The organism is Corynebacterium sp. ACRPZ, assembly GCF_022346205.1.
In the GTDB taxonomy this organism is placed as follows: Bacteria; Actinomycetota; Actinomycetes; order Mycobacteriales; family Mycobacteriaceae; genus Corynebacterium; species Corynebacterium lehmanniae.
Genome location: NZ_JAKRMR010000004.1, coordinates 56,452 through 111,648, shown reverse-complemented (window position 1 = coordinate 111,648; position 55,197 = coordinate 56,452). Strand labels below are relative to the sequence as shown.

58 protein-coding genes and 4 pseudogenes (1 of these 62 only partly in view) are annotated in these 55,197 nt (G+C 65.2%); 22 read left to right on the top strand and 40 right to left on the bottom strand.

Features of this window, described 5'->3' with window-relative positions; genetic code table 11:
- The first annotated feature begins 42 nt into the window (after positions 1–42).
- Positions 43–198 (top strand): hypothetical protein, encoded by a 156-nt coding sequence (locus tag MHX64_RS04185; protein ID WP_158407438.1) that lies wholly within the window; start codon positions 43–45, stop codon positions 196–198.
- Between the two features lie 28 nt (positions 199–226).
- Here the strand turns inward: MHX64_RS04185 and MHX64_RS04180 are convergent, their stop codons facing one another.
- Entirely contained in the window at positions 227–1,222 is a 996-nt protein-coding gene (locus tag MHX64_RS04180; protein WP_038609485.1) for a membrane protein, read from the bottom strand.
- Between the two features lie 88 nt (positions 1,223–1,310).
- Here MHX64_RS04180 and MHX64_RS04175 point away from each other — a divergent pair, with 88 nt between their 5' ends.
- On the top strand, positions 1,311–1,880 hold the full coding sequence (locus MHX64_RS04175) for a TetR/AcrR family transcriptional regulator (RefSeq protein WP_194560148.1): 570 nt from the start codon (positions 1,311–1,313) through the stop codon (positions 1,878–1,880).
- Here MHX64_RS04175 and MHX64_RS04170 read toward each other — a convergent pair.
- Both MHX64_RS04170 and arsB read right to left on the bottom strand, forming a co-directional pair.
- Positions 1,877–2,296 (bottom strand): low molecular weight phosphatase family protein, encoded by a 420-nt coding sequence (locus MHX64_RS04170; RefSeq protein WP_038609479.1) that lies wholly within the window; start codon positions 2,294–2,296, stop codon positions 1,877–1,879. The genes MHX64_RS04175 and MHX64_RS04170 overlap by 4 nt on opposite strands.
- The gene (gene arsB / locus MHX64_RS04165; RefSeq protein ID WP_239355917.1) at positions 2,293–3,381 is read right to left on the bottom strand and encodes an ACR3 family arsenite efflux transporter; all 1,089 of its coding nucleotides are present in this window, start codon (positions 3,379–3,381) and stop codon (positions 2,293–2,295) included. Before arsB ends, MHX64_RS04170 begins: the two co-directional genes overlap by 4 nt.
- An 82-nt stretch (positions 3,382–3,463) precedes the next feature.
- Between arsB and MHX64_RS04160 the strand changes: the two genes are divergently transcribed.
- A complete protein-coding gene (locus MHX64_RS04160; protein ID WP_070844914.1) occupies positions 3,464–3,811 on the top strand; it encodes a helix-turn-helix transcriptional regulator in 348 nt (115 codons plus the stop codon).
- Between the two features lie 61 nt (positions 3,812–3,872).
- On the opposite strand, the gene MHX64_RS04155 is transcribed toward MHX64_RS04160, so the two are convergent.
- The 3 genes from MHX64_RS04155 to MHX64_RS04145 are packed head-to-tail and all read right to left on the bottom strand — an operon-like array spanning position 3,873 to position 6,778.
- On the bottom strand, positions 3,873–4,559 hold the full coding sequence (locus MHX64_RS04155) for a TrkA family potassium uptake protein (protein WP_239355918.1): 687 nt from the start codon (positions 4,557–4,559) through the stop codon (positions 3,873–3,875).
- Entirely contained in the window at positions 4,552–5,928 is a 1,377-nt protein-coding gene (locus tag MHX64_RS04150; RefSeq protein ID WP_239355919.1) for a TrkH family potassium uptake protein, read from the bottom strand. The genes MHX64_RS04155 and MHX64_RS04150 overlap by 8 nt, the downstream gene beginning before the upstream one ends.
- Complete coding sequence (locus tag MHX64_RS04145) at positions 5,921–6,778, bottom strand: glycosyltransferase (protein WP_239355921.1); 858 nt, start codon at positions 6,776–6,778, stop codon at positions 5,921–5,923. The genes MHX64_RS04150 and MHX64_RS04145 overlap by 8 nt, the downstream gene beginning before the upstream one ends.
- Positions 6,779–6,817: 39 nt before the next feature.
- Between MHX64_RS04145 and MHX64_RS04140 the strand changes: the two genes are divergently transcribed.
- On the top strand, positions 6,818–7,789 hold the full coding sequence (locus MHX64_RS04140; protein WP_181890042.1) for a 1,4-dihydroxy-2-naphthoate polyprenyltransferase: 972 nt from the start codon (positions 6,818–6,820) through the stop codon (positions 7,787–7,789).
- On the opposite strand, the pseudogene MHX64_RS04135 reads toward MHX64_RS04140, so the two are convergent.
- Together MHX64_RS04135 and MHX64_RS04130 are read right to left on the bottom strand one after the other, a co-directional pair.
- Positions 7,786–8,676: pseudogene (locus tag MHX64_RS04135) on the bottom strand (IS481-like element IS5564 family transposase); the annotation flags it as partial. The gene MHX64_RS04140 and the pseudogene MHX64_RS04135 sit on opposite strands and share 4 nt — an antisense overlap.
- Before the next feature lie 39 nt (positions 8,677–8,715).
- Positions 8,716–11,601 carry a Tn3 family transposase gene (locus MHX64_RS04130; RefSeq protein ID WP_011116984.1) on the bottom strand — a complete coding sequence of 962 codons (2,886 nt, stop codon included), beginning with the start codon at positions 11,599–11,601 and terminating at the stop codon, positions 8,716–8,718.
- A 125-nt stretch (positions 11,602–11,726) separates the two neighbouring features.
- Here MHX64_RS04130 and MHX64_RS04125 point away from each other — a divergent pair.
- Positions 11,727–12,062 (top strand): annotated as a pseudogene (locus MHX64_RS04125) (recombinase family protein); the annotation flags it as partial.
- A 17-nt stretch (positions 12,063–12,079) separates the two neighbouring features.
- Here the strand turns inward: MHX64_RS04125 and MHX64_RS04120 are convergent.
- A complete protein-coding gene (locus MHX64_RS04120; protein WP_239355923.1) occupies positions 12,080–12,784 on the bottom strand; it encodes an IS6-like element IS26 family transposase in 705 nt (234 codons plus the stop codon).
- Positions 12,785–12,934: 150 nt separating this feature from the next.
- Between MHX64_RS04120 and MHX64_RS04115 the strand changes: the two genes are divergently transcribed.
- The 5 genes from MHX64_RS04115 (at position 12,935) to MHX64_RS04095 (ending at position 16,690) form a co-directional block, all read left to right on the top strand.
- Positions 12,935–13,750 (top strand): aminoglycoside O-phosphotransferase APH(3')-Ia, encoded by an 816-nt coding sequence (locus tag MHX64_RS04115; RefSeq protein ID WP_000018326.1) that lies wholly within the window; start codon positions 12,935–12,937, stop codon positions 13,748–13,750.
- Between the two features lie 156 nt (positions 13,751–13,906).
- Positions 13,907–14,611, top strand: coding sequence for an IS6-like element IS26 family transposase (locus MHX64_RS04110; RefSeq protein ID WP_001067858.1), 705 nt, complete (start codon positions 13,907–13,909; stop codon positions 14,609–14,611).
- A gap of 5 nt (positions 14,612–14,616) precedes the next feature.
- Positions 14,617–14,985: a recombinase family protein gene (locus MHX64_RS04105; protein ID WP_012360778.1), complete on the top strand. Its 369-nt coding sequence runs from the start codon at positions 14,617–14,619 to the stop codon at positions 14,983–14,985.
- A 65-nt stretch (positions 14,986–15,050) separates the two neighbouring features.
- Entirely contained in the window at positions 15,051–15,854 is an 804-nt protein-coding gene (gene aph(3'')-Ib / locus MHX64_RS04100) for an aminoglycoside O-phosphotransferase APH(3'')-Ib (RefSeq protein ID WP_001082319.1), read from the top strand.
- Positions 15,854–16,690, top strand: a complete 837-nt coding sequence (locus MHX64_RS04095; protein ID WP_000480968.1) for an aminoglycoside O-phosphotransferase APH(6)-Id — start codon at positions 15,854–15,856, stop codon at positions 16,688–16,690. The genes aph(3'')-Ib and MHX64_RS04095 overlap by 1 nt, the downstream gene beginning before the upstream one ends.
- 105 nt (positions 16,691–16,795) lie before the next feature.
- Here the strand turns inward: MHX64_RS04095 and MHX64_RS04090 are convergent.
- The 3 genes and pseudogenes from MHX64_RS04090 to MHX64_RS12050 all read right to left on the bottom strand — a co-directional run.
- Positions 16,796–16,894 (bottom strand): annotated as a pseudogene (locus MHX64_RS04090) (IS481 family transposase); the annotation flags it as partial.
- Positions 16,894–18,069, bottom strand: a complete 1,176-nt coding sequence (gene cmx / locus MHX64_RS04085) for a chloramphenicol efflux MFS transporter Cmx (protein ID WP_005297378.1) — start codon at positions 18,067–18,069, stop codon at positions 16,894–16,896. The pseudogene MHX64_RS04090 and the gene cmx, both read right to left, overlap by 1 nt.
- Positions 18,070–18,090: 21 nt before the next feature.
- A complete protein-coding gene (locus MHX64_RS12050; RefSeq protein WP_011113070.1) occupies positions 18,091–18,144 on the bottom strand; it encodes a chloramphenicol resistance leader peptide in 54 nt (17 codons plus the stop codon).
- Between the two features lie 290 nt (positions 18,145–18,434).
- Here MHX64_RS12050 and MHX64_RS04080 point away from each other — a divergent pair, with 290 nt between their 5' ends.
- From MHX64_RS04080 to MHX64_RS04065, 4 genes are read left to right on the top strand one after another with little or no spacing between them, the layout of a single operon-like run.
- Positions 18,435–19,337 carry an AEC family transporter gene (locus MHX64_RS04080; protein WP_239355925.1) on the top strand — a complete coding sequence of 301 codons (903 nt, stop codon included), beginning with the start codon at positions 18,435–18,437 and terminating at the stop codon, positions 19,335–19,337.
- A 45-nt stretch (positions 19,338–19,382) separates the two neighbouring features.
- Positions 19,383–20,381 carry a substrate-binding domain-containing protein gene (locus MHX64_RS04075; RefSeq protein ID WP_239355927.1) on the top strand — a complete coding sequence of 333 codons (999 nt, stop codon included), beginning with the start codon at positions 19,383–19,385 and terminating at the stop codon, positions 20,379–20,381.
- On the top strand, positions 20,378–21,394 hold the full coding sequence (locus MHX64_RS04070) for an ABC transporter permease (RefSeq protein WP_085956873.1): 1,017 nt from the start codon (positions 20,378–20,380) through the stop codon (positions 21,392–21,394). Before MHX64_RS04075 ends, MHX64_RS04070 begins: the two co-directional genes overlap by 4 nt.
- Positions 21,395–22,153 carry an ATP-binding cassette domain-containing protein gene (locus MHX64_RS04065; RefSeq protein WP_194560143.1) on the top strand — a complete coding sequence of 253 codons (759 nt, stop codon included), beginning with the start codon at positions 21,395–21,397 and terminating at the stop codon, positions 22,151–22,153. It begins immediately after the preceding gene.
- Between the two features lies 1 nt (position 22,154).
- On the opposite strand, the gene MHX64_RS04060 is transcribed toward MHX64_RS04065, so the two are convergent.
- The gene (locus MHX64_RS04060) at positions 22,155–22,466 is read right to left on the bottom strand and encodes a DUF4229 domain-containing protein (RefSeq protein ID WP_239355929.1); all 312 of its coding nucleotides are present in this window, start codon (positions 22,464–22,466) and stop codon (positions 22,155–22,157) included.
- 40 nt (positions 22,467–22,506) lie between these two features.
- Here MHX64_RS04060 and MHX64_RS04055 point away from each other — a divergent pair, with 40 nt between their 5' ends.
- A complete protein-coding gene (locus tag MHX64_RS04055; protein ID WP_239355930.1) occupies positions 22,507–22,773 on the top strand; it encodes a hypothetical protein in 267 nt (88 codons plus the stop codon).
- Between the two features lie 311 nt (positions 22,774–23,084).
- Here MHX64_RS04055 and MHX64_RS04050 read toward each other — a convergent pair whose 3' ends face one another.
- The 8 genes from MHX64_RS04050 to hemL are packed head-to-tail and all read right to left on the bottom strand — an operon-like array spanning position 23,085 to position 30,332.
- On the bottom strand, positions 23,085–23,342 hold the full coding sequence (locus MHX64_RS04050) for a helix-turn-helix domain-containing protein (RefSeq protein WP_239355931.1): 258 nt from the start codon (positions 23,340–23,342) through the stop codon (positions 23,085–23,087).
- A complete protein-coding gene (galE, locus tag MHX64_RS04045; protein ID WP_239355932.1) occupies positions 23,339–24,358 on the bottom strand; it encodes a UDP-glucose 4-epimerase GalE in 1,020 nt (339 codons plus the stop codon). Before galE ends, MHX64_RS04050 begins: the two co-directional genes overlap by 4 nt.
- Complete coding sequence (gene ccsB / locus MHX64_RS04040; RefSeq protein ID WP_239406321.1) at positions 24,358–25,335, bottom strand: c-type cytochrome biogenesis protein CcsB; 978 nt, start codon at positions 25,333–25,335, stop codon at positions 24,358–24,360. The genes galE and ccsB overlap by 1 nt, the downstream gene beginning before the upstream one ends.
- A 30-nt stretch (positions 25,336–25,365) precedes the next feature.
- Positions 25,366–27,048, bottom strand: a complete 1,683-nt coding sequence (locus MHX64_RS04035; protein ID WP_239355934.1) for a cytochrome c biogenesis protein ResB — start codon at positions 27,046–27,048, stop codon at positions 25,366–25,368.
- Positions 27,049–27,822 (bottom strand): cytochrome c biogenesis CcdA family protein, encoded by a 774-nt coding sequence (locus MHX64_RS04030; protein WP_239355935.1) that lies wholly within the window; start codon positions 27,820–27,822, stop codon positions 27,049–27,051.
- Positions 27,823–28,395 carry a TlpA disulfide reductase family protein gene (locus MHX64_RS04025; RefSeq protein ID WP_239355936.1) on the bottom strand — a complete coding sequence of 191 codons (573 nt, stop codon included), beginning with the start codon at positions 28,393–28,395 and terminating at the stop codon, positions 27,823–27,825. It abuts the gene before it with no gap.
- Positions 28,396–28,403: 8 nt separating this feature from the next.
- Positions 28,404–29,006: a histidine phosphatase family protein gene (locus MHX64_RS04020; RefSeq protein ID WP_239355937.1), complete on the bottom strand. Its 603-nt coding sequence runs from the start codon at positions 29,004–29,006 to the stop codon at positions 28,404–28,406.
- On the bottom strand, positions 29,007–30,332 hold the full coding sequence (gene hemL, locus MHX64_RS04015) for a glutamate-1-semialdehyde 2,1-aminomutase (RefSeq protein ID WP_239355938.1): 1,326 nt from the start codon (positions 30,330–30,332) through the stop codon (positions 29,007–29,009).
- Positions 30,333–30,352: 20 nt separating this feature from the next.
- Here hemL and MHX64_RS04010 point away from each other — a divergent pair, with 20 nt between their 5' ends.
- Positions 30,353–31,189, top strand: a complete 837-nt coding sequence (locus MHX64_RS04010; RefSeq protein WP_239355939.1) for an NAD(P)-dependent oxidoreductase — start codon at positions 30,353–30,355, stop codon at positions 31,187–31,189.
- A gap of 215 nt (positions 31,190–31,404) precedes the next feature.
- On the opposite strand, the gene MHX64_RS04005 is transcribed toward MHX64_RS04010, so the two are convergent.
- Positions 31,405–32,178, bottom strand: a complete 774-nt coding sequence (locus tag MHX64_RS04005; protein WP_239355940.1) for a DedA family protein — start codon at positions 32,176–32,178, stop codon at positions 31,405–31,407.
- Positions 32,179–32,276: 98 nt separating this feature from the next.
- Between MHX64_RS04005 and MHX64_RS04000 the strand changes: the two genes are divergently transcribed.
- Positions 32,277–32,423, top strand: coding sequence for a hypothetical protein (locus MHX64_RS04000; RefSeq protein ID WP_181889714.1), 147 nt, complete (start codon positions 32,277–32,279; stop codon positions 32,421–32,423).
- On the opposite strand, the gene MHX64_RS03995 is transcribed toward MHX64_RS04000, so the two are convergent.
- From MHX64_RS03995 to MHX64_RS03950, 10 genes are all read right to left on the bottom strand, one after another.
- A complete protein-coding gene (locus tag MHX64_RS03995; protein ID WP_239355941.1) occupies positions 32,420–33,835 on the bottom strand; it encodes a protoporphyrinogen oxidase in 1,416 nt (471 codons plus the stop codon). The two genes, MHX64_RS04000 and MHX64_RS03995, sit on opposite strands and share 4 nt — an antisense overlap.
- Entirely contained in the window at positions 33,835–34,884 is a 1,050-nt protein-coding gene (gene hemE, locus MHX64_RS03990; protein ID WP_181889712.1) for a uroporphyrinogen decarboxylase, read from the bottom strand. The genes MHX64_RS03995 and hemE overlap by 1 nt, the downstream gene beginning before the upstream one ends.
- Positions 34,885–34,895: 11 nt before the next feature.
- The gene (locus tag MHX64_RS03985) at positions 34,896–37,502 is read right to left on the bottom strand and encodes a cation-translocating P-type ATPase (protein WP_239355942.1); all 2,607 of its coding nucleotides are present in this window, start codon (positions 37,500–37,502) and stop codon (positions 34,896–34,898) included.
- Complete coding sequence (locus MHX64_RS03980; protein ID WP_239355943.1) at positions 37,499–38,020, bottom strand: hypothetical protein; 522 nt, start codon at positions 38,018–38,020, stop codon at positions 37,499–37,501. Before MHX64_RS03980 ends, MHX64_RS03985 begins: the two co-directional genes overlap by 4 nt.
- A gap of 3 nt (positions 38,021–38,023) precedes the next feature.
- Entirely contained in the window at positions 38,024–38,629 is a 606-nt protein-coding gene (locus tag MHX64_RS03975) for a hypothetical protein (protein ID WP_181889709.1), read from the bottom strand.
- Between the two features lie 10 nt (positions 38,630–38,639).
- Positions 38,640–39,641: a porphobilinogen synthase gene (gene hemB / locus MHX64_RS03970; RefSeq protein ID WP_370642067.1), complete on the bottom strand. Its 1,002-nt coding sequence runs from the start codon at positions 39,639–39,641 to the stop codon at positions 38,640–38,642.
- 48 nt (positions 39,642–39,689) lie between these two features.
- The gene (locus tag MHX64_RS03965) at positions 39,690–41,426 is read right to left on the bottom strand and encodes a uroporphyrinogen-III synthase (protein ID WP_181889707.1); all 1,737 of its coding nucleotides are present in this window, start codon (positions 41,424–41,426) and stop codon (positions 39,690–39,692) included.
- 157 nt (positions 41,427–41,583) lie between these two features.
- Complete coding sequence (gene hemC, locus MHX64_RS03960; RefSeq protein WP_239355944.1) at positions 41,584–42,465, bottom strand: hydroxymethylbilane synthase; 882 nt, start codon at positions 42,463–42,465, stop codon at positions 41,584–41,586.
- Positions 42,466–43,791, bottom strand: a complete 1,326-nt coding sequence (locus MHX64_RS03955) for a glutamyl-tRNA reductase (RefSeq protein ID WP_370642068.1) — start codon at positions 43,789–43,791, stop codon at positions 42,466–42,468.
- 45 nt (positions 43,792–43,836) lie between these two features.
- Positions 43,837–44,073 (bottom strand): glutaredoxin family protein, encoded by a 237-nt coding sequence (locus tag MHX64_RS03950; RefSeq protein WP_239355945.1) that lies wholly within the window; start codon positions 44,071–44,073, stop codon positions 43,837–43,839.
- 84 nt (positions 44,074–44,157) lie between these two features.
- On the opposite strand from MHX64_RS03950, the gene MHX64_RS03945 reads away from it, so the two are divergent.
- Positions 44,158–45,165 carry an HAD family phosphatase gene (locus tag MHX64_RS03945; RefSeq protein WP_239355946.1) on the top strand — a complete coding sequence of 336 codons (1,008 nt, stop codon included), beginning with the start codon at positions 44,158–44,160 and terminating at the stop codon, positions 45,163–45,165.
- A 205-nt stretch (positions 45,166–45,370) separates the two neighbouring features.
- Here MHX64_RS03945 and MHX64_RS03940 read toward each other — a convergent pair whose 3' ends face one another.
- From MHX64_RS03940 to MHX64_RS03920, 5 genes and pseudogenes are all read right to left on the bottom strand, one after another.
- Entirely contained in the window at positions 45,371–45,472 is a 102-nt protein-coding gene (locus MHX64_RS03940; protein ID WP_003855542.1) for a 30S ribosomal protein bS22, read from the bottom strand.
- 210 nt (positions 45,473–45,682) lie between these two features.
- On the bottom strand, positions 45,683–45,874 hold the full coding sequence (locus tag MHX64_RS03935; RefSeq protein ID WP_034997092.1) for a helix-turn-helix domain-containing protein: 192 nt from the start codon (positions 45,872–45,874) through the stop codon (positions 45,683–45,685).
- A gap of 177 nt (positions 45,875–46,051) precedes the next feature.
- Positions 46,052–46,873: pseudogene (gene proC, locus MHX64_RS03930) on the bottom strand (pyrroline-5-carboxylate reductase); the annotation flags it as partial.
- Between the two features lie 17 nt (positions 46,874–46,890).
- A complete protein-coding gene (locus MHX64_RS03925) occupies positions 46,891–47,883 on the bottom strand; it encodes a hypothetical protein (RefSeq protein WP_239355949.1) in 993 nt (330 codons plus the stop codon).
- Positions 47,883–48,848 (bottom strand): Ppx/GppA phosphatase family protein, encoded by a 966-nt coding sequence (locus MHX64_RS03920; protein ID WP_239307410.1) that lies wholly within the window; start codon positions 48,846–48,848, stop codon positions 47,883–47,885. Before MHX64_RS03920 ends, MHX64_RS03925 begins: the two co-directional genes overlap by 1 nt.
- Positions 48,849–48,881: 33 nt before the next feature.
- Here MHX64_RS03920 and MHX64_RS03915 point away from each other — a divergent pair, with 33 nt between their 5' ends.
- Positions 48,882–49,796: a hypothetical protein gene (locus tag MHX64_RS03915; protein WP_239355951.1), complete on the top strand. Its 915-nt coding sequence runs from the start codon at positions 48,882–48,884 to the stop codon at positions 49,794–49,796.
- A 6-nt stretch (positions 49,797–49,802) separates the two neighbouring features.
- On the opposite strand, the gene MHX64_RS03910 is transcribed toward MHX64_RS03915, so the two are convergent.
- Genes MHX64_RS03910 through MHX64_RS03900 form a run of 3 tightly spaced genes read right to left on the bottom strand, consistent with a single transcriptional unit; the run spans position 49,803 to position 52,425 of the window.
- Positions 49,803–50,492: a response regulator transcription factor gene (locus MHX64_RS03910; protein ID WP_181889699.1), complete on the bottom strand. Its 690-nt coding sequence runs from the start codon at positions 50,490–50,492 to the stop codon at positions 49,803–49,805.
- A gap of 1 nt (position 50,493) precedes the next feature.
- Positions 50,494–51,663, bottom strand: coding sequence for an ATP-binding protein (locus MHX64_RS03905; RefSeq protein ID WP_239355952.1), 1,170 nt, complete (start codon positions 51,661–51,663; stop codon positions 50,494–50,496).
- 15 nt (positions 51,664–51,678) lie between these two features.
- Complete coding sequence (locus MHX64_RS03900; protein WP_239355953.1) at positions 51,679–52,425, bottom strand: phosphoglyceromutase; 747 nt, start codon at positions 52,423–52,425, stop codon at positions 51,679–51,681.
- 66 nt (positions 52,426–52,491) lie between these two features.
- Here MHX64_RS03900 and MHX64_RS03895 point away from each other — a divergent pair, with 66 nt between their 5' ends.
- The 3 genes in view from MHX64_RS03895 to MHX64_RS03885 are tightly spaced (at most 58 nt apart) and all read left to right on the top strand, a layout consistent with a single transcriptional unit that may run on beyond the window.
- Positions 52,492–53,616: a S1 family peptidase gene (locus MHX64_RS03895; RefSeq protein ID WP_239355954.1), complete on the top strand. Its 1,125-nt coding sequence runs from the start codon at positions 52,492–52,494 to the stop codon at positions 53,614–53,616.
- 52 nt (positions 53,617–53,668) lie between these two features.
- Positions 53,669–54,781 (top strand): S1 family peptidase, encoded by a 1,113-nt coding sequence (locus MHX64_RS03890; RefSeq protein ID WP_239355955.1) that lies wholly within the window; start codon positions 53,669–53,671, stop codon positions 54,779–54,781.
- A 58-nt stretch (positions 54,782–54,839) separates the two neighbouring features.
- Positions 54,840–55,197, top strand: the beginning of a protein-coding gene (locus MHX64_RS03885) for a S1 family peptidase (protein WP_239355956.1). It continues 740 nt past the right edge of the window; 358 of the gene's 1,098 nt are visible here — the first part of the coding sequence; the start codon lies at positions 54,840–54,842; its stop codon lies off the right edge, out of view.

The window sequence follows — 55,197 nt, the reverse complement described above, 5'->3', positions numbered from 1 at the left end:
TCGCAAAGCACAATCGTGTAATTCGTGCCACAATGCGGTGGTGTGAGGCACGAGAAGCTACGCTCCCGCAAACCGTCCACAAATCCGAAGTACGCAACCTCCCCCTCCACCACCCACTACCGCGGCACCTCGCCGGCGCGCATGCAGGCGTCGAGGTTCCGCAACAAACAGCGAATCCCGATGATCCCGGCCAGGTGATAGTGCACGTTTGGGCCGGGCGTAGGGGTTAGGCAGTTTCAGTTGTTGTTTCAGCAGTCGGTGCCTTCGAGCGATCGAAGGCCAGCAGGAGTAGGCCGAGGAGAATCCAGCAGCACAACACTATCCAGGGCTGCGTGGACCCGGCACCATCGAAAAAGCTTAGCGAGCGAACGAGGAAGCCCGTCGCGCCAATCGGCATCAGCTGGCCGAGCGTGGACCAACCCGCCGGCAGCAACCACGGGCCCGTGGCCAGGCCGGACAAGGGGTTGGCAACGAAGATTGTCAGCACCGCGCCCAGGCCCGCACCCGGCATACCCATAAGCGCGCCGAGGCCCGCGGTCACCGACGACGTCGCGGCGATGCCGAGCGTCACAGCCAACCATTCCATGAACACGCTGCCGGAGAGGGTGCCGTATACGCCGTGCAGCATCCAGACCGCGACACCGGCGCCAATCATTGCAACACCAGCAATCACGGCAGCCTTCGACCACTTCTTCCCGCGAAGCAGCAGCGTCGGCAAGATGCCCGAGATCACGCCGCCGAACGCGAGCGGCAGTCCGAGCAGCGCGAGGCCTTGGGCCTGCGGGTCATCTTTGGTGGTGGGGGCGAGATCCTTCGTTTCCACAGGCATGCCGCTGGCCTCCATGTTTTGAGCGACACCGCTCAGCATTTGCACGTACGGTGCGCCATTGCCGGAGGCGGTATACACGGTCGCGCCGCCTTCACCGATCGCGATCGCGCCAACCGCCTCGCGGTCGCGCACCATCGTCTCCGCCTCCTCCGGCGAGCTCACGGTGATGAAGTCCGGGTGCTCCTCTTGCTGTTCAGCTTGAGCAATGAGCTTCTCGACGACAGGCCCCGGACCGGCCACCGCAACCGGCACCCCGTCCGGCCCGGACGCGAATGTCGGGGCCAAAAACGCCCAGAGCATCAGTCCGATGACGACGGGGATGCCAAGGATCATGGCGAGTGCCTTCTTTGTTGCGCCCTGCGTGGGTGCGGGGCGCGCCACGGTTGTGGACATAATCTCCTCCAAATGGAACAGTGTGTTTCAATTACACAAATGGAGCATACTGTTCCACTTCTGGCGCGTCAACGGTAAGCTGCGGGTCATGCGAAAAGATGCTGCCGAAAACCGTCAAGCGATTGTGGAGGTCGCCTCCACGCTCATCGCCCAGATGGGGCCTGGCGTGTCGCTGCGCAACATCGCTAAGGAGGCAGGCGTGGGCGTGGCCACCGCGAGCCGCCACTTCCCCGACAGGGACGAGCTCTTCCGCGCGGTGCTCGAACACATCATGAACAGCATGCGCGACGTGGTGGCCAAGCACCTCCTGCGTTTCCCCGACCTACCCGAAGACACCTGGCGTTCCGCGATCGGCGAGATGGTGAACTTGAACTTCCCCGCCGTCGGCCAGGAAATCCTGCCCAAACTGCTACCCACGTTGTCGCACGAAGACAGGGCTGTCGCCACCGCGCAGCTGCAAGCCATCTACGACCCGCTACTTGCGCAAGCCAAACAGCACGAACTGTGCCCCCCGGACCTCGACTACCTGTCGTTCCACTTCGCCATCATCGCGCTCTCACGCCCGCTGCCCGAGCCCGCGGAGGAAGCGTTCGCGGGCAGGCGCGCCTGGCTCGTCGACGTGTTCATTGATGGATTGCGCACCCAGCAAGCGAGCTAATGTACGGGTCCTACTAGCTCGTCGATAAGCGAACGCACACGGGCGTCAATGTCGTCGCGCACGAGGCGCATGCGCTCCATGCCTTCGATGCCGCGGTGCGAGGGTTCGTCGGTGCGCCAGCGCTCCAGCGTGCCGCGGGCGCCGTCAGGCATTTCCACCTGCGCGTCTTCGCCGAGCACCACGACGCGATCAACGCTGCGCAGCAGTTCCGGATCGATGGGTTTGGGCGTGCCGTGCGACATGTCGGCGCCAGTCTCTGCAATCGCCTCGACCGATTCCTGGTTCAGCTTCGTGCCGGGTTTGGTGCCTGCGGAGTGGATGCCGAGCTGGCTACCCGCGTGCTTCTCGGCGAGCGCCGCCGCCATCTGGGACTTGCCGCCGTTGCCGACGCAGACGAACAGGACTGAGGGCTTCATGTAAGGCTCCTTTGGTTAGGCAGGGTTGGGTCACCGGGGAACAGTTTCGGGCCGATCCCCCGCATGAGGTAGACCAGGCCGACGAGCACCGGGATCTCGATGAGCGGGCCGATCGTACCCGCCAGCGCCTGCGCGGAGGTGGCGCCGAAGGTGCCGATGGCCACCGCGATGGCGAGCTCGAAGTTGTTTCCGGCGGCCGTAAACGCCACTGAGGCCGACTGGGCGTAGTCCATGCCGGAGAGTTTGGCCACCACAAGTGCCACGGCGAACATGCCCACGAAGTAGCACAGCAGCGGCAGCGCAACCGTGGCCACGGTCAACGGCCTGGACAGGATCTGGTCGCCCTGCAGGGAAAACAGCAGCACGATCGTGTACAGCAGGCCGATCAGCGCCAGCGGGGAGATTCGGGGCAGGAAGGTGTTCTCGTACCAGTCGCGGCCCTTGGTGCGCTCACCGATGATGCGAGAGAGCAGCCCGGCTAGCAGCGGGATGCCCAAAAAGACGAGCACGGAGGAGACGATCGCCCAGAAGGAGAACTCCACCGAGGTGGTCTCCAAGCCCAGCCAGGACGGCAGGACCTGCAGGTAGAACCAGCCGAGCACGCCGAACATGAGCACCTGGAACACCGAGTTGATGGCCACCAGCACAGCGGTGGCTTCCCGGTCGGCGCAGGCGAGGTCGGACCACACCAGTACCATGGCGATGCAGCGCGCCAGGCCGACGATGATCAGGCCGGTGCGCAGCTCGGGCTCGTTGGGCAGGAAGATCCAGGCGAGCGCGAACATGAACGCGGGGCCGACAATCCAGTTCAAGATGATGGACACGGTCATGAGCCGTTTGTCGGTGGCGATCTCGCGGGTCTTGTCGTAGCGCACCTTGGCCAGGGGCGGATACATCATGATCAGCAGACCCAACGCGATCGGCAGCGAGATCCCGCCGACCTCCAGGCGCTCGAGCGCGCCCGAAAGGCCCGGCACCGCGCGGCCGAGGGCAAGGCCCGCAGCCATGGCGAGCATGATCCACACCGGCAGGAAGCGGTCAAGAAATGACAGGCGCTCTACTGGCTGAGAGGTTGTGTCTTCCATCTGGAATCCTTATCTATTGACGATTATCAATACGAACACTAAAAGGCACATTTATCGCTGTCAATATGAAAAGGTAGGAAGCATGAAAGATTCTGTCGCCACGACAGCAGACACTGGCCTCGACTGCTGCTCGCTGGGCTCCGGCTTGCTCTCCGCAGACGACGCGACGCGTTACGCGGCCCTGTTCAAAGTTTTGGCGGACCCCGGCCGGCTGCAACTACTCTCCTGGCTCGCCGAAGAGGGCTGCGAGCCGATGAGCGTGAGCGAACTGACGCAACGCTCTGGGCTAAGCCAACCGACGGTTTCCCACCACCTCAAAAAACTTACCGAGGCCGGTCTCCTAGAAAAGAGCCGCCTGGGCAGGTCAGTCCTCCACCGGCTACGCCCGGAGCTCTTCGCGGAACTTCGCACCGTGCTGCAGATGGACTGAGACTTACCATCTGAGACAGAACCACTCCCAGCAGAACTGGTCCAAAGACTGCCACATGCCCCTACAGCTGGGAGAAACGCTCCAGATCATCCGGAGCGCCGGCCAGCACAATCAATTCCGAGGCGCTGAGCTGCTGGCCTGGGGTAAACGGCCGCCATTGACCTGAGCCAGTGCGCACGGAGACCACCTGCACGCGGTGCTTCTCCCACAGCTTTTCCGCGTCGCAGGGGCCGGACAGCAGCGCACGCGGCGGGGCCATCTTGATCACGCCGTAGTTCTCCGCCAGCTCTGCGAAATCCTGGAACCTCCCGCCGAGCAGATGCGCCACCCTGCGGCCGGTGTCGTGCTCCGGGTGCACCACGTGGTGCACGCCGAGGCGTTGCAAAATGCGGGCGTGGGACTCCGAATCTGCCTTCGCCCAGATGTCGGGCACCCCCAGATCCACCAGGTTGGAGGCGGTCAGGATGGACGCCTCCAGCGCGGAGCCGATGCCGAGTACAGCGCGTTTGACGTCGTGAACACCGAGCTGGCGTAAGGCTTCGGGGTCGGTGGTGTCGGCGACGGTGGCGTCGGTAAGCAAAGGCGCATGCTCGCGCACCAGCCGCTCATCCGCATCGACGCCTAGGACCTCCACGCCGTAGCGGGTGAGCTCCTGGGCGATCGCACCGCCGAAACGGCCCAGGCCAATGACCACCACGGGCGGGATATTCAAACGCTGCGTGGACGTGAAACGGGGGAAGTTAACCAATGAACGGCCTTTCTGTGGGGTAGTCGAACCTGCGGGAAACAGTGCGCAGCGCCAGCGCCGCGACGAGTGTGAACGGGCCGATGCGCCCGAGGTACATCAGCAAGCACAATGCGAGCTGCGACGGGCTGGACAAGTCCGCGGTGATGCCGGTGGAAAGCCCCGTGGTGGCAAACGCCGAGATGACCTCGAAGTTGACTTGGTCGGCGGTGAACTGGGGGTCGCAAATGCGCAGCGTGGCCACGCCTGCGGTCACCGCTACCAGCCCCGCCGCGGCCACCGTCATGGCCTGGCGCACCACACCTTTTGGCACGGTGCGGTGGCCCACGGTGGTGGCGTCGCGGCCTTTGAATTCCGCCAGCATGGCCGCTAGCAGCACGGTCGCGGTGGTGACCTTGATGCCGCCGGCTGTGCCCGCGGACCCGCCACCGATGAACATGTAAATGTCCGTGACCATCAGCGTGATCGGGTGCGCCTCGGCGTAGTCGACCGAGTTGAACCCCGCGGTGCGCGGCGTCACCCCGGAGAAGAACGCGTTGAGGCACTTGACGCTGGTTGGCATGCCGGCGAGGAAGCCGCGCCACTCCAGCAGCGCGATGATGAGCGTGGCGCTCACAGCCAAAAACGCGGTCGCCTTCAGCGTCATGCGGGTGGTGATGGACAGCCGCCGCGAGCTCACCGGGGCGCCGTGGATCAGACCGCGCACCCGCTCGCGGCCGCGGCGCACCAGCTCAGAGAGCACCGGGTAGCCCAGCCCGCCAATCATCAGCGCACCCGCCAACGGGATGAGGATCCACCCGTCCGTGTTGTAGGAGACCAGGCTGTCCGGACGCAGGCCAAAGCCCGCGTTATTGAACCCGGAGATGGCGTGGAACATGCCCTCGTATGTGGCGCGCCCCGGCGCCATGCCGTAGTCGGTGACGAAGCGGATGCCCAAAATCACCGCTACCACCCCCTCAAAAAAGAAGGTGAGCAGCAGCGTTGCCACAAGCGTCCGCCTCACCCCACCATCCAAAATCGGCCGCCCCTCGGCTGCCGTGGCATACCGTGAACGCAGCTTCACCCGGCCGGTGAGCAGCATGCCGGTAAGCGAGGTAATGCTCATGATGCCCAGGCCGCCGGCCTGGATCAGCGCCAGCACAATGAGCTGTCCGGCCAGGCTCCAGTGACTGCCGGTGTCCTCGGTGACCAGGCCGGTCAAAGTGGTCGCGGACGTGGCGGTAAAAAGCGCGCTCATCAGCGCTGTCGGCGCGCCGTCAGCGGAGGCGAACGGCATGGAAAGCAGCGCTGTGCCGGTGAGGATCAGGGCTAGAAAGCCCAGCGCAGTCAGTTGCGCGGGGCCGAACCACCTCGCGGAGGCTGTGTCATTCACCGGACAAACGCTCCTCCGCGCCGCGCAGCTTAGCTACGTCTTCCGCCGAATACGTCGCCGCGATTTGGACATCGTTGCCGCCGGAGAGGTTCACCCGCGACAGGCGCACCCGCTGCGAGCCCGGGACCAGCGGGAAGTTCGCCGAGCGCTCCGAAACCTGCTTCACCGGGAACCCGGCGCGCAGGGCGCAGTGATTCAGCCACACATCGTCGGCGCGCGGGGCAAGGTCCAAAAACTCCGTGCCGCGCTCGGCGACGTAGCGCACCATCTCCTTCGGGTAGCGCACGCCGTCCACGCCGGTGGCGAAGTGCAGAATCGACGGCTCGGCGCTGCGCACCGGCTTCCACTTCTTATACGGGGCGATGCCGTCTTCATCCAGGACCACTCTGTGGGCGCGGTAGGCGGTGATGGTGGTGGCCGAAGGGGCGTCGATAAGCTGTTGTGCGAAGGTGCGCGGGTAAAGCACATCGTCATCGACAGTGATGACGTTGCAGTCCGGGTACTGTCGGAACGTGCCGTAGTACTTGGTGTGCGGGCCCAAGCCGCCGGTGGACTCGTGCACCTGCAGGCCGCGATCCGCCAACGCCCGCAGCGCGTCCGGCCACCGGGCGTGAAAATCCACGGGATCCAGCCACAGGTGCACCGGCAGGCGCACCGTGCCCACCAGAAGCGACGCGATCGCCGCGGACGCTGAGCGCAAACGGGTGCCGTGGGTGGTCAAAGAAATGACGGTTTCGCCGTCCTCGGGGAAACGCTTATCCGAGTTGTGCGCCGCGTTGAGCAGCAACGGGAGACGAACGAATGCGCCGGTGGCCACGAACCCCTGCCGCACGGCGTAGTCAATCCACATGGCGCATTACCCTAGCCGACCGGCGAGGGAGGGTGCATGATGGAGGGCATGACTGACACTGGGACTCACACCGCCACACCCCGCGACTGGTGGGAAGCCGCCCGCCCCCACACCTGGCCCAACGCATTCGCCCCCGTCATCGCCGGCACCGGCGTGGCGGCCCTGACCTTGCAGGCCCACCCCGGCCGCGCCGTGCTCGCGCTTTCAGTGGCGTGGGCGCTGATCATCGGCGTGAACTACGCCAACGACTACTCCGACGGCATCCGCGGCACCGACGACGACCGCACCGGCCCGACGCGCCTAACCGGTTCCGGGCTGGCCGCGCCGGAACAGGTGAAGCTTGCGGCGTTTATCGCGTTCGGCGCCGCCGCGGTGTTCGGCGTGATCCTGTCCGCGGTGGCCGGCGCGATGTGGCTCGTGCTGGTGGGCGCGCTGTGCATCGCCGCGGCGTGGTTCTACACCGGCGGCGACAGCCCCTACGGCTACTCCGGCTTCGGCGAACTCTCGGTGTTTGTGTTCTTCGGGCTGGTCGCCGTGATGGGCACCGAATACACCCAGTCCGGAATGGTGTCGTGGGAAGGCTTCCTGTGCGCGCTGGCCATTGGCGCGATCTCCGCGTCGGTGAACCTGGCCAACAACATCCGCGACATCCCAACCGATGCGGCCGCCGGCAAGCGCACACTTGCGGTGAGGCTTGGCGACGACAACGCGCGCACCCTCTTCACCGTCCTGACCTTGTTCCCGTTCTTCATCTCAGTGGTGCTGTCGATGACCACCGTGTCTGCGCTAGCGGCTCTGGTGGCGCTGCCGCTGGCGGTGGCGAGCGTTTTGAAGGTTCGCGGCGGGGCTTCGGGCAAAGAGCTCATCCCGGTGCTGGGGCTGAACGGTAAGACCATGCTGGCCTGGGCCGTGGTCACCGCGGTGGCGTTCGCGTGGTTCGGCTGGTCGTTCTGGGGTCAGTTCGCCGGTATCGGCGAGGCCGTGCCGTACGCGCCGTTGGCGTCGCGCTAGGTGTGATGTCCAGGGACGTTGTTGAGTCGGTCGAAGGGTACGCCGCCAATCGCAGAGTGGTGTCGGTGGTGGTTGTAGAAGTGGAGCCAGCCGGGCAGCGCCAGGCGTCGTTCGGCCTCTGAACCGTAAAACCTGGCATAGGCCCAGCCGTCCCCGAGCGTGCGGTGGAATCGCTCGATCTTCCCGTTCGTCTGCGGCCGGTAGGGGCGTGTCCGCTTGTGTCGGATGCCGAGCCGAGCGCAGAAGTCCCTCCATGCGTGGGATCTGTATGCCGACCCGTTGTCGGATAGGACTCGCTCGACGGTCACGCCTCGTTCGGCGAACCAGGCCACGGCGCGTTCGAGAACTCCCACCGCTGTGCTCGCCTGCTCATCCGACCAGATTTCTGCGTATGCGACGCGGGAGTGGTCGTCGATGACTGTGTGAACGAACGCCGTCCCGGTGCGCGGCTTGTGATCTTTTCCTCGTGGTAATCCCGGAGTCGCGAGCTTGTTCCGTGCGCCTTGCTGCCGACCTACGTAACGATGTCCACCGCCGTCGGGGATGTTGCCGAACTTCGTGACATCGACATGAATCAACGATCCCGGATGAGGATGCTCATATCGCCGCAATGGCTCGCCAGTGACACGATCGATATGCGAGAGGCGGTTCACGCGGCAACGGACGAGGACCGCGTGAACAGTCGACGTCGAGAGACCAAGTCGCGCAGCGATCTGGGCTGGCCCCAGTCGAAGCCGCCAGCGCAGGTTGATGATCTTCTTCTTGACATGCTCGGGCGTCCTGCCTGGGATCCGGTGCGGCTTGCTGGAGCGATCCTGCATCCCAAACTCACCCTCTTCCCGGTAGCGGCCTGCCCATTTCCGGGCAGTGATCGGGGAGACCATGAACATCTTGGGGTCGTTTGCGGGAGGGGGTGGAATCCTACGCTAAGGCTTTGGCCAGCGATATTCTCCGGTGAGATTGATGTGTTCCCATCCGAGCGGCGAAACATGGGCCAAGAGATCGGGCGATAGCAGCTTTCCATCGCGTTTCTGGTTTGCAACGACCTCGCCGAGCTTCATGGTGTTCCAGAAGATGATGATGGCGGCGAGCAGATTCATGCCGGCGATGCGGTAATGCTGGCCTTCGGCGGAACGGTCGCGGATTTCACCGCGGCGGTGGAAGCTGATTGCCCGCTTCAGCGCATGATGAGCTTCGCCTTTGTTGAGCCCGATCTGGGCACGCCGTTGGAGTTCGGCATCCAGAATCCAGTCGATCATGAACAGGGTGCGCTCGACGCGACCGACTTCCCGCAGGGCTGTCGCGAGCTCGTTCTGCCGCGGATAGGAGGCGAGTTTCCGCAGAATCTGGCTTGGCGCGACGGTCCCGGCAGCAATGGTGGCGGCGATGCGCAGGATGTCGGGCCAATTGCGCTCGATCATGGCTTGGTTGACCTTTCCGCCGATCAACGCTCGCAGGTGCGCCGGGGCGGCCGACGGATTGAACGCGTAGAGCCGTTTGGATGGCAGGTCGCGGATGCGCGGAGCGAACCGGTAGCCGAGAATGGCACATGCGGCAAAGACGTGATCGGTGAAGCCGCCCGTGTCGGTGAACTGCTCGCGGATATGGCGTCCAGCATCGTTCATCAGCAGGCCATCGAGGATGTAAGGCGCTTCGCTTGCCGTTGCAGGAATCACCTGGGTTGCGAACGGCGCATATTGGTCGGAGACGTGGCTATAGGCTTTCAGGCCCGGGGTATTGCCATATTTCGCGTTGACCAGGTTCATGGCCTCACCTTGCTCTGTAGCGACGAAGAACTGTCCGTCGCTCGAAGCCGACGTGCCCATGCCCCAGAACCGGGCCATGGGTAACGCTGCCTGTGCCTCGACCACCATGGCCAGCGCCCGGTCATAGGCTTCGCCCTCGACATGCCACCGTCCAATGCGGATCAATTCCCAGAAGGTGTGGGTGTTTGTCGCATCCGCCATTTTGCGCAAGCCGAGGTTGATCCCTTCCGCCAAGATAACGTTCATTAGCCCGATCCGGTCAGCGCAGGGTGCTCCTGTGCGCAGATGGGTGAACGCTTCGGTGAAGCCGGTCGCCGCATCCACCTCCAGCAGGAGATCGGTGATGCGCGTGGGCGGGATCTGCTTGTAGAGATCGAGCACCAGATCTTCGGCGCCTGTCGGCGCGGCGGCTTCGAGTTTCTCGATATGCAGAACGCCGTTTTCAATCGACCCGCCCGGGATCGTGCCTGCGCGAGCGGCACGGCCAAGCTCGCGCAACCGCATGTCGAGGCGAGCTTGCCGGTCTGCCAGCCATTCCTCCGGCCGCAATGGCACAGCGAGACGACCGCCTTCCGCGATGGCTTGTGCCGGAACGAGTGCGTGTTTCAGATCGCCATAGCGCCGGGACCTAGTAAGCCAGACATCTCCGGAGCGGAACGCATCGCGCAGATGGAACAGCACCGCGATCTCCCATAGGCGAGCGTCGCCAGCCCTCTGGGCCCGAAGGTGGCGATGCCATTTCGAGCTGGGCCGCAAGAAGCTGGTCATCGCGGCATCGTTCAAACCGGTACGAAGGGCCGTCACCGCTTCCAGAAGCGGCAGTGCAACGGGCGCAGCTCGCAGATCGAGCAGGCGCAACATGCGTGGAGCGTATCGGCGGAAGCGGTGATAACCGTCGAGCACATGATTGAGCGGATCGTCGGCCATGGTGGCGGTCAGCCTGGTTGCCATTGCAACAAGGGTTTTTAAGCCGTCCCACCCTGACCCACTCGCGATGACATCGCCCAGCGGCTGGCCATCATCCTGTGCATCGACCAGGGCGCCCCCGATCTCGGCGAAGGATTTCAGGGTGTCACGCACCACCCCCGCTTCGTCTGCGACCTTTGCATGGCAAATACGCTCCGAAGCACGGTAGAGACGGCCGACGATCCGGTCGTGGGTTTCGACCACTGCGTCGGCCAACATCGCCTGCCATTCCGAGACGCAAACAGCCAAGATCGCAAGCCGCCTGTCCTCCGGGAGATCGCGCATGCCGTCGGCATAATACCGTTCACCCTGCCTGCGCAGACGAGTCACCCGATGGGCAGGAACGCCGGCAAGCAGATCCTCGGGGAGATCGACGCGTTGCAGATATTCGAGCCGGTCGAGCAGCCGGTTGGCCGACGAAGAGTTCGAGCCAGGCTCGAACTGGCGCAGCCACACAAAACGGGTCACCCGATCATCAGCCGTCTCCTCGAGCAATGCCAGCAACTGTTCTCGGATCGACATAGGCAGCCGACTGGCGATCCTCGTCTCGATGCGTCGCTCGGCATCGACGAGAGCCGCGGCACAAAGCCGCTCGATCGTGGATGTCGCGGGAAGGACAGTGCGGGTGCGTCGGCACTCGGCTACGAAGCGACGGGCGATATCCTCGTTCGACACCGCCATCTCGGCTTCTCGGAACAACCATTCCTTCAGCTCGCTCGCACCACGTCCGGAGAAGGTGCGGAAGCCGTAGAGCCCCCGTAACTCGGCAAGATGCTCGTGCCGTGTTTCCTCGCGGGCAGCATAGTCTACGAGATCGTCGGCACCCAGGCCAAGCTGCGCTCCGATAAATTCGATGACCTCTGCAGGGATCAGTTCGCCTGGAGCCAGCACCCGGCCGGGATAGCGCAGGACACACAATTGCAGGGCGAAGCCGAACCTGTTGTGAGCGCGCCGACGCAGCCTGATATGCCCAAAGTCTTCATCACTCAGCGTATAGTGCTTGAGCAAATCCGTCTGTGAAGTCGGCAAGCGCAACAGCGCGTCTTTCTGCCGATCGGTTAGAGTGACGCGACGCGGCATACATGTTCCTTTTTCAAAATCTGATAGCGTTCAAGACGCTTTGTTTATGAAGCTGGTTGAGATACATTTCCAGAGGTCAATGCAATCGTGGCCGAAGCGCCGCCTCAAACCAACGTTTGTGATACATGCTGATCGGATATGCCCGCGTCTCCAAAGCCGATGGCTCGCAGTCTCTCGACCTGCAGCACGACGCCTTGCGCGCCGCAGGTGTCGAACGGGACAATATCTATGATGATCTTGCTTCCGGCGGTCGTGATGATCGCCCTGGCTTGACTGCCTGCCTCAAGTCATTGCGTGACGGCGATGTGCTGGTGGTCTGGAAGCTCGATCGCCTCGGACGATCGCTTGCCCATCTGGTCAACACGGTGAAGGAGCTGTCAGACCGCAAGATCGGCCTGCGGGTTCTGACTGGAAAGGGCGCTCAGAGGCACTGTTGCAAAGTTAGCGATGAGGCAGCCTTTTGTCTTATTCAAAGGCCTTACATTTCAAAAACTCTGCTTACCAGGCGCATTTCGCCCAGGGGATCACCATAATAAAATGCTGAGGCCTGGCCTTTGCGTAGTGCACGCATCACCTCAATACCTTTGATGGTGGCGTAAGCCGTCTTCATGGATTTAAATCCCAGCGTGGCGCCGACTATCCGTTTCAGTTTGCCATGATCGCATTCAATCACGTTGTTCCGGTACTTAATCTGTCGGTGTTCAACGTCAGACGGGCACCGGCCTTCGCGTTTGAGCAGAGCAAGCGCGCGACCATAGGCGGGCGCTTTATCCGTGTTGATGAATCGCGGGATCTGCCACTTCTTCACGTTGTTGAGGATTTTACCCAGAAACCGGTATGCAGCTTTGCTGTTACGACGGGAGGAGAGATAAAAATCGACAGTGCGGCCCCGGCTGTCGACGGCCCGGTACAGATACGCCCAGCGGCCATTGACCTTCACGTAGGTTTCATCCATGTGCCACGGGCAAAGATCGGAAGGGTTACGCCAGTACCAGCGCAGCCGTTTTTCCATTTCAGGCGCATAACGCTGAACCCAGCGGTAAATCGTGGAGTGATCGACATTCACTCCGCGTTCAGCCAGCATCTCCTGCAGCTCACGGTAACTGATGCCGTATTTGCAGTACCAGCGTACGGCCCACAGAATGATGTCACGCTGAAAATGCCGGCCTTTGAATGGGTTCATGTGCAGCTCCATCAGCAAAAGGGGATGATAAGTTTATCACCACCGACTATTTGCAACAGTGCCAACCCATGTTCTATTGCACAAGATAAAAATATATCATCATGAACAATAAAACTGTCTGCTTACATAAACAGTAATACAAGGGGTGTTATGAGCCATATTCAACGGGAAACGTCTTGCTCGAGGCCGCGATTAAATTCCAACCTGGATGCTGATTTATATGGGTATAGATGGGCTCGCGATAATGTCGGGCAATCAGGTGCGACAATCTATCGATTGTATGGGAAGCCCAATGCGCCAGAGTTGTTTCTGAAACATGGCAAAGGTAGCGTTGCCAATGATGTTACAGATGAGATGGTCAGACTAAACTGGCTGACGGCATTTATGCCTCTTCCGACCATCAAGCATTTTATCCGTACTCCTGATGATGCATGGTTACTCACCACTGCGATCCCCGGGAAAACAGCATTCCAGGTATTAGAAGAATATCCTGATTCAGGTGAAAATATTGTTGATGCGCTGGCAGTGTTCCTGCGCCGGTTGCATTCGATTCCTGTTTGTAATTGTCCTTTTAACAGCGATCGCGTATTTCGTCTCGCTCAGGCGCAATCACGAATGAATAACGGTTTGGTTGATGCTAGTGATTTTGATGACGAGCGTAATGGCTGGCCTGTTGAACAAGTCTGGAAAGAAATGCATAAGCTTTTGCCATTCTCACCGGATTCAGTCGTCACTCATGGTGATTTCTCACTTGATAACCTTATTTTTGACGAGGGGAAATTAATAGGTTGTATTGATGTTGGACGAGTCGGAATCGCAGACCGATACCAGGATCTTGCCATCCTATGGAACTGCCTCGGTGAGTTTTCTCCTTCATTACAGAAACGGCTTTTTCAAAAATATGGTATTGATAATCCTGATATGAATAAATTGCAGTTTCATTTGATGCTCGATGAGTTTTTCTGATAGTTAGTCTTTGTAGAGACACAAACCTGAAATTCCGGACACCGCGCTTCAGGACATCTCCCTGGACGCCGATATCTGGCAGTATCCGGACGGGGCACTGTTGCAAATAGTCGGTGGTGATAAACTTATCATCCCCTTTTGCTGATGGAGCTGCACATGAACCCATTCAAAGGCCGGCATTTTCAGCGTGACATCATTCTGTGGGCCGTACGCTGGTACTGCAAATACGGCATCAGTTACCGTGAGCTGCAGGAGATGCTGGCTGAACGCGGAGTGAATGTCGATCACTCCACGATTTACCGCTGGGTTCAGCGTTATGCGCCTGAAATGGAAAAACGGCTGCGCTGGTACTGGCGTAACCCTTCCGATCTTTGCCCGTGGCACATGGATGAAACCTACGTGAAGGTCAATGGCCGCTGGGCGTATCTGTACCGGGCCGTCGACAGCCGGGGCCGCACTGTCGATTTTTATCTCTCCTCCCGTCGTAACAGCAAAGCTGCATACCGGTTTCTGGGTAAAATCCTCAACAACGTGAAGAAGTGGCAGATCCCACGATTCATCAACACGGATAAAGCGCCCGCCTATGGTCGCGCGCTTGCTCTGCTCAAACGCGAAGGCCGGTGCCCGTCTGACGTTGAACACCGACAGATTAAGTACCGGAACAACGTGATTGAATGCGATCATGGCAAACTGAAACGGATAATCAACGCCACGCTGGGATTTAAATCCATGAAGACGGCTTACGCCACCATCAAAGGTATTGAGGTGATGCGTGCACTACGCAAAGGCCAGGCCTCAGCATTTTATTATGGTGATCCCCTGGGCGAAATGCGCCTGGTAAGCAGAGTTTTTGAAATGTAAGGCCTTTGAATAAGACAAAAGGCTGCCTCATCGCTAACTTTGCAACAGTGCCCGCTCAGATCGACACCACGACTGCGTCCGGTCGCATGGTGTTCGGAATCTTCGCCACCTTGGCCGAGTTCGAGCGGGATCTGATCCGAGAGCGCACCATGGCGGGTCTCGCCTCCGCGAGAGCGCGCGGTCGCAAGGGCGGACGAAAATTCGCGCTCACCAAAGCTCAGGTGCGTCTCGCGCAAGCCGCCATGGCCCAGCGCGATACTTCAGTTTCCGATCTCTGCAAGGAACTCGGCATCGAGCGCGTCACTCTCTACCGATATGTCGGTCCCAAAGGCGAGCTCAGAGACCATGGAAAGCATGTTCTCGGACTTACGTAGCAACTCGTTTCTTTTCGCAGGTTGAGCCACCTCCGCGCTTCATCAGAAAACTGAAGGAACCTCCATTGAATCGAACTAATATTTTTTTTGGTGAATCGCATTCTGACTGGTTGCCTGTCAGAGGCGGAGAATCTGGTGATTTTGTTTTTCGACGTGGTGACGGGCATGCCTTCGCGAAAATCGCACCTGCTTCCCGCCGCGGTGAGCTCGCTGGAGAGCGTGACCGCCTCATTTGGCTCAAAGGTCGAGGTGTGGCTTGCCCCGAGGTGATCAACTGGCAGGAGGAACAGGAGGGTGCATGCTTGGTGATAACGGCAATTCCGGGAGTACCGGCGGCTGATCTGTCTGGAGCGGATTTGCTCAAAGCGTGGCCGTCAATGGGGCAGCAACTTGGCGCTGTTCACAGCCTATCGGTTGATCAATGTCCGTTTGAGCGCAGGCTGTCGCGAATGTTCGGACGCGCCGTTGATGTGGTGTCCCGCAATGCCGTCAATCCCGACTTCTTACCGGACGAGGACAAGAGTACGCCGCAGCTCGATCTTTTGGCTCGTGTCGAACGAGAGCTACCGGTGCGGCTCGACCAAGAGCGCACCGATATGGTTGTTTGCCATGGTGATCCCTGCATGCCGAACTTCATGGTGGACCCTAAAACTCTTCAATGCACGGGTCTGATCGACCTTGGGCGGCTCGGAACAGCAGATCGCTATGCCGATTTGGCACTCATGATTGCTAACGCCGAAGAGAACTGGGCAGCGCCAGATGAAGCAGAGCGCGCCTTCGCTGTCCTATTCAATGTATTGGGGATCGAAGCCCCCGACCGCGAACGCCTTGCCTTCTATCTGCGATTGGACCCTCTGACTTGGGGTTGATGTTCATGCCGCCTGTTTTTCCTGCTCATTGGCACGTTTCGCAACCTGTTCTCATTGCGGACACCTTTTCCAGCCTCGTTTGGAAAGTTTCATTGCCAGACGGGACTCCTGCAATCGTCAAGGGATTGAAACCTATAGAAGACATTGCTGATGAACTGCGCGGGGCCGACTATCTGGTATGGCGCAATGGGAGGGGAGCAGTCCGGTTGCTCGGTCGTGAGAACAATCTGATGTTGCTCGAATATGCCGGGGAGCGAATGCTCTCTCACATCGTTGCCGAGCACGGCGACTACCAGGCGACCGAAATTGCAGCGGAACTAATGGCGAAGCTGTATGCCGCATCTGAGGAACCCCTGCCTTCTGCCCTTCTCCCGATCCGGGATCGCTTTGCAGCTTTGTTTCAGCGGGCGCGCGATGATCAAAACGCAGGTTGTCAAACTGACTACGTCCACGCGGCGATTATAGCCGATCAAATGATGAGCAATGCCTCGGAACTGCGTGGGCTACATGGCGATCTGCATCATGAAAACATCATGTTCTCCAGTCGCGGCTGGCTGGTGATAGATCCCGTCGGTCTGGTCGGTGAAGTGGGCTTTGGCGCCGCCAATATGTTCTACGATCCGGCTGACAGAGACGACCTTTGTCTCGATCCTAGACGCATTGCACAGATGGCGGACGCATTCTCTCGTGCGCTGGACGTCGATCCGCGTCGCCTGCTCGACCAGGCGTACGCTTATGGGTGCCTTTCCGCAGCTTGGAACGCGGATGGAGAAGAGGAGCAACGCGATCTAGCTATCGCGGCCGCGATCAAGCAGGTGCGACAGACGTCATACTAGATATCAAGCGACTTCTCCTATCCCCTGGGAACACATCAATCTTACCGGAGAATATCGTTGGCCAAAGCCTTAGCGTAGGATTTCGCCCTCTCCCGCAAACGACCCCATCTTTGCGGCGATCGTGGCCGGATAGCCGTCTTCGACAATCAGCCGAGCTAACCGGAGACGGGCACGAGGAGTGAGAAGAGCGTTCGGATGGGTCATCAATTGGCCTCCGCCGCGGTCTTCGTAAGCGCGCGTCTGGTGAGAAGCATGATGACGAGAGCGATCGCTGTCAGCACCGAAGCGACCCAAACCGGCGCGAGCAGCCCCAGCCCGGTCGCGAGCCCGAGCGCACCAAGCACGGGCCCCGCTGCAGCTCCGATATTCAATGCTGCGGTTGCGTACGAACCGCCCATCGTTGGCGCACCCGATGCTGCATACAGCACACGCGTGATCAGAGTACTGCCGACGCCGAACGACAGGAATCCCTGAACGAGGACGAGGACGATAAGCGCAACGGGATGAGATGCGACCACTGCCAACACGATCCAGCCTGTCAGCAATAGCGGTCCGCCGACTGCGAGCACGAGGCCAGGTCGTTGATCTGATAGTCGTCCTGCGATCGTGACGCCAAGGAACGATCCGATGCCGAACATCACCAGCGCGACGGACACCCACGCTTCGGCCAAGCCCGCGGTCTCGGTCACGATGGGTGCCAGGAAGGTGAATGCCGCAAAGGTCCCTCCGTTGATCAGCGCTCCGAGTGCCATGGCCAGGATGAGCCGCGGCGTCGCCAACTGGCTGAGCTCGACACGGAGCCTTGGTGAGGTCGCGCTAGTCTCGCTCCGACCAACATTGTTCGTGACGCCACGAATGACTCCAACGGCCGCGGGAATACAGAGGATGGCGATCGCCCAGAACGTCGTTCGCCAGCCCAGCGCTGTGCCGAGCAGTGCCCCGGCGGGGACGCCCACGACGGTTGCGATCGTCGTGCCGGAGAGCAGGATCGACAGTGCACGCCCCTTCTGGTTCGCTGGCACGAGGGTAGTGGCCGTGCTCAGTGCTACGGCGAGGAATCCTGCGTTTGCGAGAGCGCTGAGCACCCGGGTGATGAGCAGGAGAGAGAACACTGGTGTCATCGCTCCGATGACGTGGCTTCCCGCGAACACGAGAAGGCAAACGATCAATGTGAGCCGCGGTGGCCAACGGCGAGCGAATGCCGCCATCACTGGCGCGCCGACGACCATACCGACTGCGAATGCGGAGGTCAGCAGGCCCGCAGTGCCGACCGAGACGTCAAGTTCGGTCGCGATCGCGGGGAGCAATCCCGCGAGCATGAATTCTGAAGTGCCCATGACGAAGACCGCCAGGGCAAGCATGTAGAGGGCAAAAGGCATCGAGTACTCCGAGGTGTGAGATCAAGAAATGGTTCTTCTTGTCACCACGGCCAGCGCCCCGGGTACGCCAGACATACGCCCACACAGATCGTGGGCGTCGTAACTAGTGGTTCAAGGGGCTGGCGGTGTGACCGACAACCCCTGACCTGTCTGATTCGGGACTCGACATGCCCCAAACTCTAACATGCCTTCAATGGCAAGCGGTCTGGACAGATACTTCTTGAATCGGCACGGTGTCATTACGGGCGGGGGCCAGAACAACGTCCCTGGACATCACAGCTAGGTGCCTCGTTTTCGCAATGTGGCAAATATTTGCCACATTCCCAAACGCGACCACCCCCAGCCCCGGCGATACACTCACGGGCATGCTTGACGTCCTCACCGGTTTTGCCATCATTTTCACCGTCATCGCGGCGGGGTGGTGGCTGGCGCACAAGCGCGTCATCGGGCCGGGCGAGGAGCGCCTGCAGCTCAACCGCATCGCGTTCTACGTAGCCACCCCGTCGCTGATCTTCTCCTCGGTGGCGGTCTCGGACACGGACGCGTTTTTCTCCTCGGTCATCCTGGTCATCGCCGTCGCCACGGTGGTGACCATGCTCATCTACTGGGCAATCAGCGCGCTCTTCTTCCACCAGGACGCGGCCGAAACAATGGCTGGCGCGGCGTCGTCGAGCTACTACAACTCCGTCAACATCGGCCTGCCCATCGCAACCTATGTGCTTGGCGACGCCACCTTCGTCGTGCCCGCCCTCGTGCTCCAGATGGCGGTGCTCTCCCCCATCGTGATCGCTGGGTTGGACCGCAGCTCCTCCGGCGTTGCCAAGTCCGTGCTGTCCGGGCTGACAGCTCCCGTGGTGGTCGCGGCGTTCGCGGGCTTCGCCGTCTCCGCGGCATCCTGGACCGTGCCGGAGCCGGTGCTCGCGCCGCTGGAGATCCTGGGCGGGGCGTCCATCCCGCTGATCCTGATGAGCTTCGGCGCCTCGCTCACCGGTGAGAAGGTGCTGACAAGCCACCGCGGCCCCACCCTCACCGCCACCGCGTTGAAGCTGGTGGGTATGCCGGCGGTGGCGTGGATCGTCGCAAAGCTTCTGCACCTAGGGCCGGAAGAGATGTACGCCGCGCTGATCCTTTGCGCGCTGCCCACCGCGCAGAACGTGTACAACTACGCGGCGACCTACCGCTCGGGTGAGGTGATCTGCCGCGACACGGTCTTCCTCACCACGTTCCTGGCGCTGCCCGCGATGCTGCTCATCGCCGGGGTGTTCTAGGTGCCTTCGCTTGACGCAGCGAGTGGAGTGGTTCACACTTTGGCAATGACCAAGGCGCGGAAAACAGTGGCCGCCGTGTTGCTTACGGTGGTGGCGATGCTAGGCGGATGCTCGTCGACAGGCGGAGCCCCCCGCAACGAAGACGGCGGCGGCACGGCGGGCGGCGTGGACACCCCGCGGTACGTGGTGGCGATGGTCACCCACGGCGCGCCCGGCGACACCTACTGGGACCTCGTGCGCAAGGGCGCCGAGGACGCCGCGAAGAAGGACAACATCGAGCTGCGCTACTCCTCCGACCCGCAGGCGCCCAATCAGGCGAACCTCGTGCGCTCCGCGGTGGACGCGGGCGTGGACGGCATCGCTGTGACCATGCCGAATGCGGAGGCGATCGGCCCAGCGGCGCGCGACGCCGTGGACCACGGCATCCCCGTAGTCGGCCTGAACGCCGGCATGACCGCGTACCAGGACTACGGGATGACCGGCTTCTTCGGCCAGGACGAGACCGTGGCCGGCCGCGCCGCCGGCGAGCGCCTCAAGGAGGAAGGCAAGAAGAAGGTGCTGTGCGTGATCCACGAGCAGGGCAACTCCTCGCAGGAGGCGCGCTGCGCCGGCGTGCGCGACGGCCTCGGCGGCGACTCAAACGCGGTGGAGCTGCTGTACGTCAACGGCCAGGACCTCACCGCCGTGCAGTCCACCATCACCTCGAAGCTTTCCCAGGACCGCTCCTTCGACACCGTGTTTGCGCTGCAGGCGCCGGTGGCGATGCGCGCCGTGGAATCCGTGAACCAGTCCGGCGCGAAGGCACAGGTGTCCACCTTCGACACCAACGCGGAGCTCGTTGGCGCCATCGCGGACGGGCGCGTGGCGTGGGCCGTGGACCAGCAGCCGTACCTGCAGGGCTACCTGGCGGTGGACTCGCTGTGGATTGCAAAACGCAACGGCGGCACCCTCGGCGGCGGGCGCCCCGTCTACACGGGCCCGAGCTTCGTGGACGCAAGCAACGTCGACAAGGTCGAAGAGGCCGCGAAGGCGGGCATGCGATGAGGGACGACCGCCTGAAAACCCGCACCGGGTTCGCGCGCCTGATCCGCCGCCCGGAGTTTGCCAGCCTCCTCGGCTTCATCGCTATCTTTGTCTTCTTCCTCTCCGTGGCGCCGGCGTTTCGCTCCTTTGAGGCGCTGGCCACCACGCTGTACGCCAGCTCCACCCTGGGCATCGTGGCGCTTGCGGTGGGCATGCTCATGATCGGCGGGGAGTTCGACCTCTCCTCCGGTGTCGCCGTGACCACCGCCGCGCTGGCCGCGACGATGCTGAACTACAACCTGCACCTGAACTCGTGGGTGGGCGCGTTCCTCGCGCTGGGGATCTCGCTGGCCATCGGCGCGCTCAACGGCTTTTTGGTCACGCGCACCGGCATCGATTCCTTCCTGATCACCCTGGCGGCCTTCCTCATGCTCCAAGGCTTGAACCTGGCGGTGACGAAGCTGGTCACCGGCCAGGTGGCCACCCCCACCATCGCGGACATGGAGGGCTTCCCGTCCGCCCACGCCGTGTTCGCCGGCGAGTTCCACATCGGCAACGTGCGCATCTCGGTGACCGTCCTGTGGTGGATCTTCTTCGTCGCCGTGGCATCGTTCGTGCTGTTCCGCACCAAGCTCGGCGGCTGGATCACCGCGGTCGGCGGCAACGCCGACGCCGCCCGCGCCGTCGGCGTGCCGGTGCGCCGCGTGAAGATTCTGCTGTTCATGGGCATCGGCTTCGCCGCGTGGTTCGTCGGCATGCACACCCTGTTCGCCTTCGACTCCATCCAGGCCGGCCAGGGCGTGGGCAACGAATTTCTCTACATCATCGCCGCGGTCATCGGCGGCTGCGCCATGACGGGCGGGCGCGGCACCGCCGTCGGCACCGCCATCGGCGCGCTGATCTTCGGCATGACCAACCAGGGCATCGTCTACGCCGGCTGGAACCCGGACTGGTTCAAGTTCTTCCTCGGCGCGACACTGCTGGTGGCGGTGCTCGCCAACACCTCCTTCGCTAAATACACCAAGGGGCGCTAAGTGGCTGTCATCGAACTGGAAAACATCACCAAGTCCTACGGCAGCTTCGAGGCGCTGCGCGGCGTCAACCTCGCCGTGCGCGAAGGCGAAGTCACCTGCGTGCTCGGCGACAATGGCGCCGGCAAATCCACCCTGATCAAAATCCTGTCGGGCCTGCATCAACCCACCTCGGGCACCATGCTTATCGACGGCTCCGCCTCCACCCTCACCTCCCCCCGCGACGCCATCAGCGCCGGCATCGCCACCGTCCACCAGACGCTGGCGATCGTCGACGAGCTCAGCGTGTGGCGCAACTTCTTCCTCGGCCAGGAACTCACCGGCGCGTTCGGGGTGCTGCGCCAGGCCGAGATGAAGCGGATCTGCTCCGAGCAACTTCTAGAGATGGGCATTGACATCCCCGACGTGGACGTCGAGGCCGGCAACCTCTCCGGCGGCCAACGCCAGGTCATCGCTATCGCCCGCGCCGTCTACTTCGGCGCCCGCGTGCTGATCCTCGACGAGCCCACCGCCGCCCTCGGCGTGAAACAGTCCGGGGCGGTGCTGCGCATGGTCGCCGCCGCCCGCGAGCGCGGCATCGCCGTCGTGTTAGTCACCCACAACCCCCACCACGCCTTCTTGGTGGGCGACCACTTCACCATCTTGAAGCTCGGCCACCAGGAGCTGGACGCGCCTCGTTCCGAGGTCACCCTCGAGGAGCTGACCCACCAGATGGCCGGGGGCGGAGAGCTGGAGGCGCTCAGCCACGAGTTGCGTCGATAAGCTAGCGCTCCGCGAGCTCCGCCTGGATCCAGTCCTTGCGCGCCGCCCGCTGGCGCTTCAGCTCCGCGACCGCCTCATTGGCCTCCAGGCGGTGGCGCTTAAACAGCAGCATCGACAGCGGGAACGCCACAATCAGCGCCAGCAGCGCCGACATGATCACCGGCACCGGCGCGCCGATGAGCACCGCGAGCAGCTGGATAACTGCCGTCAGCGCGATGAACAACAGCAGGCGGTCCAAGCCGTAGATAGCTACGGCTTTGTTCGCCCGGGACTTCGCCTCCGGGTCTACCTGCGGGGAAACTTGATCAGTCACGGTTATTCACCCTATCCGGTGGCCAAGTATGTTTAAAACCATGGGAAGGTTGTTACTCCTCGCATTGGTTGTCCTGGCCGTCGCGCTGCTCTGGCGCGCGTTCGGCCCCGGCTCCGCTGAGCGCTACGGGTCCCCGCGCGGCGGGTCGCAGCCCGGCCAGAAGCCGGAGATCAAAGGCCCCGACGACGACGAAGAGTTCCTCTGGAACATCGAGAAAAACCGGTTCAAGGAGCGCCGCGCGCGTGAAGAGGCCGAGCGCAAGCGCCGGGAGGAAGAGGAACGCCGCCGTCGCCGCGGGGACAGCTAGATATTTGGGGCTAGGCGGCCCCTGTCCAGATTTGTTCACTAGCCGGGTGAACAAATTCGGGTTTTGGGCCCATTTCTCGGGGCGGCGAGCTCCATTCCCCCAGGTCGCTACCCAGTCGCCCGGAATTTGTTCACCCGGGACGAGCCTGAGAGTGAACAAATTTCGAAAAAGCGCCGGGTTCATGACAGATCACGGCAGCCGTTTGTGCCGACCTGGGCAGATAGGGGCGCTCTGACAGATTCCGCCGCGAAGTGTCAGCGGCGGGGCGGAACGCGGCCGAGAGGCCCAGGCGCGGCGGCCGGCGGAACCCCCTACGCCTCGATGAACCCGACGCGCAGGCCGAGCTCCTCCGCCACGGCGATGACCTTCTCCCAGCGCACGCCGGCGCCGCCGTGCTCGATGGTGTGCAGGGTGGAGCGGGACACCCCGGCAGCGTCGGCGACGTCTTGTTGGAGGCGGCCGGTGGCGCGGCGCCGGGAGGCGATCTGCTCCCCCAGTGCGATCAGCACCGGGTCGTCGCTGGCGGGTTTGCCCTGCTTGTTGCGGGGTTTGTGGTGGGCGTCGGTCATCGGCCCGCCTCCTTCCGGCCGGCTTCCTCAGCGAGCACTGCGGGCAGTTTCTCGGCCCAGGCGAGGGCGTCGCGGACGCCGTCGACAAGCGAGCGCTCCGCGGACCACGCCAAAACCGACTTGGCTTTGTCGGTGCGAGACGCGCTGCCGACCACGTCTCCGGGGCGGGCGGGGCCGGTGCGGACCTCAAGCGGGGTGCCGGTGGCTTCGCCGAACGCCTCGGCGAGCTCGAACACGGTGGTGCCCTGGCCGGTACCGAGGTTGATCACGTCGTAGCCGGAATCCCCCACCACAGAGTCGAAGCGCTGAAGCACCGCGACGTGCGCGCGGGCAAGGTCCCAGACGTGGATGTAATCCCGCAGGCCAGAGCCGTCGCGGGTGGGCCAGTCCACGCCGGTGACGGTGAAGGGCTCGCCGGCGGCGTGCGCGGAGATCATCTTGCCCATGGCGTGGGTCGGGTGCGGGTTCTGCAAGCCGGTGCGCAGCGCGGGGTCGGCGCCGATCGGGTTGAAGTAGCGCAGTGCTACGACGCCGAGGCGGCCGGTGGCGGCTTCGTCGCGAAGCACACGCTCCAGCAGCCACTTCGACGCCGCGTACGGGCTCTGCGGGTCCACGGCGCTGGTCTCGTCCACCATGTAATCCTCGCCCGGCTCGTACATCGACGCCGTGGAGGACAGCACGAAGCGGCGCACGCCGAAGCGCTCCATCGCCGACAACAGCGTGATGGCCTTGCCCACGTTGTTGTCGTAGTACATCAAGGGCCGCTCCACGGACTCGGGCACGACGATTTTGGCGGCGCAGTGGATCACCGCGTCGATGTCCGGGTGCTCGGTGAACACCCGCTCCAGCAGATCAACGTCGGCGACGTCGCCCTCGTAGCAGGCGAAGCGCTGGCCGAAGACGCGCAGGCCGGTGGAGAAGTCGTCCACAATCACCGGGGTGAACCCGGCGTCCGCGCAGCAGGACGCAATAGTGGAGCCGATGTAGCCGGCGCCGCCGGTGATCAAGACCTTCACTAGTTCAGCCCCGCGTAGGAGTGCAGACCAGCGATCACGGTGTTGACGTAAGTCATGTTGAAGATCGTCATGGCCATGGCGAACACGTTGATCCAGGCGGCGGCGGTGGACTTCCAGCCGGCCGTCGCACGCGCGTGGAGGTAGGCGGCGTAGAGGATCCAGGTGATCATGGAGACGGTTTCCTTGGCGTCCCAGCCCCAGAAACGGCCCCAGGCCACCTCGGCCCAAATGGCGCCGAAGACGATGCCGATGCCGAACAGCGGCAGGGTCACCACCGCGGTTTTGTACGCGATCTGATCCAGCGTTTTCGCGTCCGGCAGCGGGCGGGCAATCGCACCGAGGACTCCGTGCTCTTTACCGCGCGGCTGGCGCATTCGCAGCAGGTACAGCAGGGCGAACACGCCGGAAACTAGGCCCACGGACGCGCCGATGGACACCGAGGAAACGTGCACCGGCAGCCAGTAGGACTGCAGCGCCGGCACCACGGGCGCGGCCTGCATGTGGAACACCGTGGAGTTCAAGAACATAGCGATGACCATGGGAAACAGCAGCCACGGCCACACGGTGTACCAGTTCTTGCGCTGCACCACCACGGCGGCGACGACCATGATCACGGCGGTCATGAACAGGATGTACTCGTACAGGTTGCCCAGCGGGAACCGCCCGGCGGCGAGCCCGCGGGTGACAAACGCCACCAGGTGCAGCGCCACGCCGACCCAGACAAGCGCCTGGGTCATGCCAGCCCATTTGCGGGCGTTGGCGATCATGTCCTCGTCGGGCTTTTGCTTCTCGACGACCTCCGGTCCCCCCGCGCCAACCAGCACCTTCTGCTCCGCCAGGGCCTCGCGGCGCGCCTCGATGACGCTGTTGACGCGGCCGTAGTAGATGAACGCCAGAATCAGCGCCACGATGTAGACGATGAACGCGGTGCGGAACGTCAGGTCAGACAGCTCCGCCATGGTTGTGTTGACGAGCATGCCCTTAACCTACTCCACTAACCAGTGTAATCAAAGGTCATAGGGGTTGAACTCCCCCTGCTCAACCTCTTCGTCGTCGGGGTCGAGCCCGAGTATGGCGGCGGCAATGTCGTCGAATTCGCGGCCCCACCCGGCGCGGTCGGTGCGGGCGAGCCCGGCGATTTCGACCTGGGTGACGGGGCCTGCGTCCGAGGCCGCCGCGTCCCCTACGTCCGAGGTACGAGGACGTAGACGGACCCAGATGCGGCGGCGCTTGATCGCCAGCGAGCCGGCCAGGCCCGCGAGCATCACCGCGGACGCCACTAGCGCCCACACCTGCGTCGGGTCGCGGGAGATTTGGTAGTTGGCGTATTCGGCGGCCCCGTCGAAACGCACCTTCACCTCGCCGTCGCCGGTGTCCACGGTGGCAACGGAGCCAGGTGTGAGCTGCACACGGGAGACCTTTTCCAGGCGTCCGTCGGCGACCAGGGACTGGTCCAGCACGAAGATGTTTTGCGGCCGGCCGGTGTCCAAGCCGGCGTCGCCGACGTAGACGTCCACGGACACCGCCGGGTCGTCCATGGAGGGGAACGCGGACTGCAGCTGGTCGCCGTTCGGCCCGGCCCAGCGGGCGGTGGGCGCGAAGTTGCCCTCGATGGCGATCTGGTGCTGGCGGCGCTCCGCCAGGTCCGGGTACATGCCGGCGGGCGGGTCGAAGCGCATCACGCCGGAGGACAGGAACGTGAACACGTCCGTGGGCCGAAACTGCATCATCTGCGTGCGGGTCTCCCCGTTCGGCCACGTCAGGGTGATCTGCGGGGCAAACCCGTGGCCCTGCAGGTAAACACGGTCGCCGCCTAAGCGCAGCGGGTGGTTCACCGCCAGGCTCGTGGGCGTCCACTCCTCCTGCGGGACCGACAGGTCGTCGGTGTAGGTGATGTCGGAGGAGAACTCGTTGGCCTGCCCGTTATTCAGGTAGGTGGCCGAAAAGTTCTGGGATTCGAAGCAAAACGGGGTCAGGCCGGTGCCGTCGAAAAGCGGGCCTGCCCGGAAGACGTCGAAGTTGGCGGGGCTGGTGTTGCAGAACACCCGTGATTGCTCCACCGGCACCGCGGATTCAGCCTCCGAGTTGGTGACCACGATGACCTGGCCTTCATAGAAGACCATGCGGCCTGCCACGAACGTGAGAATCATGGCGACGATGCCGATGTGGAAAATCAGGTTCATCAGCTCGCGGGTGTAGCCGCGCTCCGCGGAAATCGAGAACGCCCCGGCGCGGTCCTCGTCCGGGGTGTAGGACGCCACGTGCCAGCGTTTCAGCTGGGTGCGCAACTGCTTCTCGACGTCCTCCGGCGCCCCCGCAACCTCCCCCTCCACGTGGTGCGGCATGCGGCCCAGGTACTTGGGCGCGCGCGTCGGCTTGGCCTTGTACGCGCGCCAGTGGTCGATGGAGCGCGGGATGATGCAGCCGACCAGGGAAATGGTCAGCAGCAGGATGATGGCGAGGAACCAGGTGGACTGGAAGACATCGAAAAGCTGCAGCTTGTCGTAGATCGGGCCGGTGGTGGGGTTGGCCTTGAGGTAGTCGTCCACCAGCGAGGACGACACGGTGCGCTGCGGCAACAATGCGCCCGGGATGGAGGCGACCGCCAGCACGAACAGCAGCATCAACGCGGTGCGCATGCTGGTGAGCCAGTGCCACACCTTTTTCAGCCAGGTCTGTGCCGTCTTCATTTAGATGATCGTCCCTCCGAATCCGTCGACGAGTTGGCGCGACCAACCGATAAACACGTCCCAAGCGCCGGTGATCAGCATGATGCCGACAACGATCATGGCGACACCGCCGGCGATCTGGATGCCGCGGGAGTGGCGGCGCAGCACGTCGATACTGCGCACGGCCTTTGACGAGCCGAACGCGACAAGCAGAAACGGCAAACCCAGCCCGATGCAGTACGCGATGACGAGCAGCACGCCGCGCGCCGCGGTGAAGCCCTGGGTGCCCACTGACACCGAGATAATGGCGGCCAGCGTGGGCCCCAGGCACGGTGTCCAGCCGAGTGCGAAGATCCCGCCGAGCAGGGGCGCGCCGATGATGGTGGTCCACTTCTTCGGGCTCATACGGGTGTCTTTTTGCAGCGCGGGCACGGCGCCCATGAACACCAGGCCCATGAGGATGGTGACCACCCCGCCTATGCGGGTGAGCGTCTGCGCGTTGAGCGCGATGGCGCTAACCGCGCCGAACACGGTGACGGTGGCCAGCAGGAACACGACGGTGAACCCGGCGATGAACAGCAGGGCGGCACCGGCGACCGCCCAGTGCTTGCGGGACACGCGCGCGCCTTTGTCATCCAGCGTCATCTCACCCCCGACCACACCGGTGAGATACGAGATGTAGCCCGGCACGAGCGGGATCACGCACGGCGAGGCGAAGGAGACTAACCCGGCGATCGCCGCCGCGAGCAGGCCGAGCAGCAGCGGGCCGTCGGCGACAAGATCGGCGAAGCCCACCTAGGCCTCCCCGTCGAGACGGTCGATGACCTCGAGCAGATCGTCCGCGGTGATCTCACGGAGGAACACCGCGGCCGGGCGGTGCTGATTGTCCAGCACGATCGTCGTCGGGATCACCGAGGACGGCACGCCGCCCAAGTTGGCGGCGGTCTTAAACGGCGGGTCGTAGATGGACGGGTACGTCACCCCGTTATCCGCCAGGAAGTCCAGCGCGATCTGCGGGTTCGGGTCGCGTACGTTGATGCCCAGCACCGTGCCGTTTCCCTGCGCTTGGAGGTGCTCGTGGGTCTGCTGCAGGTCGTCCACCTCCGCGCGGCACGGCGCGCACCACTGGCCCCACGCGTTGAGCACGACGATCTCGCCCTCGAAATCACTCAGGGCGATGGTCTGGCCCTCCTCCGTGAGCGACTCGCCCTCGAAGCCGGCCAGAGGCTTGCGGTCCGCCTCCTCGTAGAAGATTTCAGTCTGCCCGCCCGGCGAGTGGAACGCGAAGTTGCCGCCGTCGTCCGGGCCGGAGCAGGCAGCCAGCAAAAGCGCGGCCGCACAAAGCGGCGCGGCGAAAAGCTTGCGCATAGTACCTCTCAAATGTGCTGGGCAGGAGTGCTGTAGGCCCAGTCAACAACACTGTCGCCGTCAAACACAAGTGAGGTCACACTCGCCAGGTCGCAGTTGCGGCTCGCGTGCGCGAGGCGCTTGCCCTGCACGTGGCGCTGCACCATCACAATCGGCAGCTGGTGGCTGACCATCACAGCCTCGTGGCCCTCGGCCTTGCTGCGGGCGTCCTCGACCGCGGACCACATGCGCTCGAAGATCTCCTGGTAGGGCTCGCCCCAGCTCGGCTCGAACGGGTTGGTCATGTGCCGCCAGCGGATCGGGTTGATCAGCTGCGAGCGCCACCCCTTCGTGCGCAGGCCCTCAAAGGTGTTGCCGGCCTCCAGGATGTCCTCGCGGGTGTGAACCTCGCAGCCGGTGACCTCCGCGATCGGGCGCGCCGTTTCCTGCGCGCGCTCAAGCGGGCTCGCCGCCAGGTAGACCACGTCGCGGCCGCGGAAAAACGTCGAGGTGGCCACGGCCATGGAGTTGCCGCGTGAAGACAGGTGGTAGCCCGGCATGCGCCCGTAGAGGATCTTCTTCGGGTTGTACACCTCGCCGTGGCGCACCAGGTGCACCGTCGTCTTCGTCATTTAGGCCTCCGCGGGTTTAGCCGCCGCGGCGGCCTTCGCGGCGCCGCGCAGCGCGTCCTCGATGCGGCCGAAGTCCTCGTCCGTCAGCGCGGTGGAGACGAACCAGGTCTCAAACGCGCTCGGCGGCGCGTACACGCCAGCGTCCAGCAGGGCGTGGAAGAACGGGGCGTAGCGGAACGTGTCGGCGGCCTGCATGTCGGCGAAGTTGTGTCCCTCTCCCTCGCTGAATCGGATGGACAGCATGGTCGCCGCGCGTTGGATGTGGTGGGTGACGCCTTCGGCCGTCAGGGCGTCGTGAAGCAAACGCTCCAGAAGGTCGGCGTTCTTGTTCAGCGTCGGGTAGATGTCCTCGCTGGCCAGCTCGAGCGAGGCCAGGCCGGATGCCATCGCCACCGGGTTACCGGACAGGGTGCCCGCCTGGTAGACGGGGCCGTTCGGTGCGAGGTGCTCCATGATGTCGCGGCGGCCGCCGAACGCCGCCGCCGGCAGGCCACCGGAGACGACCTTGCCAAAGGTGGTCAAGTCGCCCGCGACGTTGTCCACGCCGTACCAGCCGGCATACGAGGTGCGGAAGCCCGTCATCACCTCGTCCAGGATCAACAGCGCGCCGTTGAGGTGCGCGAGCTCCTTGAGCTTGGCGTTGAAGTCGTTACGCGGGGCGACGGTGCCCATGTTGCCCGCAGCCGCCTCCGCAATCACCGCGGCGATCTGGCCCTCGTTCTCGCGGAACGCGCGCTCCACCGCCTCGATGTCGTTGTACGGCACCACGATGGTGTCCTGCGCCTGCGCGCCGGTGACACCCGGGGAATCCGGCAGGGAGAACGTGGCGATGCCGGAGCCCGCAGACGCCAGCAGCGCGTCCACGTGGCCGTGGTAGCAGCCCTCAAACTTGATGATCTTCGGCCGGCCCGTGAACCCGCGCGCCAGGCGGACAGCGGACATGGTGGCCTCCGTGCCGGAGTTGACCATGCGCACCTCCTCCACCGACGTGCGCTTGACAATGTGCTCCGCGATCTGGATCTCCGCCTCCGTGGGCGCGCCGAAGCTCAGGCCGTTGCGCAGGGCTTTCTCCACCGCTTCGACAATCTTCGGGTGGGCGTTGCCGTGCACCATCGGGCCCCAGGAGCACACCAGGTCCACGTACGAGTTGCCGTCCACGTCCACGAGCTGGGAGCCGTGCGCGCTCTGGATGAAGCGGGTCTGCCCGCCCACCGAGCCGAAACCGCGCACCGGCGAGTTCACGCCGCCCGGGGTGGTTTTCTGCGCCCGCTCGAACAGTTCGTGCGAGCGCTGGGTGTTAGCTGAAGTCGGCTTTTCCGCAGTCATGGTTGTCTATCCTAGGCCATATGAAAATCGCGTTTTTAGGCCTCGGTCGCATGGGCACGGAGCTCGCGCTCAAGCTCGTCGACGACCACGAACTGACCGTATGGAACCGCACCGCCGAGAAAGCCGAACCGTTGGTCTCGCGCGGGGCTACCGCTGCTTCGACCCCCGCGGACGCCGTCGAGGGCGCCGAGCTGGTGATCACCTGCCTGTTCGGCCCCGACATCGTGCGCGAGGTGGTGATCGAGCCCGCGCTGATCCCCGACGGCGTGACCTGGGCCGATGCCACCACCATCTCCCCCGCGGACGCCGCCGCCTTCGCCGACGCCGTGCCCGGCTACGTGCACACCCCGGTCGTCGGCTCGCTCCCGCCCGCGCGCGCCGGCAAGCTCGGCGTGTACGTCGGGGGCGCCGATGCCTCTCGACGCTCTAAAGTCGCCGACGTCGTTGCCCCCTGGGCCGCCGCCAACCCTTCACGGCTCAAGGAAGTGGACACCGCCGCCGGCGCCGCCGTGGGCAAACTGCTTGCCAACCTCGCCCTGGCCGTCACCATCGAAGGGTTCAAGGAAGCGCTGGTGTTGGGCGAATCCCAGGGGTTGTCGGAAGAGCAGGTGGTGGACATGCTCGACTCCACCGGCCTGGAGTTCATTGTGAACATGAAGTCGCCGTTCCTGCTTGGCGAGCGGTCTACCTCGCCCGGCGACTTCACCGCCGACGCCATCGCCAAGGACGCCCGCCTGATGCTCGCGTCCGCTGACCAGGACCTGCCCGCCGTCTCCGCCGCCCTGGCGTCGTTGGAGGCGCAGCAGGACGCCGGCCACGGCGACGAGGACTTCTCCACCGTCGTGGTGAACCGATAGCGGGTTCCCGGGGCCGGCGGGCGGGGGGCCCGACACTTCGCGGCGGAATCTGTCAGGCTGCCCCCATCGCCCCAGGTCGGCGCAGACGCCCGGCGGAATCTGTCAGGCCCCCTTCGGTCCAGCGACGCGAAAGTCGAGTCCGGGAGGTCGAGTCCGGGCCTAAAACAGGGCGAACTCGACCTCCGCCGCTCGACTTTCGGCGCCGCCCGGCCGCCCTACCGCCCGGCCTCGATCTCGTTGCCCACGACCTCGGCGGCCGGCTTCTTCTTCCCCTGGTTGCGGAAGATGCCGTAGAACACCACCACCAGCAGCGCGATGGCGATCCAGTTGGCCACCTTGGCGTACTGCTCCAGCACCATCACGACCGGCTCACCGATCCACCAGCCCAGGCCCAGGTAGAGGAAGGACCACAGCGTCTTGGAAATGAAGTCCAGGACCATGAACTTCCACAACGGCATCCCGGTCATACCCATGAGTACGAACACCACGAACGCGATTGGCAGCGGGATGGGCACGTAGGCGAGGAAGATGCCCAGCCAGCCCAGCTTGACGGCCCACTGCTCAACCCGCGCGATGTTTTTCGCGGCGCGCGGCGAGTTCGCGGCCTGCACGTCCAGGATCCCGCGGCCCCAGAGTTTGCCGGCCCACCAGTAGATCCAGTCGAACTTGATGTTCACGATCGAGCCGATGAGCAAAAACCACAGCCAGTTCGGCGCCTCCCCCACCGCGGCGAGCGCGCCGGTGGAGGCCGCGCCGACGCGGGAGCCGGTCAGCGCCAGCATGATCGGCGGGTCCAGGCCCAGCAGCCAGGCCCGCAGTGGGATCATGGCCAGGCCGAAGATGCCGACGAAGCCGAACCAGCCCAGGCACCAATAGTCGGCTTTGGTGGGTTTGCCGTTCCATGGCAGGCCGTCTTCTTCCCACCATTCCTTCTCGGCAGGCTCAGCAGGCTCGGCAGCCCTCTCGCGTGGATGCGCGTGTTCTTCCATAGGTGATCAACCTAGTGCACATCCGCCCGCACCCCCTACCCAAGCGGAGAATGAGGTGCTAGGTTCTGCGTGCACGCGACTCAGAGAGGAGGCGCAACATGGAAACACCACAAAACGAATCCGACCGAGGCACACGCCCTGTCGATGCCGGCCGGCTCATCTACGAGCTTTCACGGGAATACGGCGGCTTCGACAACTTCGAGCTTCCAGAGCGCACTGGCAGCCGGGACCTCCCGCTGGTTTAGGGCTTTTGCTTTGCGACGGCAGCTGCCGCCGCGGCCCTCGCATCGGCAATAACCGCCGGCACACCGACCCCACCGGCCCACGCGCCGGTGAGGGAGATGTGGGAGGCCTTTGGTTCGTCGAGAAGCAGGCTGCGCACCTTGGACACGGTGGCGAGGTGGTTCTCGTCGAAGCGGGGTAGGCCGCCGAGCCAGCGTTGGACGTAGATTTCCTCGAGGCCGGCGGCGCGGCCGTCGAAGCCGGTGATGGTTTCGAGGTCGTCGAGGGCCCAGTCCACGAGGTCGTCCTCGGAGGCGGTGATGGCGACGTTGTCGCCGAAGCGGCCGAAGCTGGCGCGCACCAGTGCCCCGCCGCGCTCGGCGAGGTGCGGCCACTTGCGCGAGGAGAACGTGAACGCCTTCGCGTGGACGTCCTCGGCGCCGGTAGATACGAGGACGCCGGAGTTCTGCGGCAGGCCCTCGTCGGTGGCAAAGCGCATGCCCACCACCGCGGAGTTGGCCAGCTTCACGGTTTTCAGCACCTCGGAGGCCTCGGGCGCGATGTCCTTGAGCAGCAGCGCCGCGGTGGGGGCGGGTACGGCGAGGATGACGTGGTCGTAGGCCTTGTCCTCCCCGCCTTTGAGGCGGTACTTCGGTGCCTCAGCCGAGCCTTCGAGACTGATGGCCGAAATAAACGCGTCGATGTAGATGTCGGCGCCGGATTTTTCGGCAAGGGTTTCGTAGAGCTCCTGGTAGCCGTCGCGGAACGTCTTGAACACCGCGCCCTGGCCGGTGGGCATCTCGCGGCGGGAGCGCTCCAGGTTGGCCACGGCGGTGGACAGGTGCACTGGCCCGTCGGCGGCGAGGCGGTCGAACTCCTCCGCTAGCTGCGGGATGGTCGCGCGCACGCCGAGGTCGTCGGCGATGCAGGAGTACACACCGCCGAGCAGGGAGGAGACGATGTTGTCCACCACTTCGTCGCCGTAACGCTCGCGCACAAGCTTGCCGACGTTGACGTCGCCGCCGACTTCCCAGTCGAAGCCTTCGCGGTCGGCCTCGGTGTCGATGCGCTGCGCGGTGTCCTCGCTGACCAGGTGCTTGACAGTCTCGGAGGTGGACGGGATGCCCATCACCCCACCGGTGGGCAGCGCGCGCGCCTCGCCGTCGACCCACACCAGCGAGCGCAGGCCGGAGGGCTCCACCAGGGAGTCGGCGAGGCCGAGCTCGGTGAAGAATTCCACGGCGTCCTGGCGGCGCGCCATGAACGCCTCGGCGCCCATGTCGGTGGGGCCGGCCTCGAAGGCGACGGTGTGGAGCTTGCCGCCGAGGCGGTCGGTGGCCTCGTAGACGTCGACCTTGAGGTCGTTCTCCCGTGCGCGAAGCTCGTACGCGGCGGTCAGCCCCGCAAGACCTGCGCCGATGATGGCAATGTTCATTAGCTCTCCTCGTGGATGATCGCTACGGCTTCGGTGATCGCGTCCGCGTCGGTGGTAGGCAATACGCCGTGGCCGAGGTTGAAGATGTGCCCGGTGGCGTCGCCGGCCGCAATTGCCCGCGCGGCCTCGGCCTTGATGCGCGCGACCTCGCCGCGCACCACGTTGGTGCCGGCGAACAGCATGGCCGGGTCCAGGTTGCCCTGCAGCACGCGCGGGGAGGCGAACCGCGTCGCGGCCGTGTCCAGCGGCACGCGCCAGTCCACACCCATGACCTCGCTGCCGGCCTCGGACATCGCGCCGAGCAGTTCGCCGGTGGTCACGCCGAAGTGGATGCGCGGGATCTCTCCTGCCACGGATTCGAGGATTTCCACCGAGTACGGCAGAACGAATTCGCGGTAGTCCGCTTCGGTGAGGAAACCCGCCCAGGAGTCGAACAGCTGCATCGCGTCGATGCCGGCTTCGACCTGCGTGCGCAGAAAGGCGACGATGGTGGGCACCAAGCGGCGCATCAGCGCGTGCCAGGTCTCCGGCTCGGCGTGCATCATCGCCTTGGTCTTCTCGTGGTTCTTGCTCGGTCCGCCCTCGACGAGGTAGCTGGCCAGCGTAAACGGCGCGCCGACAAACCCGATCAAGGCTTGGGTGTCGCTCAGTTCGTCGAGGATGATGCGGATGCCATCGGACACGGCGGCGACTTCGTCGTCAAGCACAGGAAGCTTCTCGACGTCACTCCGCCCCCTCACCGCCTCCCCCATCACCGGGCCGCGGCCGGGCACGATCTCCACGTCCACGCCCGCCGCCTTGAGCGGGACCACGATGTCGGAAAACAGGATCGCGGCGTCGACGTCGTGGCGGCGCACCGGCTGCAGCGTGATCTCCGCGAGCAGCTCCGGCATGAAGCACGAGTCCAGCATGGGGATGCCTTCGCGCACTTCGCGATACTCGGGCAGGGAGCGGCCGGCCTGGCGCATGAACCACACCGGGGTGCGCGAGGGGGTGCGGCCGTGGGCCGCCTCGAGCAGTGGTGCGTTGGGGAGGTCGCGTCTGGTCATGGCACTCAAGCCTACCGGCGCAGGCCGTGAACCCGGAACCGGCTGGCGCGGCGGGAGCTGTACTCCACAAGCAGGGAACTTCCCAGCATGAGCAGGGTCGCGCCCACTGGCGGCAGCACGCCCGCGGCCGCGAGGATGATGGCGGCCGCGTTGTAGATTCCGGCGAACCACAGGTTCCTGTCGGCGATGCGGTTGACGCGGCGGGCGTGCTCGATGGCCTGGGGCACAGCCATGACGTCGTTGCGGATAAGCACGACGTCGCTGACGTTGTTCCAGTTCGGCACCTTGGTGCCGTAGAGGTCCTCGCCGGCGTAGAGGATGCCGGAGTCCGCCACGCGCAGCACCGGCAGCACGCTGGAATCGCACACCATGGCCACGATGCCGCCCTGGGTGTGCAGGGCGCGCACCGCGGCGGGTTTCTCATTGGAGCGGATGCCGGCGAGCACCTGCGAGATGCCCAAAAAGTCCGCGAAGCGGCGCGCCACCGGGTAGGTGTCGCGCGAGAGCATCACGGTTTCCACGCCCATGGATTCCAGGGTGTCCACCGCCTCAATGGCGTCTTCCTTGGCGGGGTCGAACAAGGTGATCACGCCGCGGTCCTTGCCGTCCCAGCGCACCACCACCGGGGTGCCGCCGGTGGTGGCGGCCACCGACAGCTTGCCCTTGAGCTGGGAGAGGTTGGTCGGGCGCCACAGGGAGGCGTCGTACGTTTGCGTGCGGGCGTTATCGCCGCTACCCCAGGTGGCGGTGACGCGGCCGCCGAACTCGCCGTCCGGGGTGATCGTGTCGTCGCTGACTTCGATCCAGTCCGGCAGGCGCGGGTCCCCGGTGCGGGCGTCGCGCACTTCGCGGGCCGCCTTCACAATGGCGCGGGAGGCCGGGTGGTCCGAGTCCGCGGACAGCACGCCGGCGATGCGCAGCACCAGCTCGCTGCTTTCCCCGGCTGCGGCGGTGACCGTTTCCACGTGCATCTCCGGCAGCACGAGCGTGCCCACGCGGTTGAACACCACCGTGTCCACCTTGGACAGCACCCGCAGCGCGTTGCCGTCGCGCATGAGCACGCCGTTGCGCACGGCAGCCTCGATGCCCTGGCGGATGGCCAGCGCCGGCGAAATGGCCAAACTGAACGGGGCGACCACGATCAGGATCGCCAAGGCTGTCGACGCCGCGGTGTTGACGTTGCCCGTAAACAGCAGCCACAGGCCGAAGTCCAGCACGGCAATCGCGTACGCGGCCGGGATGAGCATGCTGGCAGACCGGGTGGAGACCATCGTCGCGGCGTTTTGATGGCGCGACGCCTCCTCCAGCCAACGTTGCACAGCGGTCAACAGCGTGGTGTGGCCGACGCGGACGGCGCGGACCTTGATGTCGCCTTCGCGCACCACGGACCCGGCGACCACGCGCTTGCCTACCTTTATCTGCGGACTGTCGTGGGTGTTCACCAGCTCCCAGCCGATTTCGCCGGAGCCACCGACGACCTCTCCGTCGACGGGGATGACCTGCCCGGCGCGCACACGGACGTCGTCGCCACGCATGATCTCTGTGGCCGGGAGCCGCTCGCAGCCGCCGCCCTTCTTGCGGTGGGTGACCTCGTAAAGGGACTCCGCGCCGGGGCGGCGCGCCTCCAGCTCGTCCAGCAGGTTTGTGCGCACGCGTATCGAGAAGAAGCGGCCGAGCAGCAGCAACGTGGTCACGGTGCAGGCGACCTCGAGGTAGAGCTCCGGGCCGCGGCCGATCTCCAGCGGCGCCCAGGCGCCGCTGGACTCGTAGCCGATGTGGCCCGCCTCAGTGAACAGCAGCACGGCGAATGACCACAGGTAGGCCGCCAAGATAGCGATGGAACTCGCGCCGTCCAGTGCCGAAAGGCCGCGGCGCACGCCGCCGGCCATCGCGCGGTGGAACGGGGAGGCGCACCACAGCGCCACCGGGGTGGTCAGGGCGAACGCTACCCACTGCCAGCCGGGGAACCCGAGGGCGGGCACGTAGGTGAGCAGCAGCACCGGGATGGTCAGCACCACCGCCAGCCACAGCCTTCCCGGGGTAACCAAGTCGCGGGCGGTAAACAGCACGTCGCCGCTGCGGCGCCCCGTACGGGGCTTGTTCTGCACGAATCCTTGGGCGCGGGCGAGCAGGTGTGCCGCTTCTTCCTTGCGGTGGTGCTTGGCGCGGCGCGGCATCGGGTGCTCCGCCCAGTACCGACCGTGCGCGCGGCGTTGCAGCGTGGAGTCCGTGATCACTGCGGTAACGCCGAATTCTTCGATGATCTTGATCAGGTGGTGCGGCGGCATGGTCGCCGGTGCGGTCACCCACGCCATGCGGGTGGGGTACACCAGGCGGGCGGAGACGCCTTCCATAGATTCCAGGGCGTCCTCGATCTCCGTCAGCTGCGGGCCGTCTTCCACTCCCCGCAGTTCGAAGGCGTAGGAGGCGTTGGGGCGCACGAGCTCGCCGTCCAGGTCGCGCCGTGCCGTGGCTGGGTCGATGCCAGCTTGGCGGGCGGCGTCGCGGGCCGCCTCGATGTAGTTGTCGAGCGCCTCGCCGCTCAGCTGCTCCAACTTGGCGCCTTCGCGCCCGGTGGTGCTGAGCTTTTCCAGGTCCCCGCCCTCGTATTTGCTCATTCCACGCCTTCCCAGACGTCGCCGCTGCGCTTATCTACAAACGCGTTGGCGGCCGGGCGGAACATGAAGAACAGGGCGAAGACCAGCACGCCGACCACCACGAACGCGGCCCAGCCGGCCACGCCGACGAAGAAGCTGGCCAGCTGCAAAAACACCGCCAGGCCGATGAACCCGGCCAACCAACGCCGCGCCACCTTCGAGCCTTTTGGCAGGTAGGCGCAGCACGAGGTAATGAGTGCGCCGAGGATGATGCTGCCCCAGGTGTAGACCCGCAGGTTGCGCGCGAATCTATCAATGAGCTCCTCGTCGGCCCCCTCAATCATCCACGTATCCGGTAGCCGGTCCGGCACCCCGTTGGCCATGGTCAAAAACGCGATGACGAACATCAGCACCGCCGCGATCAGGCACAGGTAGTAGCCGATTTTCAGCGGCTTCGGCCACGCCGGGCCGACCTCGCCGGTGAAGCGCCGGTTCCTGTCGTTCGGGTCCGACACCATGGTTGGGAACATCCCTGCCACCGCTTAGCTCTCCTTCTTCTCCGGCGCTCCCGCCGCATCAGCATTACCGCTGGTTTTGTCCTTGGGCGGCTTGGTCCACGCCACGGAATCCTTGTCAACTGAATAGATGATGCCCAGGATGCCCGCAACACCAAGGATGATCTGGATGACGCCGTCTATGCCGAACATGGCCGTCGGCACCGCGGTGGAGGCCGGCACCATCATGAACAGCGTGACCATGCGCAGGGCGAAGAAGACGGAGAAGATCTGCAGCAGCCTGCGGGCGTTTTCCGCCCATTTCGCCTGTTTTTGTACCGCGCGCAGTGCGAAGACGAACAGCAGGATCACGCCGAGCTGCAGCAGCGCCATGATGAAGATCGAGCCGTACACGCTGGCGTTCATCAGCGCCTCGGAGACCTCGCCGTCGCCGTTGGTGGCGCGCTCCTTGGCCACCTCGCGCAGCGCGGACGGGTCGATCACGCTCGCCGCCACGGCGAAGATCTGGTGCAGTAGTTCCCCGCCGATCATCACGGTCCAGGCCGCGAGCATGTAGCGCACAGCTTCGGGCATGGAGCCCTTGTGCTTCTCGACGGCCTCCGGTCCCACCCGGCTCGGTGATCCCGGATTCATTGGGGGCAAGCTAACCATTGAGCCTCTTTGCTGCCTCGATGGCGTAGTAGGTGAAAATTTGGTCTGCCCCGGCGCGCTTGATGGACATCAGTGCTTCCATCATCGTCTCCTCGTAGTCGATCCAGCCGTTCTGACCGGCCGCGTTGAGCATGGCGTACTCGCCGGAGACTTGGTAGGCGGCCACCGGCACCGGGGACATCTCCGCGATCTTGGCCAGCACGTCCAGGTACGGCAGCGCGGGCTTGACCATGACAAAGTCCGCGCCTTCGGCGATGTCCAGCTCCGTTTCCAAAAGCGACTCGCGCACGTTCGCCGGGTCTTGCTGGTAGGTGCGGCGGTCGCCCTTCAGCGAGGAGCCGACCGCGTCGCGGAACGGCCCGAAGAACTTGGAGGCGTACTTCGCGGAGTAGGCCATGATGGCGACGTCGGCGAAACCCGCGCGATCAAGCGCCCTGCGAATTTGCTCGATCTGGCCGTCCATCATGCCGGACGGGCTGACAATGTGCGCGCCCGCGCGCGCCTGAGCCACCGCCATGTCGCAGTAGATCTCCACGGTGGGGTCGTTGTCCACCACTTCCCTGCCGTGCGCGTCGGTGGTGAGCACGCCGCAGTGGCCGTGGTCCGTGAACTCGTCCAGGCAGGTGTCCGCCATGATGATCAGCTCGTCGCCGAACTCCTTGCGCAGCAGCGCAATCGCGCGGTTAAGCACGCCGTCTTCGGCAACGGCGACGGAGCCGGTGGCGTCCTTGTCCTCCTCGCGCGGCACGCCGAACAGGTCCACACACTTCACTCCGGCGTCGAGCGCCTCGCGGCAGATCTCTACCAGCGATTCCGGGGTGTGCTGGTACACGCCCGGCATCGACGGGATCTCGCGCGGAGCGTCGATGCCGTCGGCGATGAACAGCGGGAGGATGAAGTCGGCCGGGTGCAGGCGCGTCTCCGTGACAAACTCACGGAGAGCGGGGGTTTGTCGCAAGCGGCGGGGGCGTCGAATCAAGTCGTAATCAGCCATGCGCCACATCTTAGAACGCGCACCCGACACGACCCAGCCGGCGCGTTTCTAGCCGGCTGCGGCCGCGGTGTCCCCGCCGGCGCTCTTCTCAGCCTTCGCTGCCTTCCGACGCTTCTTGCGCGGCGGCGGCAACTGCCCCGACGCGCGCAGCCCTGCCACGTGGTCGGCCAGGGCGTCGACGAGGTTGGGGATGTCGGCGACCTCCGGGACGACGTCGACACGCAAGCCTTGCTCCCGCGCCTCCGCCTCGGTGACCGGGCCGATGCAGGCGATGATCGTGCGCGAGTGCGGCTTGCCCGCAATACCCACGAGGTTCTTCACCGTCGACGGGGACGTGAAGCACACGGCGTCGAAGCCGCCGGTCTTGATCATGTCGCGCGTCTCCGGCGGCGGCGGGGCGGCGCGCACGGTGCGGTAGGCGACCACGTCGTCGACCTCCCAGCCCTTCTCCTGCAGGCCGTCCACCAGCACGTCGGAGCCGAGGTCCGCGCGCGGCAGCAGCACGCGCGAAACCGGGTCGATGTCCTCGACGTACTCCGGGAACGCCTCCGCCAGACCGGCCGCGTTCTGCTTCGTGCGGTGCGGCACAAGCTCCGGCTGCATGCCGCGGGCGATCAGCGCGTCGGCGGTCTTCTGCCCCACCGCGCCCAGGTGCACGCCGGCGAACGAGCGGGCGTCCAGGCCCAGCTCCTCAAACTTCGACCACACGGCATCGACGGCATTGACCGAGGTGAACAGGATCCACTGGTAGCGGCCCTCCACGATGCCCTTGATCGCGCGGTCCATCTGCGCCGGGTTGCGCGGCGGCTCCAGCGAGATCGTGGGCACGGACTGCGGGATCGCGCCGTGCTGCGACAGGCGGGCGTTCATCACCCCTGCCTGCGACTTCGCGCGCGGCACAAGCACGCGCCAGCCGTACAGCGGCCGGTTTTCCCACCACGAGTACTTCGAGCGGTCGTCCGCCGCGGTGCCGAGGGTGACCACCAGCGGGCCCTCCAGCTCTGCGTCGAGCTTGCCCACGGTACCCAGCGTCGCGTCGAACGTGCGCTGCAGGCGGGTGGTGCCGCGCGTGGTCACCGTCACCGGGGTGGACGCCTGGAAGCCTCGCTGCGTGAGCTGCTCCACCATCTCCGCCAGGTGCTCCTGGTTCGCCTGGAACACCAGCGGCTGCGGAGCGGATGCGAGCTGGTCCCAGTCCACGCCGCCGTTGTTGAGGTCGGCTTCCGTGTACGTCGATCCCAGCGCGATTCCGGCGAACGACGGCACCGTCGACGGCAGCGACATCCCCGGCACCACCTGGAACTCCATGCCCTCGGCGGCCACCGCGGAGATCTCCTCCATCACTGAGTCGCGCGTCAGCGGGTTGCCGCATACCAGGCGGATGACGTCGCCGTCGCCGGCTTCGCCGCGCTCCACCGCTTCCGCGGCGTCGTTAAGCGCGAGCTTCAGCTTCTCGACGATCACTCCGCCGTCCAGCCCAACCTCCTGCAACTCCGCAGCAGTCGGGTCCTCTGGGCGGGGCGGCTTGCGCCGCGCGCCAGCCTCTTTCGCCTCCGCGCACATTTTCTCGTAGCGCTCGTTGGCCGCGTCCATCTTGGCTTTCGGCACTGGCAGCGCCGCCGCGACGACACTTCGGACCCCCGCTGACACCTCAGGGTCCACGAGGGCGATAGAATTGGATTCCATTACTTCGCGAGCGCGAACCGTGAGCAATTCAGGGTTACCCGGTCCAGCACCAACGAAGATCACCTTCCCCGGCTGGGGGGTGTGAGTGGGCTCTGTCATGGAGAAATCTCTTCTAGGCACAAATAAACCGCCCCCGCGCGGCTGGGTTCGCGGTGTTGATCGGCCTCACAACGGCCCACCGACCCGATTGCGCGGAGGGTATTGAACGTATGGTATCTCCACCATAAAATGCTTCAGCCCGAGAACAAAACCAGCGCTACTCCATCAGGTCGGCGGCGCCGCGCTCCAGCAGCGCCTCGGCGACCTTGCGGCCTAGCTCGGCCGGGTCAGCGCCCTGGGCTTCCTCCACCAGCTGGCGGGAGCCGTCCAGGGCGAACACACCGGCACGCAGGGTCACGCCCGAGCCGTCGAACACGGCTGACGCCGCGACCGGCGCGGTGCAACCCGCCTCCAAACGGGCCAGCACGGCGCGCTCGGCGGTGGATTCGGCGGTGGCGGAGGCGTCGATAAGTGTGTCAATCGCCTCGCGCGCCACGGCGTCGTCGAAGCGGCACTCCACGGCCAGCGCGCCCTGGGCCGGAGCCGGCATGAACACCTCGGGCGAGAAGACTTCGGTGGCGCGGTCGCCGTATCCGCCGCGCACGAGGCCTGCGTAGGCCAGGATGATCGCGTCCAGCTCGCCGTCTTCCACATACGACATGCGGCGCTCAATGTTGCCGCGTAGCGGGCGGATGTCCAGGTCGGGGCGCACGGCCTTGAGCTGGGAGATGCGGCGCGGCGCGGAGGTGCCCACGCGCGCGCCTTCGGGCAGCTCAGCCAGGGTCAGCCCGTCGCGGGCGATGAGCGCTTCGCAGCTGTCCTCGCGGGTGGGGATGATCATGTGGGCGCGCGGCTCTTCGGCAGTGGGCAGGTCCTTGAACGAGTGGACCGCGATGTCCACCTCGCCGTTAAACAGCGCGTCGCGCAGCGCGGAGGTGAACACGCCGACGCCGATGCGCTCCACAGGCGCCTGGGACAAGTCGCCCGAGGTGGTCACGATCTGCAGTTCGGCCGCGTGGCCGTGCTCGCCCAGCGCGTCGCGGACGTGCCCGGTCTGGGTGGTGGCCAGGTGGGATCCGCGTGTACCAATCTTGAACATCTACTTCTCCTTGCCGTGCAGTTCCTCGGGCAGCGGCAGCTTCTGCGCGTCCACCGCCACGGAGGGGCTTTCCAGCCCGAACAATTCGGTGACCGCCTCTTCCACGCTCACCGTCTCCGACGCTGCCGCCAGCTCCTTGATCTTCACTGTCGGCTGGTGCAAAAGCTTATCGACGACACGCTTGACCATGCGGCTGACCTGATCAAAGTCGTCCTCGGACATCTTCGGCAGACGGGTGCGCAGGCGCTGCAGCTCCTGGCCGGAAATCTCCGCGGCGTTGCGGCGCAACCGCGTCACCGCCGGGGCGACCTCGCGCACGCGCTGCTCCGAGCCGAACGTGTCCACCTCTTCGGCCACGATCTCCTCGGCGCGGCGCAGCGCCCGGGAGTCCTCGTTGTCGCTGCCGCGCATCTTCTCGTGCAGGGACTCGATGTTGACCAGGTGCACGCCGTCGATGTCCGCCACAGCGTCGTCGATGTCGCGCGGCAGCGACAAATCCGCCAGCACCAGCGGGCCGGGGACGTCGGCCGGGGTGATGGTGAACTCGTCGGAGGCGGTGGCGGAGACCACCAGGTCCACGCGGTCCAGCACCGAGGCGCGGTCGGCGAAGTCCACCACCTCGGCGGGCACGCCGGCCTCGCGGGAGTGCTCGGCGAGGCGCTCCGCGCGGTCGCGGGTGCGGTTGGCCAGCACCAGCTTGTCAATGCCCTTCTTGCCCAGATGCGTTGCGGCCAGCGAGCTCATCGCGCCGGCGCCTAGGACGAGTGCGGTTTTGCCCCGGAGGTCGTCGACAAGCATTCGCTCCATCGCCTCCTCGAGCGCGACGGTGACCATGGACGCGCCCGAATCGTCGATGCCCGTCTCGGAGTGGACGCGCTTGCCGGTGTGCAGCGCCGCCTGGGCCAGCGAGTGCAGGCTCGGGCCCACGGTGCCGCGCTCCACGGCGTCGACGTAGGCGGAACGCACCTGGCCGATGATCTGCTGCTCGCCCACCACCATCGAGTCCAGGCCGGACGCCACCGTGAAAATGTGCTCCGCGGCCGCGTCCGAGTAGCGCACGTAGAGATAACGGCGCAGTTCAGCCGCGTCGACCCCGGAGACGTCCGCAAGCACCCGCAGCACATCCTCCACCCCGGCGTGGAACGCGTTGGTGACGGTGTAGACCTCCAGGCGGTTGCACGTGGAGATAATCATCGCCTCAGACAGCGACGGCTTCTTCACCAGCGCGCCCGCCGCCCCGTTCTGGACCTCCGCGTCCATGCTGAGCCGCTCCAGCAGGGCCACAGGCGCCGACCTGTGCGACATCCCCACAAGCAGAACACTCACGCAAAACCCTCCAGTCAGTTGAAAATCACACTAGAGAATAGTCCTTTAGTTGGACAGCTCCGCGTCGAGGTCGTCGTTGTCCACTTCCCAGCAGGCGAACTCCTCGCCGTCGATGACCACAACGGGCACGCGATCGCCGTACTCAGCAGCAAGCTCCGGGTCCTCGTCGACGTCCACAAGCGCGAGCTGAACGCCGTGCTTCGCAACCACAGGGGCGATCTGGCCCGCCACCCGCTCGCACGAACCGCACGTGGACCGGACCATCAGCTCCACCTTTTTCATCGCCGCTCCTCCTGTGAGTGCATATGCCGGGGCGTTGTACGATTGCACACGCTAACACCCCCACCCGAAAGGGCCCGTAGTTCCATGTCTGATCAGCGCGAAATCCTCGCGCAGTGGTCCCAATCCCAGGGCAACCTGCGCCGCTTCTTAGAGGAGCGCGTGATGCCCCCGCTCGACGACGACGCGCAGCGCACCGCCGGCCGCGCCGCCGCAGCCGCCGCGGTGGAAGAGACCTTCGGCATCAACATCGACGACTTCGCGCTCGGCGTGGACTCCGTCGGCGGCGCCTTCGAAACCGCCGGCCGCCAGAAGATCACCCCGCCCGACCCGGAGATCCCCCAGGACACCGAAGCCGCCGCGTTTTTCGACGTGGACAACACGCTGATCCAGGGCTCCTCGCTGATCCTTTTGGCCCAGGGGCTGTTTAAGAAGCGGTTCATCACCCTTTCCGAGCTCGCCCCTGCACTACGCAAGCAGATCCGCTACCGCGTCTCCGGCTCCGAAAACGCCGACGACATCGCCGAGGGCCGCGAGCAGGCCCTGGCCGTTGTGAAGGGCAAGAGCGTGGCGGAGCTCAAGCAGGCGTGCCGGGAGATCGTGGACAACCGGATGCTGGAGAAGTCCTACGCCGACACCATCGAGCTGGCCGCCATGCACCTCGCCGCCGGGCAGCAGGTGTGGCTGGTCTCCGCCACCCCGGTGCAGATCGGCCAAGCACTCGCCGAAACGCTAGGCTTCACGGGCGCGCTGGGCACCGTGGCGGAAGAAAAAGACGGCAAGTTCACCGGCCGCCTCGTCGGCGACATCCTCCACGGCCCCGGCAAGAAGCACGCCGTGGCGGCGCTGGCGGCGCTGCAGCAGCTGGACCTGTCCAAGTGCACCGCCTACTCCGACAGCATCAACGACCTGCCCATGCTGGAAATGGTCGGCTCGCCGGTGGCGATCAACCCGGACCGGGCACTGCGCAAGCACGCCAAGGCCCAGGGCTGGGCGGTGCGCGACTACCGCTCCGTGCGCCGGGTGGTGCGCGCCGGCGTGGTCCCGGCCGTGTTGGCGGGCGCGGGCCTGTGGTGGTGGCGCCGGCGGCGGTAGGCGCGGTCCGCGGGGCCCTTGGGTCCTAGATGCTTACCCCAGGATGCTTACCGGCGCTAGATGCTTACCCCAGGATGCTTACTTCTCGAGTGACGCGGCGGTCGCGGCCGAGGGTTCGTCGAGAAGTAAGCATCTAGGAGTAAGCATCCTGCCGCGGACACGAAAAACCCGCCTCCCGAAACGGAGGCGGGTGAACGCTCGCGGCTTACTTGCCGAGCTTACGACGCTGCACGCGGGTGCGGCGGAGCATCTTGCGGTGCTTCTTCTTGGACATGCGCTTGCGGCGCTTCTTAATCACTGAACCCATTGGGCTACCTCTTTCCTGTTCAAAGTGCGTACGTACGCGGCCGGCGCAACCGCTTCCGCGGCTCGTGGGAGGTGCACACTCCCACAGGAAGTGGCCGACCTGATCGTTCAAAGCATACCGGCAGGCCTTTTCAGGGCCAAAAACACCCGCCGCACCGGAAAACCGGTGCGGCGGGTGTGTTCTCGAGGTCCTGTAAATGAGACCCTTGGACTATCCCACGTCGTAGACGGAGGACTCCAGGTACTCGCTCACTGCCGTCTCGTTCACGCGGAAGGAGCGGCCCACGCGGACGGCGGGCAGCTCGCCGGAGTGAACGAGGCGGTAGACGGTCATCTTGGATACGCGCATGATCTCCGCGACCTCGGCAACCGTCAGGAACTTTCCTTTATCTTCGTTAACCACTAATTCATACCTCTCGGCACGCAAACGCGCTGCAGGCTTCCCCTCCCGCAGGACGAACACGCACGTGCTTGAACCACCCTAACGTGAAACCAGCGTCGAGTGCGACTTAAGTGGAAGAAAATTTTCAAAGTGCAGGCAGTGAACCCACAGAAACGGTTGTGAAAGTTGGGATTTGGGCTACTTGCCCAGCTCGTCCGAGCGCTCCGCGCAGATCTCGGTGGCGCGGTAGAACGCGCCGCGCAGGCCGGACTCCTCCAGCTCGCGGATTGCGCGCACCGTGGTGCCGGCCGGCGAGGAGACGTTCGCCCGCAGCTGCACGGGGCTGTCTTCGCCCTCGAGCATCGCGCCGGCGCCCGCGGCGGTCGCGCACGCCAGCTGCTCCGCCAGGTCGCGCGGCAGGCCGAGCGACACGCCCGCGTCCACGAGCGCCTCGGTCACCAGGAAGAAGTACGCCGGCCCGGACCCGGAGATCGCGGTCACGGCGTCCATCTGAGATTCGGCGACCTCCACTACCTGGCCTGCGGCGGAGAGCAGCTCCACCACGGCGTCGCGCTGCTCGTCGTTGACAAACCGTCCGCACGCAGCGGCGAGCACGCCCTTGCCCACCAGCATTGGCGTATTCGGCATGACACGCACGATCGGGGTACCGGCGGCGGAGACGGCGTCTTCCATCGCGGCTAGGGTCACGCCCGCGGCCATGGAGACCAGCACGGTGGCGGAGCCGGAGTCGGTCAGCTCCTCGCCGACCTCCGCGATGACGTCCAGGATCTGCGCGGGTTTGACGCACAGCAGCGCCACGTCCGCGTCGCGGACGGCCTCGCGGTTGTCGGAGGTGGTGCGCACGCCGTAGCGCTCCGCGAGCTCACCGCTTCTCGACGAGGACCGGTTCGTCGCCGTAATAGACCCCGGCTCCACCCCATTGGCAACAAGGCCCGAGATGAAAGCCTCGCCGATATTGCCTGCACCAATGACGGCGATGCGTTCCATGTCGCTCCTTTGAAAAGTCGTTGCGCGTTTTACAGCAGTGCCGGGCCGAAGGCCACCACCGCGGCAGCCAGGCCGGCGATGATCATGGTGACCTTGTCGCGGCTGCCAGCCATCGCACCGACGGCGGCGACCACCGCTGCCACCGCGGCGACGCCGACGAGTACCGCCACAATCGCCATCGCGTTGGCCCACAGCCACTTGAACGCCAAAAAGCCCAGCACACCCAGCAGCACGCCGAAGAACACCAGCAGGACCAGCAGGATCGGGTTGACCGACGCCTCCTCGACCTCGTAGTCGGTGTCGTATTCGGCCTCAGGGGCGTCGAGGGAGTCCTCGCGCGCCTGCGGCTCCGGCGCGTCGACGGTGCGGATCTCGCCCGTGTCGTCCGACTGCGCGAGCTCTTGCTTTACGACGGGCTCCGCCTTGCCCTCGGGCTTAGCTTCGTCCTCGGGCTCAGCTTCGACCTTGCGCAACACCGTCGTGTCGTCGCTGGCCGGCTGGACCTTCGTGGTGGTGGAAGCCGCGGGCACCGGGACGGGCTTCTCCACAGGCTTGGACACCGGCTTTGACACAGGTGCAGCGGCCGGCTTTTCCACCGGCTTGGGAGCCTGCTCAGCCGGCTTGGCTGCCGGACGCAGTTTCACGGACTCCGCCTGCGCGGGCTTGTCAGCCGGCTTCGGCGCCACCTTCGGCTCAGGCTTCGACACCGGCTTCGGAGCGACCTTCGACACCGGCTTCGGCTCGGTCTTCGACGCCGGCTTCTGCGCGGCCGGCGTCGGCTCAGGTTTCGGCGCCTGGGTGGGGGTCTTTTTGGGGGTATCCGAAGGTGCGTCGATAGGCACGCTGGAGTGCTTCACCTCCGCCGGCTTGGCCTCGACCTTCTTAAACGAGTCGGTCAGCTCGGCGACGGAAACGCCACCGTCCTCGAGGCTGCGGCGGCGACGCGGGCGGCGCGCGCCGGACGGGTTTTCCTTTTCGGCGCGCGCGAGGAGCTCGGCAACTGTGAGCTGTTTGTCGGCCATTAGTTGTCGTCTCCTTTTTTGGCTTGAATCTCAGCGTCCAAAGACCCCTTGTCGATGCGCTTGAGAATCACACCCTCACGCAAGGCCCACGGGCAGATCTCTAACTTATCAACATTCAACGCACGCATCGCAGCTTCCGCCACCAGCGCACCTGCGACGATCTGGTGGGAGCGGTCCGAGTTGATGCCCTCGAGCTCCGCGCGGTCCGCCGCCGTCATGCGGGAAATGAACGCGATGAGCTGGCGCAGACCCGGCGCGGTAAGCGTGCGCTGCACGAACGGGCCGGCGGACGACGGCGCAGCACCCGTGAGGCGGGCCAGGGAACGGAACGTCTTGGACGTGCCCACGGCCAGACCGGTCTCCCCCATCGCCTTGAACTGCTCGGCAGGACCGGCGAGTTCCGCGTCGATGTAGTCGCGCAGCATGTTGATCTTCTTGCGCTCCGGCGGGTCGGTGTCGAACCACTCGTGGGTCAAGCGCCCCGCGCCCAGGTCCAGGGACACCGCCAGGTCCGGCATCTCCTCGGTGCCCGTGGAGATCTCCAGGGAGCCGCCGCCGATGTCGAAGTTGGTGATGCGGCCCGCGGACCAGCCGTGCCAGCGGCGCGCCGCCAAAAACGTCAGCCGCGCTTCCTCCTCGCCGGAAAGGATGTTCAGCTTCACGCCGGTCTTCTTCTCCACGCGCTTGAGCACGTCCGCGGAGTTGGTGGCCGAGCGCACCGCGGAGGTGGCGAACGCCACGAGCTCCTCGCACTTGAGGTTGTCCGCGAGGTCGGAGGCCTCCTGGACAGCGTCGACGAGCTTGTCCACGCCCTTGTCCTCGATATTGCCCTTTTTGTCCAGCAGCTCAACGAGACGCAGCGGCTGCTTCCAATCGCTCATCGGCGTCGGCCGGCTACCGCTGTACGCGTCGACCGCCACGAGATGGATCGTGTTGCTGCCGACATCTAATACACCTAATCGCACCACCCCAGGGTAACGGGTCTACCGTGTCCAGGTGTGAATCAACCAGCCCCGAAACCCGTTTTTCTCGGCTTCCCGGCGGACTCGCCAGCCGGCCGCTCCATCCTGGCGGGGCGCGAAACCCGCCCCGATTTCCCGCGCGAATGGTTCGAGTTCGTCCACCCGGACGACCCGAACCACATCTTCTCCATCGACCTGACCTGGGCGGAGGCCACCTGGTCCTGCCGCTTCGGCACCCCTGAGTGCCACGGCATCGACGAATCCAACCCGGCGGTGGGCTGCTGCATCCACGGCGCCTACATCGCGGACGAGGAAGACCGCGACACCGTCTACAACGCCGTGAAGGACATGCCGGCGAAGTACTGGCAGCTGCGGCCCGCAGAGACGGACGCCTACTTCGCGGCCAACGACCCGACGTGGCTCGAGCCGTGGCTGGAGTGGGACGAGGAAGATGACGCGCTCGACACCGAGCCCGACCCCGACGACGAAGAGGCCGGGCCCCACATCAAGACCAAAGTCGTCGACGGCGCCTGCATCTTCGCCAACCGCCCCGGCCACCCCACCGGCGCCGGCTGCGCGTTCCACCAGTTCGCCATGGCGAAGGGCCGCAACATCGTGGGCACCAAGCCGGAGGTGTGCTGGCAGGTGCCGTTTTCCCGCGAGGACGCGTGGGAGGAGCGCTCAGACGGCCAGGAGATTCTGCGCACCACCATCGGCGAGTACCACCGCCGTCAGTGGGGCGGCGGCGGAGAGGACTTCGACTGGTGGTGCACCTCCGCGCCCGCCTGCCACACCGGCGGCACGCCGATTTGGCAGTCGATGAAAGACGAGCTTGTCGCGCTGATCGGCGAAAAGCCGTATGGTGTCGTCGCTAAGCATTGCCAAAAGCGCGCCCAGCTCAGCGACGACCTCCGGGCCACCCACCCCGCAACCCAAGCCGCGCGCGAGTAGCCGCGCTTACGCTTCGAATTTGTAGCCCAGGCCGCGCACAGTGACGAGCTGGGTGGGTCGCGACGGCTGCGCCTCGATCTTCGTGCGCAGGCGCTTGACGTGCACGTCCAGGGTCTTGGTGTCGCCGACGTAATCGGCGCCCCAGATGCGGTCGATCAGCTGGCCGCGCGTGAGCACCCGGCCGGCGTTGCGCAGCAGGTACTCCAGCAGGTCGAACTCTTTGAGCGGCATGGGCACCGGCTGGCCGTCCACAAGCACCGTGTGGCGCTCCACGTCCATGGTCACGCGGCCGCCCTGCAGCAGCTGCTCGTCGTCCTCCTCGACCACCTCGGTCTCCGGGCCGCGGCGCAGCACCGCGCGGATGCGGGCGACCAGCTCGCGGGTGGAGTACGGCTTAGTCACGTAATCATCCGCGCCCAGCTCCAGGCCCACAACCTTGTCGATCTCGCTGTCGCGGGCGGTGACCATGATGATCGGCACCGAAGACTCGGCGCGCAGCTTCTTGCACACCTCCGTGCCGCTCATCCCCGGCAGCATCAGGTCCAGCAGCACCAGGTCGATGTCCTGGGAGGCGAATAGGTCCAGCCCCGCCTGCCCGTCTGCGGCCACAACCGCCTCGAAGCCTTCCTTGCGCAACAGGTAGGCCAAAGGGTCGGACAGCGATTCCTCGTCTTCAACGATGAGAATGGTCGTCACTTCACTCTTCCTTTTCTGCTCTGCCGGCGGCCTCGGGGTCATACAGGGGCAGCTCAATGGTGAACGTGGAGCCCGTCCCAGGCCTCGACCACAACGTAATGCTACCGCCATGGTTCGCCACCACATGCTTCACGATGGCCAAACCCAGCCCCGTGCCGCCCGTGGAACGCGAGCGCGCCTTATCCACCCTGTAGAACCGCTCGAACACGCGCTTCTGGTCCTCCGGCGCGATGCCGATGCCGCGATCCGTGACCCGGATCAGCACCACATTGTCGCGCACCAGCTTCTGTGTCACGCTCACCGGCTGCCCGCTCGGCGAATAGTTGATCGCGTTGGTGATCAGGTTGGACACCGCCACGGTGAGCATCGCCCGGTCCCCCATCACCCGCAGCCCCAAACGCTGGCCGCGGGTGAGTTCAATGCCGTGGTTTTCAGCGGCGACCAGGTTGCGGGCAACCGCGTCGTCCACGATGTCGTCCACACGCACCGGCGCCATGTCCGGCAGCGCCTCCGCGCCCTGAAGCTTGGACAGGGAGATCAGATCCGTGATCATCTCCCCCATGCGGTGGGCCTCCTTGTGCAGCTTGGTGCCGAAGTAGTCCACCATCTCTGGGTCCGTCGGGTCCTGCAGCAGTGCCTCGGCAAGAAGCGCAATGCCGCCGACCGGGGTTTTCAGTTCGTGGGAGACGTTTGCCACGAAGTCGCGGCGCGCGTTTTCCATGCGCACGTTTTCAGACTCGTCAGAGCCGTACACGATGGCGTAGGAGTTGTCCGTCAGCATCAGCGGCGCAATCAGCGCGCGCACGTTGCGGATACGGCTGCCCGTGGTGCGCTGCGGCAAATCCAGGTCCAGCACCTGCTCTTCCTGCTGCTCAAGGACCTCTTCGGCCACCTCGAGCACACGCGGGTTGACGCTACCGTCGTGCACGATGGACATGTCGTGGGCGCGCGCGTTGGACAGCATCACGTTGCCGGCGCGGTTGATGACAGCGATTCCGGTCGGCGAGCCCTGCGTAACCAGGTGAAGGACCTGGCTCACTGCGGCTGCGGTGTCGTCCTGCCCGCCGTCATCCGCCCGGTTGCGGGCACGCCAGCGAAGCGCCCGCTGGCCGAGCAGCACAGCGGGCACGGTCAGCGCGGCGCCGATGAAAAAAGCGAGAATCGGCGTCACGGTGTGATTCGAGGCTTACTTCTGCCCCTGGTTCGCCACAGCAGCGGCGCCAGCCTCAGCGGCCTCCGGGTCCAGGTAGGTGCCGCCCGGGTTGAGCACCTTGCCGTTTTCGTCGATCTCGTACACCAGCGGCATGCCAGTGGGGATGTTCAGCCCGGCGATCTCCTCGTCGGAGATGTTGTCCAGGTACTTCACCAGCGCGCGCAGCGAGTTGCCGTGCGCGGCGATCATGACGTTCTTGCCGGCCATGGCGTGCGGCGCGATGACGTCGATGTAGTACGGCAGGAAGCGCTCCACCACGTCCTTGAGGCACTCGGTGCGCGGCACCTCAGGCAGGAAGGCGTAGCGCGGGTCGTTGGTCTGCGCGTACTCGTTGTCCGTGTCAATCTCCGGCGGCGGGGTGTCGTAGGAGCGGCGCCACTGCATGAACTGCTCCTCGCCGAACTCCTCGCGGATCTCCGCCTTGTTCAGGCCCTGGAGCTTGCCGTAGTGGCGCTCGTTGAGGCGCCAGCTGCGCTCCACCGGGATCCAGTGGCGGTCAGCCGCGTTCAGCGAGATGTTCGCAGTGCGGATCGCGCGGCGCAGCAGCGAAGTGAACAGGATGTCCGGCAGGACACCCTTTTCTTCCATGAGCTTGCCGGCGTTGACGGCTTCGGCCTCGCCCTGTTCGGTCAGGTCCACATCGACCCAGCCGGTGAACTGGTTCGACTTGTTCCACTCGCTCTGCCCGTGGCGAACGAGAATCAGCTTTCCGTTACCCATGCCTTCAAGCATGCCACGGATGGGCGAAACTGTCGGGGGTTTGTCGGGGGTTTAGAGTCTGAAGGCATGTTTTCACCCCGCTCCGCTTCCGCCCTCGCCGCCAGCCTCGCCGCCGCCTGCGTCGCTCTCGCCTCCCCCGCCGCGCCCACCGCCGCCGCGGCAGCCCCCGCGCTCGCCGCTCCCGGCGCGCCGATCGCCATGCTCGACGAAGGCTCCGATTCCTTCGTCCACACCGCGCGGTGCAGCCAGGGCCCGGTTGGTACCGTGCGCACCCCGGACGGTGAGACGAAGCAGGTGATGATCACTGCGGCGCACTGCATGGAGTCCAAGAGCAAGACTGTCCGCCCGGTCGTGTTCGCGCCGCTGCGCGAAGGCGGGAAGGTGGCCTACCCGCGGGTGGGGGACGTCGATAGGCAACGCACCCCGTTTGAGCTGGGCAACGGCGAGTTGATGGACTTCTACCGCATCATCGACGAGCCCGACTGGGTCACGGTGCGTCTCGCACCTGGCGTGGAGGCGTCGGGCGCGTCGTCGTCGGTGGATCAGAAGGGCCGCGGCCCGTCCGCGCCGGCGGCGATCACGGGGGTGAAGGACTACCGCAACCTGCGCGGCGACGAGCTGATCAGCTTCGACAACGCCGGCCAACCCATTTGCAAGGACGGGATGCGCACCGGCCGCTCGTGCGGCGTGCAGATGTTCCGCACCCAGAACTTCGTGTGGCACTTCGGCGTGGGTTACGAGTCGGGCGATTCCGGCGGCATCAACTACGACCCGCGCACCGGCGAGGCTGTGGGGCTGAGCATCATCGGCTTCGGCCCGTTCGGCAACTCGCAGCAGGTGGATCGCGCACTTGAGGACGCCTACGGCATCCCCGACGGCCAGGTCAACGAAGCGTTCACCCCGGCAGCGCCTGCGCCGCGCGCCGATTTCGCGCCGCTGTACGAGGAGGTCGCGAATTTCTCGCCCAACAATGCACCGCAGCTTGTCGACGGCCCCCAGCCCCGCGAGCTGCTCGACCGCGCCGTGATGGGCGCCCAGGCGGACGCGGCGCGTTTCAGCGCGGAAGCCGCGCAGCTGCCGCAGGCCGAAAATCCGGTCGCGGCGGCGCAGGACCTCGCCGGTCGCGCGAACGCTGCGGTGCAGCAGCACGCGGGCGATGTGCGCGGCGCCGTCGACGCGTTCCTGCGCTAGATCACACCGCTGACCACCTGAAACGCGGGCGCGGCGGATTTACACTGGAGGTATGAAAACCCCTGCGTCTCTCGCCGCCGCAGCGCTGTTGTTGTGCCTGGCGGCGCCACTCTCCGCGCCCCTGGCGCACGCCGCGGAGCCTGCGCTCGCCGCCCCTGGCGCCCCCTTCCGCGTCCCCGCCGTCAACCCGCCCGCGCAGGCGGCCACGCCGTGGGGTGAGCGGCTCAACGCGCCCCCGGAGCTCTACACCGTCACCTGCTCGCAGGGCCCGACCGGCACCGTCGCCACCCCGACGGGCCCGCAACGCGTGATGCTCACCGCCTCGCATTGCGTGAACCGGATCCCCGGCATGCCTGAGCCGTCCACCGAGGTCACCGTGCCAGCCGGCGACAGCTACACCCGCATCGGCACCCGCGGCCCGAATAGCGGGCCCACCACCGAGACCCACTCGCTCGCCGATCTGCCCGCAGCGCTCACGGAACCCGACTGGGCGTTCGTGCGTATCGACGACTCCGCCACCGCCACGAACCTCTCCCACTCCCGCGACGCCGCCGGCGGTTCTGCGGGTGCCCCTGTGCAGCTCACCGGCATCCGCGACTACCGCACGCTTCGCCCCGGCGAGTACTCGGTGGACAACTTCGGCCAACCGATCTGCAAAGACGGCGCCACCACCGGACGGTCCTGCGGAAGGCAGATCGCCCGCGGCCGCGACACCGTCTACAGCGTCGGCGTCGCGGCGGAAATGGGCGATTCGGGCGGGGTGAACTTTGACCCGCGTGACGGCGCCGTCATCGGCACCTCCCATGGCGTGATCGGGCCGCTGTTCGTCTCCCAGGCCGCGGACCGCGCGCTCGAGGACGCCTACGGCATCCCCGACGGCCAGGTCAACCAGGCGTTCCAGATCGCAGGCACCGCCCCGCGCGCGGAGTTCACCACCAGTGGCGCGGAACGCGAACGCATCGACCGGGCCACGCGCGAGCTCAACCCCGGGTACGTCCCGCCGAACCCGAAGACGGAGCTGCGCCGCGCCGTAAACGAGGCGGGCCAAGCCGCCCACGAAACCGCGCGCCGGGCGCTGCGTGGCGGGGTGGACGCTGGTGAGGTTCAGCGGCTCGTCGAAAAGCATGGCAACGATATCGCCCTATGGGCCGGGTTTGCACGTTAAGGTAATTCTCATGCGATTCAGCCTTCGAACACCAGCAACAGCACTTGCAGCAGCCAGCATGCTCGCACTTCAGGCCCTCCCCGCGCCGGCGGAAGCCGCGCCCGCGCTCGTCGCACCCGGCGCGCCGATGCGAGGGTTCCCCCAGGACCCGCCGAAAACAATCGACCTGCCCAACGGCCAGAAACTGACCATGCCGCGCGACGGCTGGGCCGGCACCTGCTCCCAAGGCCCCAACGGCACCCTGCACCTGCCTGGCGAGGAACCGCAGCGTGTGATGCTCACTGTCTCCCATTGCGTGAACACCATGCCCGGCTTCCCGGAGGTGAAAAACGAGTTCTACGCCCCCGTGGGCACCGAGTACAAGCGCATCGGCGAGCGCGTGGCGTCCAACCACGTCACCCCGGAAGCCATGAACC

Coding starts and splice junctions, on each gene's coding strand:
- MHX64_RS04180 (WP_038609485.1), bottom strand. CDS start 1,222: ATGTCCACAACCGTGGCGCGCCCCGCACCCACGCAGGGCGCAACAAAG.
- MHX64_RS04175 (WP_194560148.1), top strand. CDS start 1,311: ATGCGAAAAGATGCTGCCGAAAACCGTCAAGCGATTGTGGAGGTCGCC.
- MHX64_RS04170 (WP_038609479.1), bottom strand. CDS start 2,296: ATGAAGCCCTCAGTCCTGTTCGTCTGCGTCGGCAACGGCGGCAAGTCC.
- arsB (WP_239355917.1), bottom strand. CDS start 3,381: ATGGAAGACACAACCTCTCAGCCAGTAGAGCGCCTGTCATTTCTTGAC.
- MHX64_RS04160 (WP_070844914.1), top strand. CDS start 3,464: ATGAAAGATTCTGTCGCCACGACAGCAGACACTGGCCTCGACTGCTGC.
- MHX64_RS04145 (WP_239355921.1), bottom strand. CDS start 6,778: ATGTGGATTGACTACGCCGTGCGGCAGGGGTTCGTGGCCACCGGCGCA.
- MHX64_RS04140 (WP_181890042.1), top strand. CDS start 6,818: ATGGAGGGCATGACTGACACTGGGACTCACACCGCCACACCCCGCGAC.
- MHX64_RS04130 (WP_011116984.1), bottom strand. CDS start 11,601: ATGCCGCGTCGCGTCACTCTAACCGATCGGCAGAAAGACGCGCTGTTG.
- MHX64_RS04120 (WP_239355923.1), bottom strand. CDS start 12,784: ATGAACCCATTCAAAGGCCGGCATTTTCAGCGTGACATCATTCTGTGG.
- MHX64_RS04115 (WP_000018326.1), top strand. CDS start 12,935: ATGAGCCATATTCAACGGGAAACGTCTTGCTCGAGGCCGCGATTAAAT.
- MHX64_RS04110 (WP_001067858.1), top strand. CDS start 13,907: ATGAACCCATTCAAAGGCCGGCATTTTCAGCGTGACATCATTCTGTGG.
- MHX64_RS04095 (WP_000480968.1), top strand. CDS start 15,854: ATGTTCATGCCGCCTGTTTTTCCTGCTCATTGGCACGTTTCGCAACCT.
- cmx (WP_005297378.1), bottom strand. CDS start 18,069: ATGCCTTTTGCCCTCTACATGCTTGCCCTGGCGGTCTTCGTCATGGGC.
- MHX64_RS04080 (WP_239355925.1), top strand. CDS start 18,435: ATGCTTGACGTCCTCACCGGTTTTGCCATCATTTTCACCGTCATCGCG.
- MHX64_RS04075 (WP_239355927.1), top strand. CDS start 19,383: ATGACCAAGGCGCGGAAAACAGTGGCCGCCGTGTTGCTTACGGTGGTG.
- MHX64_RS04070 (WP_085956873.1), top strand. CDS start 20,378: ATGAGGGACGACCGCCTGAAAACCCGCACCGGGTTCGCGCGCCTGATC.
- MHX64_RS04055 (WP_239355930.1), top strand. CDS start 22,507: ATGGGAAGGTTGTTACTCCTCGCATTGGTTGTCCTGGCCGTCGCGCTG.
- MHX64_RS04050 (WP_239355931.1), bottom strand. CDS start 23,342: ATGACCGACGCCCACCACAAACCCCGCAACAAGCAGGGCAAACCCGCC.
- ccsB (WP_239406321.1), bottom strand. CDS start 25,335: ATGCTCGTCAACACAACCATGGCGGAGCTGTCTGACCTGACGTTCCGC.
- MHX64_RS04035 (WP_239355934.1), bottom strand. CDS start 27,048: ATGAAGACGGCACAGACCTGGCTGAAAAAGGTGTGGCACTGGCTCACC.
- MHX64_RS04025 (WP_239355936.1), bottom strand. CDS start 28,395: ATGCGCAAGCTTTTCGCCGCGCCGCTTTGTGCGGCCGCGCTTTTGCTG.
- MHX64_RS04020 (WP_239355937.1), bottom strand. CDS start 29,006: ATGACGAAGACGACGGTGCACCTGGTGCGCCACGGCGAGGTGTACAAC.
- hemL (WP_239355938.1), bottom strand. CDS start 30,332: ATGACTGCGGAAAAGCCGACTTCAGCTAACACCCAGCGCTCGCACGAA.
- MHX64_RS04010 (WP_239355939.1), top strand. CDS start 30,353: ATGAAAATCGCGTTTTTAGGCCTCGGTCGCATGGGCACGGAGCTCGCG.
- MHX64_RS04005 (WP_239355940.1), bottom strand. CDS start 32,178: ATGGAAGAACACGCGCATCCACGCGAGAGGGCTGCCGAGCCTGCTGAG.
- MHX64_RS04000 (WP_181889714.1), top strand. CDS start 32,277: ATGGAAACACCACAAAACGAATCCGACCGAGGCACACGCCCTGTCGAT.
- MHX64_RS03995 (WP_239355941.1), bottom strand. CDS start 33,835: ATGAACATTGCCATCATCGGCGCAGGTCTTGCGGGGCTGACCGCCGCG.
- hemE (WP_181889712.1), bottom strand. CDS start 34,884: ATGACCAGACGCGACCTCCCCAACGCACCACTGCTCGAGGCGGCCCAC.
- MHX64_RS03985 (WP_239355942.1), bottom strand. CDS start 37,502: ATGAGCAAATACGAGGGCGGGGACCTGGAAAAGCTCAGCACCACCGGG.
- MHX64_RS03975 (WP_181889709.1), bottom strand. CDS start 38,629: ATGAATCCGGGATCACCGAGCCGGGTGGGACCGGAGGCCGTCGAGAAG.
- hemB (WP_370642067.1), bottom strand. CDS start 39,641: ATGGCTGATTACGACTTGATTCGACGCCCCCGCCGCTTGCGACAAACC.
- MHX64_RS03965 (WP_181889707.1), bottom strand. CDS start 41,426: ATGACAGAGCCCACTCACACCCCCCAGCCGGGGAAGGTGATCTTCGTT.
- hemC (WP_239355944.1), bottom strand. CDS start 42,465: ATGTTCAAGATTGGTACACGCGGATCCCACCTGGCCACCACCCAGACC.
- MHX64_RS03950 (WP_239355945.1), bottom strand. CDS start 44,073: ATGAAAAAGGTGGAGCTGATGGTCCGGTCCACGTGCGGTTCGTGCGAG.
- MHX64_RS03945 (WP_239355946.1), top strand. CDS start 44,158: ATGTCTGATCAGCGCGAAATCCTCGCGCAGTGGTCCCAATCCCAGGGC.
- MHX64_RS03940 (WP_003855542.1), bottom strand. CDS start 45,472: ATGGGTTCAGTGATTAAGAAGCGCCGCAAGCGCATGTCCAAGAAGAAG.
- MHX64_RS03925 (WP_239355949.1), bottom strand. CDS start 47,883: ATGGCCGACAAACAGCTCACAGTTGCCGAGCTCCTCGCGCGCGCCGAA.
- MHX64_RS03900 (WP_239355953.1), bottom strand. CDS start 52,425: ATGGGTAACGGAAAGCTGATTCTCGTTCGCCACGGGCAGAGCGAGTGG.
- MHX64_RS03895 (WP_239355954.1), top strand. CDS start 52,492: ATGTTTTCACCCCGCTCCGCTTCCGCCCTCGCCGCCAGCCTCGCCGCC.
- MHX64_RS03890 (WP_239355955.1), top strand. CDS start 53,669: ATGAAAACCCCTGCGTCTCTCGCCGCCGCAGCGCTGTTGTTGTGCCTG.